Origin of the sequence: Sphingobium quisquiliarum P25, from assembly GCF_000445065.1 — a bacterium.
GTDB lineage: Bacteria > Pseudomonadota > Alphaproteobacteria > Sphingomonadales > Sphingomonadaceae > Sphingobium > Sphingobium quisquiliarum.
In genome coordinates this window covers 1-54,692 of record NZ_ATHO01000162.1, presented here as the reverse complement: position 1 = coordinate 54,692, position 54,692 = coordinate 1, and the positions used below count along the sequence as shown (strand labels likewise).

Annotated in this window: 58 protein-coding genes, 1 tRNA gene and 6 pseudogenes (1 of these 65 running past the window's edge); 35 read left to right on the top strand and 30 right to left on the bottom strand. The window is 62.1% G+C overall.

Translation table 11 applies throughout. From position 1 onward, the window contains the following. Window positions 1-74: transfer RNA gene (locus tag L288_RS40150), tRNA-Thr, on the top strand; it begins 1 nt to the left of the window's first position. A 164-nt stretch (window positions 75-238) separates the two neighbouring features. Here the strand turns inward: L288_RS40150 and L288_RS43675 are convergent. Beyond that, window positions 239-559, bottom strand: a complete 321-nt coding sequence (locus L288_RS43675) for a hypothetical protein (protein ID WP_169533915.1) — start codon at window positions 557-559, stop codon at window positions 239-241. On the opposite strand from L288_RS43675, the gene L288_RS0122375 reads away from it, so the two are divergent. Next, window positions 546-824, top strand: a complete 279-nt coding sequence (locus L288_RS0122375) for a hypothetical protein (RefSeq protein ID WP_021239835.1) — start codon at window positions 546-548, stop codon at window positions 822-824. The genes L288_RS43675 and L288_RS0122375 overlap by 14 nt on opposite strands. 36 nt (window positions 825-860) lie before the next feature. Here the strand turns inward: L288_RS0122375 and L288_RS40145 are convergent, their stop codons facing one another. From L288_RS40145 to L288_RS40135, 3 genes are read right to left on the bottom strand one after another with little or no spacing between them, the layout of a single operon-like run. Then, window positions 861-1,415 carry an RES family NAD+ phosphorylase gene (locus L288_RS40145; RefSeq protein WP_021239834.1) on the bottom strand — a complete coding sequence of 185 codons (555 nt, stop codon included), beginning with the start codon at window positions 1,413-1,415 and terminating at the stop codon, window positions 861-863. 7 nt (window positions 1,416-1,422) lie between these two features. Continuing rightward, window positions 1,423-1,761 (bottom strand): antitoxin Xre/MbcA/ParS toxin-binding domain-containing protein, encoded by a 339-nt coding sequence (locus L288_RS40140; protein WP_021239833.1) that lies wholly within the window; start codon window positions 1,759-1,761, stop codon window positions 1,423-1,425. After that, window positions 1,758-3,062 (bottom strand): hypothetical protein, encoded by a 1,305-nt coding sequence (locus L288_RS40135; protein WP_021239832.1) that lies wholly within the window; start codon window positions 3,060-3,062, stop codon window positions 1,758-1,760. The genes L288_RS40140 and L288_RS40135 overlap by 4 nt, the downstream gene beginning before the upstream one ends. 246 nt (window positions 3,063-3,308) lie before the next feature. Here L288_RS40135 and trbB point away from each other — a divergent pair. From trbB to L288_RS40100, 8 genes and pseudogenes are all read left to right on the top strand, one after another. Continuing rightward, window positions 3,309-4,037: pseudogene (gene trbB / locus L288_RS40130) on the top strand (P-type conjugative transfer ATPase TrbB); the annotation flags it as partial. Between the two features lie 4 nt (window positions 4,038-4,041). Further along, window positions 4,042-4,143 (top strand): annotated as a pseudogene (locus L288_RS44045) (TrbC/VirB2 family protein); the annotation flags it as partial. After that, complete coding sequence (locus L288_RS43765; protein ID WP_201766664.1) at window positions 4,143-4,391, top strand: VirB3 family type IV secretion system protein; 249 nt, start codon at window positions 4,143-4,145, stop codon at window positions 4,389-4,391. The pseudogene L288_RS44045 and the gene L288_RS43765, both read left to right, overlap by 1 nt. Before the next feature lie 331 nt (window positions 4,392-4,722). Then, window positions 4,723-5,190, top strand: a complete 468-nt coding sequence (locus tag L288_RS40120; protein WP_021239829.1) for a hypothetical protein — start codon at window positions 4,723-4,725, stop codon at window positions 5,188-5,190. A gap of 57 nt (window positions 5,191-5,247) precedes the next feature. Beyond that, window positions 5,248-5,646 carry a DUF2958 domain-containing protein gene (locus L288_RS40115; protein WP_021239828.1) on the top strand — a complete coding sequence of 133 codons (399 nt, stop codon included), beginning with the start codon at window positions 5,248-5,250 and terminating at the stop codon, window positions 5,644-5,646. Next, a complete protein-coding gene (locus L288_RS42800; RefSeq protein ID WP_021239827.1) occupies window positions 5,646-6,557 on the top strand; it encodes a hypothetical protein in 912 nt (303 codons plus the stop codon). Before L288_RS40115 ends, L288_RS42800 begins: the two co-directional genes overlap by 1 nt. Before the next feature lie 315 nt (window positions 6,558-6,872). Then, window positions 6,873-7,256 carry a hypothetical protein gene (locus L288_RS40105; RefSeq protein WP_021239825.1) on the top strand — a complete coding sequence of 128 codons (384 nt, stop codon included), beginning with the start codon at window positions 6,873-6,875 and terminating at the stop codon, window positions 7,254-7,256. A 69-nt stretch (window positions 7,257-7,325) separates the two neighbouring features. Continuing rightward, window positions 7,326-7,520: a hypothetical protein gene (locus L288_RS40100; RefSeq protein ID WP_152522117.1), complete on the top strand. Its 195-nt coding sequence runs from the start codon at window positions 7,326-7,328 to the stop codon at window positions 7,518-7,520. Here L288_RS40100 and L288_RS40095 read toward each other — a convergent pair. Further along, a complete protein-coding gene (locus tag L288_RS40095) occupies window positions 7,504-7,722 on the bottom strand; it encodes a DUF6771 family protein (RefSeq protein WP_084466105.1) in 219 nt (72 codons plus the stop codon). The two genes, L288_RS40100 and L288_RS40095, sit on opposite strands and share 17 nt — an antisense overlap. 151 nt (window positions 7,723-7,873) lie before the next feature. On the opposite strand from L288_RS40095, the gene L288_RS40090 reads away from it, so the two are divergent. The 7 genes and pseudogenes from L288_RS40090 (at window position 7,874) to L288_RS40065 (ending at window position 13,302) form a co-directional block, all read left to right on the top strand. Then, entirely contained in the window at window positions 7,874-8,659 is a 786-nt protein-coding gene (locus tag L288_RS40090) for a ParB/RepB/Spo0J family partition protein (protein ID WP_021239822.1), read from the top strand. A gap of 10 nt (window positions 8,660-8,669) precedes the next feature. After that, window positions 8,670-9,053: a DUF6915 family protein gene (locus L288_RS40085; protein ID WP_021239821.1), complete on the top strand. Its 384-nt coding sequence runs from the start codon at window positions 8,670-8,672 to the stop codon at window positions 9,051-9,053. Window positions 9,054-9,086: 33 nt separating this feature from the next. Then, window positions 9,087-9,287 (top strand): annotated as a pseudogene (locus tag L288_RS40080) (IS110 family transposase); the annotation flags it as partial. 610 nt (window positions 9,288-9,897) lie between these two features. Next, window positions 9,898-11,430 carry an FAD-binding oxidoreductase gene (locus tag L288_RS40075; protein WP_021239819.1) on the top strand — a complete coding sequence of 511 codons (1,533 nt, stop codon included), beginning with the start codon at window positions 9,898-9,900 and terminating at the stop codon, window positions 11,428-11,430. Window positions 11,431-11,500: 70 nt separating this feature from the next. After that, window positions 11,501-11,902, top strand: coding sequence for a c-type cytochrome (locus L288_RS42195; protein ID WP_021239818.1), 402 nt, complete (start codon window positions 11,501-11,503; stop codon window positions 11,900-11,902). Beyond that, window positions 11,899-12,438, top strand: a complete 540-nt coding sequence (locus L288_RS40070; protein WP_021239817.1) for a hypothetical protein — start codon at window positions 11,899-11,901, stop codon at window positions 12,436-12,438. The genes L288_RS42195 and L288_RS40070 overlap by 4 nt, the downstream gene beginning before the upstream one ends. Window positions 12,439-12,522: 84 nt before the next feature. Next, window positions 12,523-13,302, top strand: coding sequence for an SDR family NAD(P)-dependent oxidoreductase (locus L288_RS40065; protein WP_236613076.1), 780 nt, complete (start codon window positions 12,523-12,525; stop codon window positions 13,300-13,302). 18 nt (window positions 13,303-13,320) lie between these two features. Here L288_RS40065 and L288_RS40060 read toward each other — a convergent pair whose 3' ends face one another. Further along, a complete protein-coding gene (locus tag L288_RS40060) occupies window positions 13,321-13,842 on the bottom strand; it encodes a winged helix-turn-helix transcriptional regulator (protein ID WP_051209768.1) in 522 nt (173 codons plus the stop codon). Between the two features lie 306 nt (window positions 13,843-14,148). Here L288_RS40060 and L288_RS40055 point away from each other — a divergent pair, with 306 nt between their 5' ends. Together L288_RS40055 and L288_RS40050 are read left to right on the top strand one after the other, a co-directional pair. Beyond that, window positions 14,149-15,708 (top strand): phytoene desaturase family protein, encoded by a 1,560-nt coding sequence (locus tag L288_RS40055; RefSeq protein ID WP_031304915.1) that lies wholly within the window; start codon window positions 14,149-14,151, stop codon window positions 15,706-15,708. A gap of 60 nt (window positions 15,709-15,768) precedes the next feature. After that, window positions 15,769-16,023: a hypothetical protein gene (locus L288_RS40050; protein WP_021239813.1), complete on the top strand. Its 255-nt coding sequence runs from the start codon at window positions 15,769-15,771 to the stop codon at window positions 16,021-16,023. A gap of 264 nt (window positions 16,024-16,287) precedes the next feature. Here L288_RS40050 and L288_RS43760 read toward each other — a convergent pair. The 3 genes and pseudogenes from L288_RS43760 to L288_RS40045 all read right to left on the bottom strand — a co-directional run. After that, window positions 16,288-16,438 (bottom strand): annotated as a pseudogene (locus tag L288_RS43760) (transposase); the annotation flags it as partial. 133 nt (window positions 16,439-16,571) lie between these two features. Then, the gene (locus tag L288_RS44040; protein WP_236613079.1) at window positions 16,572-16,790 is read right to left on the bottom strand and encodes an IS3 family transposase; all 219 of its coding nucleotides are present in this window, start codon (window positions 16,788-16,790) and stop codon (window positions 16,572-16,574) included. Next, window positions 16,767-17,627, bottom strand: a pseudogene (locus tag L288_RS40045) (IS110 family RNA-guided transposase); the annotation flags it as partial. The gene L288_RS44040 and the pseudogene L288_RS40045, both read right to left, overlap by 24 nt. Between L288_RS40045 and L288_RS44170 the strand changes: the two are divergent. Beyond that, complete coding sequence (locus L288_RS44170; RefSeq protein ID WP_269077992.1) at window positions 17,554-17,907, top strand: integrase core domain-containing protein; 354 nt, start codon at window positions 17,554-17,556, stop codon at window positions 17,905-17,907. The pseudogene L288_RS40045 and the gene L288_RS44170 sit on opposite strands and share 74 nt — an antisense overlap. A gap of 187 nt (window positions 17,908-18,094) precedes the next feature. Here the strand turns inward: L288_RS44170 and L288_RS42190 are convergent, their stop codons facing one another. The 9 genes from L288_RS42190 to L288_RS40000 are packed head-to-tail and all read right to left on the bottom strand — an operon-like array spanning window position 18,095 to window position 26,142. Beyond that, window positions 18,095-18,487 carry a VOC family protein gene (locus L288_RS42190; RefSeq protein ID WP_051209763.1) on the bottom strand — a complete coding sequence of 131 codons (393 nt, stop codon included), beginning with the start codon at window positions 18,485-18,487 and terminating at the stop codon, window positions 18,095-18,097. 43 nt (window positions 18,488-18,530) lie between these two features. Then, window positions 18,531-19,382, bottom strand: coding sequence for an SDR family NAD(P)-dependent oxidoreductase (locus tag L288_RS40035; RefSeq protein WP_021239809.1), 852 nt, complete (start codon window positions 19,380-19,382; stop codon window positions 18,531-18,533). 29 nt (window positions 19,383-19,411) lie between these two features. Continuing rightward, on the bottom strand, window positions 19,412-20,308 hold the full coding sequence (locus tag L288_RS40030) for an SDR family NAD(P)-dependent oxidoreductase (RefSeq protein ID WP_021239808.1): 897 nt from the start codon (window positions 20,306-20,308) through the stop codon (window positions 19,412-19,414). A 36-nt stretch (window positions 20,309-20,344) separates the two neighbouring features. Further along, window positions 20,345-20,584 carry a biotin/lipoyl-containing protein gene (locus L288_RS40025; RefSeq protein WP_021239807.1) on the bottom strand — a complete coding sequence of 80 codons (240 nt, stop codon included), beginning with the start codon at window positions 20,582-20,584 and terminating at the stop codon, window positions 20,345-20,347. A gap of 18 nt (window positions 20,585-20,602) precedes the next feature. Further along, complete coding sequence (locus L288_RS40020) at window positions 20,603-21,577, bottom strand: alpha-ketoacid dehydrogenase subunit beta (protein ID WP_021239806.1); 975 nt, start codon at window positions 21,575-21,577, stop codon at window positions 20,603-20,605. Between the two features lie 11 nt (window positions 21,578-21,588). After that, window positions 21,589-22,569, bottom strand: coding sequence for a thiamine pyrophosphate-dependent dehydrogenase E1 component subunit alpha (locus L288_RS40015; protein ID WP_021239805.1), 981 nt, complete (start codon window positions 22,567-22,569; stop codon window positions 21,589-21,591). Window positions 22,570-22,609: 40 nt separating this feature from the next. After that, the gene (locus L288_RS40010; RefSeq protein WP_021239804.1) at window positions 22,610-23,668 is read right to left on the bottom strand and encodes a hypothetical protein; all 1,059 of its coding nucleotides are present in this window, start codon (window positions 23,666-23,668) and stop codon (window positions 22,610-22,612) included. Between the two features lie 35 nt (window positions 23,669-23,703). Beyond that, window positions 23,704-24,123 (bottom strand): VOC family protein, encoded by a 420-nt coding sequence (locus L288_RS40005; protein ID WP_021239803.1) that lies wholly within the window; start codon window positions 24,121-24,123, stop codon window positions 23,704-23,706. Window positions 24,124-24,159: 36 nt separating this feature from the next. Then, window positions 24,160-26,142: a flavin-containing monooxygenase gene (locus L288_RS40000; RefSeq protein WP_021239802.1), complete on the bottom strand. Its 1,983-nt coding sequence runs from the start codon at window positions 26,140-26,142 to the stop codon at window positions 24,160-24,162. A gap of 124 nt (window positions 26,143-26,266) precedes the next feature. On the opposite strand from L288_RS40000, the gene L288_RS42185 reads away from it, so the two are divergent. Both L288_RS42185 and L288_RS39990 read left to right on the top strand, forming a co-directional pair. After that, window positions 26,267-26,884, top strand: a complete 618-nt coding sequence (locus tag L288_RS42185; protein WP_021239801.1) for a TetR/AcrR family transcriptional regulator — start codon at window positions 26,267-26,269, stop codon at window positions 26,882-26,884. Between the two features lie 232 nt (window positions 26,885-27,116). Then, a complete protein-coding gene (locus L288_RS39990; RefSeq protein WP_021239800.1) occupies window positions 27,117-28,271 on the top strand; it encodes a zinc-binding dehydrogenase in 1,155 nt (384 codons plus the stop codon). Between the two features lie 466 nt (window positions 28,272-28,737). Here the strand turns inward: L288_RS39990 and L288_RS43280 are convergent, their stop codons facing one another. Both L288_RS43280 and L288_RS39985 read right to left on the bottom strand, forming a co-directional pair. Continuing rightward, window positions 28,738-28,887, bottom strand: coding sequence for an SDR family NAD(P)-dependent oxidoreductase (locus L288_RS43280; protein ID WP_021239799.1), 150 nt, complete (start codon window positions 28,885-28,887; stop codon window positions 28,738-28,740). Between the two features lie 179 nt (window positions 28,888-29,066). Next, complete coding sequence (locus tag L288_RS39985) at window positions 29,067-30,764, bottom strand: 3-ketosteroid-delta-1-dehydrogenase (protein WP_021239798.1); 1,698 nt, start codon at window positions 30,762-30,764, stop codon at window positions 29,067-29,069. A gap of 98 nt (window positions 30,765-30,862) precedes the next feature. Between L288_RS39985 and L288_RS39980 the strand changes: the two genes are divergently transcribed. Beyond that, the gene (locus tag L288_RS39980; RefSeq protein WP_021239797.1) at window positions 30,863-31,318 is read left to right on the top strand and encodes a MarR family winged helix-turn-helix transcriptional regulator; all 456 of its coding nucleotides are present in this window, start codon (window positions 30,863-30,865) and stop codon (window positions 31,316-31,318) included. Window positions 31,319-31,654: 336 nt separating this feature from the next. Here the strand turns inward: L288_RS39980 and L288_RS0122340 are convergent, their stop codons facing one another. Both L288_RS0122340 and L288_RS39975 read right to left on the bottom strand, forming a co-directional pair. Further along, window positions 31,655-32,275 carry an alpha/beta hydrolase gene (locus tag L288_RS0122340; protein ID WP_161625682.1) on the bottom strand — a complete coding sequence of 207 codons (621 nt, stop codon included), beginning with the start codon at window positions 32,273-32,275 and terminating at the stop codon, window positions 31,655-31,657. A 110-nt stretch (window positions 32,276-32,385) separates the two neighbouring features. Next, complete coding sequence (locus L288_RS39975; protein ID WP_021239795.1) at window positions 32,386-34,656, bottom strand: TonB-dependent siderophore receptor; 2,271 nt, start codon at window positions 34,654-34,656, stop codon at window positions 32,386-32,388. A gap of 216 nt (window positions 34,657-34,872) precedes the next feature. Here L288_RS39975 and L288_RS39970 point away from each other — a divergent pair, with 216 nt between their 5' ends. The 4 genes and pseudogenes from L288_RS39970 to L288_RS44035 form a co-directional block, all read left to right on the top strand. Further along, window positions 34,873-35,154: a hypothetical protein gene (locus L288_RS39970; protein WP_021239794.1), complete on the top strand. Its 282-nt coding sequence runs from the start codon at window positions 34,873-34,875 to the stop codon at window positions 35,152-35,154. Continuing rightward, window positions 35,151-35,561 carry a type II toxin-antitoxin system VapC family toxin gene (locus tag L288_RS39965; RefSeq protein WP_021239793.1) on the top strand — a complete coding sequence of 137 codons (411 nt, stop codon included), beginning with the start codon at window positions 35,151-35,153 and terminating at the stop codon, window positions 35,559-35,561. Before L288_RS39970 ends, L288_RS39965 begins: the two co-directional genes overlap by 4 nt. Beyond that, window positions 35,558-36,061, top strand: coding sequence for a GNAT family N-acetyltransferase (locus tag L288_RS39960; protein WP_236613078.1), 504 nt, complete (start codon window positions 35,558-35,560; stop codon window positions 36,059-36,061). The genes L288_RS39965 and L288_RS39960 overlap by 4 nt, the downstream gene beginning before the upstream one ends. Before the next feature lie 277 nt (window positions 36,062-36,338). Continuing rightward, window positions 36,339-36,633: pseudogene (locus L288_RS44035) on the top strand (transposase); the annotation flags it as partial. A 116-nt stretch (window positions 36,634-36,749) separates the two neighbouring features. On the opposite strand, the gene L288_RS0122330 reads toward L288_RS44035, so the two are convergent. Beyond that, on the bottom strand, window positions 36,750-38,264 hold the full coding sequence (locus L288_RS0122330; RefSeq protein ID WP_021239790.1) for a tyrosine-type recombinase/integrase: 1,515 nt from the start codon (window positions 38,262-38,264) through the stop codon (window positions 36,750-36,752). 378 nt (window positions 38,265-38,642) lie between these two features. Between L288_RS0122330 and L288_RS39950 the strand changes: the two genes are divergently transcribed. Continuing rightward, window positions 38,643-39,122, top strand: coding sequence for an Lrp/AsnC family transcriptional regulator (locus tag L288_RS39950; protein ID WP_021239789.1), 480 nt, complete (start codon window positions 38,643-38,645; stop codon window positions 39,120-39,122). Next, complete coding sequence (locus L288_RS39945) at window positions 39,119-39,604, top strand: Lrp/AsnC family transcriptional regulator (protein ID WP_021239788.1); 486 nt, start codon at window positions 39,119-39,121, stop codon at window positions 39,602-39,604. The genes L288_RS39950 and L288_RS39945 overlap by 4 nt, the downstream gene beginning before the upstream one ends. Before the next feature lie 13 nt (window positions 39,605-39,617). Here the strand turns inward: L288_RS39945 and L288_RS39940 are convergent, their stop codons facing one another. The 5 genes from L288_RS39940 to L288_RS39920 form a co-directional block, all read right to left on the bottom strand. Continuing rightward, window positions 39,618-41,447 carry an ABCB family ABC transporter ATP-binding protein/permease gene (locus L288_RS39940; RefSeq protein ID WP_021239787.1) on the bottom strand — a complete coding sequence of 610 codons (1,830 nt, stop codon included), beginning with the start codon at window positions 41,445-41,447 and terminating at the stop codon, window positions 39,618-39,620. 133 nt (window positions 41,448-41,580) lie between these two features. Next, entirely contained in the window at window positions 41,581-42,432 is an 852-nt protein-coding gene (dapD, locus tag L288_RS39935; protein ID WP_021239786.1) for a 2,3,4,5-tetrahydropyridine-2,6-dicarboxylate N-succinyltransferase, read from the bottom strand. Further along, entirely contained in the window at window positions 42,429-43,100 is a 672-nt protein-coding gene (locus L288_RS39930) for a pyrimidine 5'-nucleotidase (RefSeq protein ID WP_021239785.1), read from the bottom strand. The genes dapD and L288_RS39930 overlap by 4 nt, the downstream gene beginning before the upstream one ends. A 181-nt stretch (window positions 43,101-43,281) precedes the next feature. Then, a complete protein-coding gene (locus tag L288_RS39925; RefSeq protein WP_021239784.1) occupies window positions 43,282-44,160 on the bottom strand; it encodes an LOG family protein in 879 nt (292 codons plus the stop codon). 44 nt (window positions 44,161-44,204) lie between these two features. Next, entirely contained in the window at window positions 44,205-44,900 is a 696-nt protein-coding gene (locus L288_RS39920) for an extensin family protein (RefSeq protein ID WP_030539318.1), read from the bottom strand. A gap of 176 nt (window positions 44,901-45,076) precedes the next feature. On the opposite strand from L288_RS39920, the gene L288_RS39915 reads away from it, so the two are divergent. From L288_RS39915 to L288_RS39890, 6 genes are all read left to right on the top strand, one after another. Further along, the gene (locus L288_RS39915; protein ID WP_021239782.1) at window positions 45,077-46,240 is read left to right on the top strand and encodes a phosphoserine transaminase; all 1,164 of its coding nucleotides are present in this window, start codon (window positions 45,077-45,079) and stop codon (window positions 46,238-46,240) included. A 140-nt stretch (window positions 46,241-46,380) separates the two neighbouring features. Then, window positions 46,381-47,961 (top strand): phosphoglycerate dehydrogenase, encoded by a 1,581-nt coding sequence (gene serA, locus L288_RS39910; RefSeq protein ID WP_021239781.1) that lies wholly within the window; start codon window positions 46,381-46,383, stop codon window positions 47,959-47,961. Between the two features lie 123 nt (window positions 47,962-48,084). Then, complete coding sequence (locus tag L288_RS39905) at window positions 48,085-49,215, top strand: ATP phosphoribosyltransferase regulatory subunit (RefSeq protein ID WP_021239780.1); 1,131 nt, start codon at window positions 48,085-48,087, stop codon at window positions 49,213-49,215. Between the two features lie 235 nt (window positions 49,216-49,450). Then, window positions 49,451-50,740 carry an adenylosuccinate synthase gene (locus L288_RS39900; RefSeq protein WP_021239779.1) on the top strand — a complete coding sequence of 430 codons (1,290 nt, stop codon included), beginning with the start codon at window positions 49,451-49,453 and terminating at the stop codon, window positions 50,738-50,740. 149 nt (window positions 50,741-50,889) lie between these two features. After that, entirely contained in the window at window positions 50,890-51,072 is a 183-nt protein-coding gene (locus L288_RS39895; RefSeq protein WP_021239778.1) for a hypothetical protein, read from the top strand. A gap of 403 nt (window positions 51,073-51,475) precedes the next feature. Next, the gene (locus tag L288_RS39890; protein ID WP_021239777.1) at window positions 51,476-52,045 is read left to right on the top strand and encodes an NADPH-dependent FMN reductase; all 570 of its coding nucleotides are present in this window, start codon (window positions 51,476-51,478) and stop codon (window positions 52,043-52,045) included. On the opposite strand, the gene L288_RS39885 is transcribed toward L288_RS39890, so the two are convergent. Both L288_RS39885 and L288_RS39880 read right to left on the bottom strand, forming a co-directional pair. Beyond that, window positions 52,008-53,324 (bottom strand): dicarboxylate/amino acid:cation symporter, encoded by a 1,317-nt coding sequence (locus L288_RS39885; protein ID WP_021239776.1) that lies wholly within the window; start codon window positions 53,322-53,324, stop codon window positions 52,008-52,010. The genes L288_RS39890 and L288_RS39885 overlap by 38 nt on opposite strands. A 93-nt stretch (window positions 53,325-53,417) precedes the next feature. After that, on the bottom strand, window positions 53,418-54,692 hold a 1,275-nt coding region (locus L288_RS39880), incomplete at its 5' end, for a dicarboxylate/amino acid:cation symporter (RefSeq protein ID WP_021239775.1).

Here is a 54,692-nt window from a genome sequence, read left to right as displayed (position 1 = left end):
CTGCCGTAGCTCAGTGGTAGAGCGCATCCTTGGTAAGGCTGAGGTCGCGAGTTCAATCCTCGCCGGCAGCACCATTTTTCCGAAGAAAATCAATGTAATAGGCGCCATCCTTTGTGCGGCATTCGCTGGACATTCCGTCACGGAAGCAGGACGGAAGCGGCAATTGGGTGTGTTCTGGGCTGTGAGCAGGCCGTTCTGGCGTAGACAAGCCGACCACCGATGTCGCGTGAAGCCATTATCAACCTGTCGCCGCTTCCTTAACAATCTGCCAACCCAGCCGATTCGCAGCCTTGCCAAGGTTGGGGTCGAGGGTTCGAATCCCTTCGCCCGCTCCAGATTTTCTAAGAAAAATCAACATAATAGCGGCCTGCGGCTCGCTTTTTTGTTGGAGACAAAGGGGCTGATAAAAGCCGTTGTCTCCACATTGTCTCCAGATAATCGGCAACAACCGGCCATTGTGGCGTGGACAATCGCGCTCTCTCGTCGCCGAAGCCGCAATAGCCTCGTTCCTCTCACCCGATGGCGACGAACGGCGTGAGGCGGCGATGGCGAAGCGCATCGACCAGCTCGACCGCAAAGTGGCGCGGCTCGAACGCGATCTTGGCATCGGCGTCGAGATGATCGCGCAGTTCGTGCGCTTCTGGTTGACCTCGACCCCGCCGCCGCCTGAGACGGAACGCGCTGCGCTGCGCCGCCTGGGCAATGATCGCTACGACGCCTTCATCGAGGCGCTGGGACGGAGGCTCGCTAGTGGAGCGAAGGTCAACCAAGAAATCAGAGAGGATATTCCAGCACCGGTGGATCAGACCGGCTCTACGACCTAAGGAGATGCCCACGTATTATGGGAGCGGAATCAACCGCTAATTGCGTTTCTCTTTCCGCTGCGTTCGCCATTGGTTCCAATCCACTGGTTCTGATGCCGTGATGGCCAAGTCTTCCGGCTCAAGACGATCCAGGAACAGGATCAGATTCTGACATGGCCACCGCGCGCTCGGAGCCAAGATGCCATCGAAGCCAAGAAAAAAAGCGGCATCACCAATTTCCTGGCTTCGTTCGTATGTCAGATCACCATAGCTTTCGGTGGCGATGCCGAGCGCGGACAATGCGGAGAGATCGGCCAGCTTAAGAGTGCGACGGGTGCGCACGGCGATCCGATGCAGGACGGATTGTATCTTGGAAGGAAAGACGGGTTGCCGGCTCAAATGGAAGTGGATTTCTTCCATCGCGCCTTCTCGTTCAAGGCACGTGTAGAGAACATCGAACGAACCCGGATCCCATCGCGCACGCGAGGCCGAGCCTTCCAGCGCATCGCGTTCTGCCCGAACGATGCGCCATACATCGCCTTCGAATGCGACGCCTGCATGCGCATCCAATGCGTCCAGAAGCTCGATGTCGCGTGCGCGCCTTTGGGTCATGTCAGATTCAAATATAGGCGCCGGCGTCGAGACGCTCGATCACAGCCAACACCTCTTCCGTGCGATCGGCATTGATCAAATCAATCGCGCGTTCGCCGTTCAGCAACGGGTGGCGAGAATGGAGCCACAGCCGCGTTTCGTCAGCCGTGTAGAAGTCGGACAACCGATCCACAACATAGCGCAGATCGGCAATGACCGTCTGCGTGCGTAGGTTGGGGGAGCCATTGCCATGCGACCACCGCGACACTGTAGCGGTGGATACATCGACGATATTGGCAATATCCTTACCTTGAAGCCCGCCGCGCGAGCGGAGATCATCAAGAATACGGGCGACTGCGGTGCTCATGGATTACGCTTTCCGGCAGCGGCGGCAGGCTTTCCACGTGGTTGACGGCTTGGGGCATGAGCGCGTGGCGCGCCCTTGATGGTTCCGCTAAGGTCATCCAGCACGGAATGGATCTTCTCCAACCGCTCACTGCTCTTTTCCAATATCTTTTTAAGCCCTTCGTCACCAACCCTGAGCTTGGCGACATTACGCGCCGCCCTTTCGACGGGGGTTAGCTGCTTGTCCAGATAATGTTGCGCACGCCGGCTATCTGGAATGCGCGACAACTCCTGCACCCCCTGTGACCGCTGACGCAGATAATGAGCCTTGGGGTCTTTGAGCATGTCGTCGAAACCGCGCGGACAGCAGGAAGTATCATTGCAACTCAGAGCCTTTCTGGCCCCAGGCGTGCTCATTAGGGCGTCGAGCTGTTTCTCGCTTAACATCCGGTCCAGGCTTCCAATCAACACACGTTTCTCGCGGCCGAAGCTCTGACCGCGGGGCTCGGGTGGCTTGTTCCAGTCCGAAGCATCGAACCGCTCTTTCTCGGCGACGCCGTGACAAATACCGCCGGCCGCGCCAAATGCGACAATGGCAAGACCGGCAAGCCCTCCGACACCATCCGCGACGATTGGACGCTCCAGTCGCTGGAAATCCATCACGGCTGCAATGTAGCGACGCAGACCTGCCGGAGATGCGTCCGCGCCGAAGCCGGAGATACGAAACCACAGATTGTCGAAGGGCAATTCTTCGAGGCCGGCGATAAAAGCACGTCGTTGCACCGGATCGCGCAGTACCGCCGATTTGATCATCAGGGGATAATTGATTCCGATGTGCCGACCGCCTTCCGCATCAAGCGCATTGCGCAAGGCCATCGTAGACGCGCGATCGACCGCGAACATGGCATCAGGCGATCCCTCCAGCAGATGGGTAGGAGCCTGGACCATGTGAAAGCCATGCTGGACGGCAAATCTTGCAATCTGGCCGATCACATCGCGATTGGCATTGGGGCGAAGATCATCTGCCGTCAGCATCGCAACAGGATTAGCCCAAGGCGCGGATTTTACCGCGCCATTGTATTTTCGGGCCGACGAGAGTTCGGCAACATTGGTGTCAAGAATCAACTCGCCACCAGCTTCCGCTAGGGACGCGATGAGATCATGCTGACGGGCAACTGCGGCTGCATCCACGACCACCCGGTCGAGCATCATTTTCCCGGAATCCAACAGGGTTTCCAACTGGCGATGGCCCGAATTTCCAATGCGGAGGAAGTGTCCGATCGGCTCCGGTTGTCCATGCAGATAAACGACATTCTGGCCCATGGGTGCCTCCTATCGAACCGAAATTACCAAATGATTTCACGGAAGGCAATATGTGAAATCATTATGGAATCGGTCTGAGCGTCGCCAGCCGCTTGCTGCCGGCCTGCCCGCCTACGCCATTCCCTGTATTTCTTCGCTGGCCTGCGACGAGCGCATTTTCCTGTTGAACCCAAGACTTTTCCGGCTCTCTTGATCGACCCCTGACGCCGGGCGGCGGTTCGCCCGGCCCAATTCAGGGGCCGTTGCTTGTCCGTCCAGCCGATCCGATCCGAAGCGAACATGCGCGGCGCACGGATGCTGCGCACGGCGCTCGGCCCATCGATCGCGGCCTGGCTCGACGATGCCGCCGTCATCGAGGTGATGCTGAACCCGGACGGCCGGCTGTGGGTCGATCGGCTCGGCGAAGGCATCAGCGACACCGGCATGACACTGGCCGCCGCAGACGGCGAGCGCATCGTCCGCCTGGTCGCGCACCATGTCGGGGTCGAGGTCCACGCCCGCTCCCCGCGCGTCTCGGCCGAGCTGCCCGAGGGCGGCGAGCGGTTCGAGGGACTGCTGCCGCCCGTCGTCGCCGCGCCGGCCTTCGCCATCCGCAAGCCCGCCGTCGCGGTGTTCACGCTCGACGATTATGTGATCGCCGGGATCATGTCGGCGGCACAGGCGGACACGCTTCGCCAGGCTGTTCCGGCCCGTGCCAATATCCTCGTGGCGGGCGGAACCGGCAGCGGCAAGACCACGCTGGTCAACGCGCTGCTCGCCGAGGTGGCCAAGACCACCGACCGCATCGTCCTGATCGAAGACACGCGCGAGCTGCAATGCGCCGCGCCCAACCTCGTCGCCATGCGCACCAAGGATGGCGTCGTCTCGCTGTCCGATCTTGTCCGCTCCAGCCTTCGGCTCCGGCCTGACCGCATCCCGATCGGCGAAGTGCGCGGGGCCGAGGCGCTCGATCTCCTGAAGGCGTGGGGCACCGGCCAGCTTCCGCCGGCTTATCCAGATCGTGTTCGGCCTTAGCATCGCCTTCGCCGCGTCGAGCTTCTTCCTGTCGTTCTTCAGCTTCGGCGGCGGAGCGCTGGTCTGATGGAAAGCGCCGAGCCGATCGCGGGCTTTTACGCCCCCGTCCACCGGGCGCTGACCGAGCCGATCCTGCTCGGCGGCGCTCCGCGCGCACTCGCCATCGTCAACGGCACGCTGGCGGGCGCGATCGGCCTCGGGCTGCGCCTCTGGATCGCGGGTCTCGTGATCTGGGCGATCGGCCATGCGCTCTCGGTTTGGGCCGCGCGCCGCTCCTCCATCGCCGTCCGCTCAGCGGCGTCGGTTACAACATAGAGGGCGAGTTTGACTTTGGCCGCAAGCACCTCGCGCCGCGCCTTGAGCCACAGCGCCAGCGGCTTGCCGGCTTCCGGTCCCGGTCGCTGCGCCGCGTCGAGGATCATCACGATCGCATCGTTCTTATCCAGCAGATCATCATAGGCGCGGGCCCACGCCTCGCCGTCTGCCTGGGTCTGCATGACGCGCGATCCCGAGCGATAGATGCCGGGGCGCAGCCCCAGGAAAAAATCGGCCATGCGGATGATCCTTTCTGCGAGTCGTTCTCGAGTGAGTTGAGAATGGTTCGCAAATATCCTATGCCCGATCAAGTCGCTGGAAAGGAGAAGGGATGGCCAACAAGCAGCGTCCGATAATGGCGAGCCTGCCCGCCGTGGTGACCATGCTACTCGGGATCGCGCTGCTGATCCTGGCGGCGTTTCGCTGGCGCGACAACGGTTGGGGATCGCTGGTCTGGCTGCTCGTGATGGTCGCCATGTTCCTGATCCGCACACCGCATTCATTGCGCAACAGCGCCAATGTCATCGTCGATGCGCACAAGGATCGCACGGAGGTCGCGCTGCTCGGGGGCATGTTCCTCACCATGATGGTGTTGCCGCTGTTTCACCTCGCGACCGACCTGCTCGGCTTCGCCAATTACGGCCTCCCCGCCTGGGCGACCTGGATCGGCGCGCTCGCCCAGCTTCCGTTCCTCTGGCTATTCTGGCGCAGCCATGCCGATCTCGGCCGCAACTGGTCGCCAGGGCTGGAGGTGCGCGAGAATCATGCGCTGGTGACGAACGGCACGCGCCGCCAATGACGACGATCCGGAGCCCGATCCCGATTGCGGCATGGCGCTCGAAGCGAGGGCCGTGGCATGATCCTCCTGACCCCCGAGCTGCGCGAGCAGCTTCGCGCCAACGACCTCGCACGTTGCAACGCGCTGCGCTCCGGTGAACCTGCCCCCGATCCGGTGCCGGTGGTCCGCTTCTTCAATCCCGTGGGCGCCGCCACCTGGCTGGCCAGCGAAATGGATGAGGACGGGATTCTGTTCGGTGTCGCCGACCTCGGGTTCGGCTGTCCGGAGATGGGCAGTTTTGCGCTTGAGGAACTGGAATCGATCCGGCTGCCCTTCGGCCTCGGCATCGAACGCGACCTCCTGTTCGAGGGCCAGTTTCCGCTCTCGGTCTATGCGGAAGCGGCCTGCAGCGCCGGCTCGCTGATCGAGGGCGAGCGCATCCTCATCCGGGCGGCCGCCGCGAAAGGCGGTGCGTGATGCGGTTCGCCAAATGGCCAAAGCCTGCCGCCTATGAGGAGACCTCACGCAAGCGCGCCGCCTTCGCCACGAAGCAGCGGCGCGAGCGCGAGGCGCTGCCGCTGTTCGCGGACATGATCGCTGCCGGCCAGCACAGCGTCGATGAGGAAATGGCCCGCCGCGCCGTCTGGTGGCCGCAGCAGCAACAGGAGCGGCGCAACGAACGCGCGGCGGTGTGGCGACGAGCGCGGGCGCGACTCTTCGAATTCCCCGACGATGCCCGCCGTTCGATCCGCCGCGCCTGGCGGGATTGTCCCTATCCGGCCGATCCTTATAGCCTTGCCGATCTTCTCCACCAGATCCGCATCGGCAAGCTCGATCCCGAGCGCCCGCCGTGGAAATATCATGCGCGGCCACAAGCGCGAATCACCGCCAGCCCTGCCAGCTTCGCCGAGGCGTTCAAACGGATCGGCCAGCGCAGGGTCGAACCGGCGCCGGGTTTGCCGGTTGTCGAGGCGTCTCAATATTGTGGCAATCTCGGGAACGGCATCCTGTTCCTCGACGCACTTCCGTCCCACGGCGATGGCGGCGTTCCCACTTTCCATGTCCGGGGTGTCTGCACCGATGCCGACATCGCGCTGATCGGGCGGCTCGCGGAAGCCGCCGAACAGCGCGTCGTGAAGGTCGTGCGGGTCGATCTGCCGCACACGCGCGCCGTCGGCTTTTCGCATCGCCTGCTGGTCCTCGCCTGCTCGGCGACCAAGCGCCGCGATCCCGGATGGATGCCGGCCTGGGAACGCTATGACGGCCCGCTCTGGCAGACCTGGCGCACGGTCGATCCCCGGCGTCGTCTCGCCCGCGTCGGGTTCTCTCCGCCCGCTACGGCTTCGGCGCGGGCGACCGGCCGATCGAGGATTATGATGCGCGGCTGACGCCCGATCTTGCCGAGCGCATGATCGCGGGCGGCATGACGACGCGCTGGCCGCGCCCGCCGTCCCCGCGCAAGCTCGACACTTACGGCTCGCATCCCGGCTGCGAGATCGCCAGCCTCGCTTACCATGGCTCGCGGCCGTTCACCGACGTCGCGCTGATCGGCGGCGGGCTTTATTTGAAGGTTATGCGGGCTTTCTCGACGCGTTCCGCGAGATGCGCTGTATCACGCCTGACGCGGAGATCACCGAGATCAATGCCGGTATCAGCGTCATGCGCCAGCGCCTGCGCGCCTGGCTCGAACAGGGGCGCGAGCCGTGACGGGCTCGCCTTCCCCGATCGGTCACAATGGCGGACCGGCGCTCGACAACGATGACGATGGTTCGCCTACCCCGCGCTACTGTAAATATTGCCGGCACTGGTCCTCGCCGTGCGACTGGGAGATCCGCGCCTATGAGGCGTTTCAGCTCGGCGTTTCCAAACGGCGCGTGAAGCGTCCCTCCGGCTCCTGCGACCGCGTGCTAATGCAGCATGGCAAGCCGCTGGCCTTTGCGGCGACGGTCGATACGTTCGGCTGCCTCAACTTCTCGGCCAAGCCGCCGGTGCCGATCACGCGCGGGCGCGGGTTCGTCATCGTCTATGAGGGCGACCGGATCGTCTGGCAGGGGCATGAGGAGGATTTGCCCGAAGAGCATCGGTGAGGAGGCCGGTGCTTTCATGCTATGCTCCGGCATCCCATGATGATGGAGTCGCGGATGCCAAGGAACCGCATGACCTTCCATGATACGTGCGACGAACTGCCGCCGGTCACGATCGAAATCCTCAAGGGCGACATACTGCGGTTTACGCAGATCGATCGCGACGGCCGCACCAATGTCGTCACCTTCTCCGATCGCTTCGGTGTCAGGCGCGGCGTGTTCGACGTGGCGCAGGAACCTGCACCTTCGCCTACAGCGGAAGCCTGAGCTGGTTCACGTCGCGCGGGTGCACCCTCTCCAGCTTTTTGATGATGGTCGCGGCCAGCGTGTCGGCGGCGCGCTCGCGCATCCGTTCGTCCGGCATCGTCAGGCCAACCCGCGCCCAGCCGGGCGTTGCCAGGAGGATGGCCGATAGTTCTTCTCGTGCGATTCGTTCCATGGAAGCATGGGAACAAATAGCGAACTTCATGGCAAGATGATTGCGGCGAGCGGTGCCGGTCGAAGCGGCAAAGACGCCTGGCCTGCCTGCGGCAGGCCTTCAGGAAGAGGGAAGCCGGGGGCTTCATGACGGGCTGGGAGCCGGGAGAGAGTCTCGCGGCGGCCCGTTATGGAGAAGACCCATGGTCAAAGCGCCCCAGAAGATCATTCTCAGCGGCTCGCGCGACATTCCGTTCGACCGCCTGCGTCTGTCCCAGTCCAATGTCCGCCGGGTAAAAGCCGGCGTGTCGATCGGCGAACTGGCCGACGACATCGTCCGTCGCACCCTGCTCCAGAGCCTCAATGTCAGGCCCATTCTCGATGAGGCAGGCCAGGAGACCGGGGATTTCGAGGTGCCGGCCGGTGGCCGGCGGTTCCGCGCGCTCGAACTGCTGGTAAAGCAGAAGCGCCTCGCGAAGAACGCGCCGATTCCCTGTGTGGTCAGGGTCGCCGACGACGGCGTGCTGGCCGAGGAGGACAGCTATGCGGAGAACACCTTCCGCGAACCGCTTCATCCCCTCGATCAGTTCCGGGCCATGCAGGCGATGGTCGACAAGGGCGAGGGCATCGAATCGATCGCCGCGCATTTCCTAGTGACCCCGGCGGTGGTGAACCAGCGCCTGCGCCTCGCGAAGGTCTCGCCGAAGCTGCACGCCGTCTATGCCGAGGATGGCATGACGCTCGAGCAGCTCATGGCCTTCTCGGTCTCGGACGATCATGAGCGGCAGGAACAGGTGTGGGAGCTGCTCACCCACAGCTACAACAAGTCCGGCGCTTATATCCGGCAGAAGCTGACCGAGACCCATTGTGGCTGGGAGAACAACGACGGTGCCTATGGCGAGTTCACCTTCGATGTGACCGTCGGGACGATCTCGCTCGATTACAACGAGCGGTTCACTTCGTCCGAATCCTATGCACATGACTGGTGAGGAGGCCGCGATGGGACATTGCTATCATCATGCGCTTTCCTCGGTCCGCAAATGGGGCGGTGAACCGGAGGATTATCTGCCGCTCCACCAGTGGTTCGATCATTCGAAGGAGATCATCGCGGATTTCCGGCACCGCGCATTGCGCCACCATGCCCAGGGCATATTTCAGCTCGAGCGGACGTTCGGGCCGACCATTACCGTCTCGACCGGGCGCATCGTTCCGGTTCGCCTTATTGGTGAACAGCATGTGCGAGAAGATCTGGAATTCATCCCCAGCTTCGCGGACTGGGTGCGCTGCATCCGGCCCGAACCTTGGATGGGCCGCGCGCAGCCCATCCATCGCGACGTCGATCCGTTCGCCGCACAGCCCGTTGTAGCACGGGAGGCGGTATGAAAGTCCGCGCGATTCTCGAGTTCAATCTCGAAGATGGTCCAGTTCGCGTGGTTATGGCTGCGCCACCAACCGGACTCGATGTTAGCCCGTTGGTTCCAGGATCGCGTCACACGCAATGGTGGCCGCCTTAAGAAGGCGATGATCGTGGCGCTCGCCCGCAAGCTGCTGGTTGCCCTTTGGAAATACGTGACTGCGGGCGTCGTCATCGAAGGGGCGGCTATGAAGGCTGCTTGACGATATTCGTGTCGAATTTTCTGAATCCCCAGGACCTGATCAGTCCGGACGGATCCAGGTGAACGGACCGCCAACTCCTATGGCTTCAAAAGCCGATTCTCAGAATGGTCCCGTTCTCCTGAGCCCTTGCCCGTCGAAAGCGGGATATTGGTGCAGCCGTCGAGAGCGGCGACCGGATGTGAGGTTGTACAGGCCTGGAGACCAGGCTGGTACTATGCGATCGGGCTCAGACCTTGGATGCCGTCCGAGAAGATGAATGCACGTGGCAACCTCTTGACCCCAAAACCCTCATGTGAGGAGTTGGGGTCTCCGGCAATGACGGGGCGGTTCAAACTGATGACCCTACCAGCTCGTTGTCCGTGTTGGCTTATCGGCGGTATGCGACCTCGCAATCAGATCAAGATGACGTCGTCAAAGCAGGAACAGGACTGATCTCGCGTCCGTGCACCTGTCTACCAATCAGCCAAATCAATACATATCAATAAGTCGATTGATTGTTGTCATTCTGGTGAATGGTGAATAGGAAAACTGCTTGAGCCGAGAAAAAAACAGCGCACGGGGCGAATTAGCTTCGTGAAGGAGATGAGATGACGAAGAGGTCGGCAGGCATATGATTAGCGAGGCTGTCCTTCCCAAGGGACTGGATCATGCATCGTTCACACGGGCGGTGGCGGAATATCGCGCGATCGTCGGTGAGGAGCATGTCATCGTTGATCTGGAACGGCTTGTTCCCTATACCAAGATCATGATCCCTGAAGATGAGGGGCTTCACCAGGCGAGCGGCGCAATTGCCCCGGACGGTGTTGAGCAAATCCGTCAGATCTTAGCTGTTTCGACCAAATATAAGATACCGCTCTGGACAGTCTCTACAGGGCGTAATTTCGGCTATGGCTCCGCAGGGCCCGCCACGCCGGGGCAAATGATCCTGGACCTTCGGAGGATGAACCGGATAATTTCGGTCGACCCGGAGCTTTGCACCATATTGGTGGAGCCTGGAGTCACTTACAGGCAACTTCAGGATCACCTCGACGCCAATAATTATGACATGTGGCTGAACTTCCCTTCGCCGGGCCCCATCGTCGGGCCGGTCGGCAATACGTTGGACCGGGGCGTCGGCTATAATCGCTATGGCGAGAATATGAGCCATTTCTGCGGTATGGAGGTCATGCTGGCTGATGGCTCGCTGATCCAAACCGGCATGGGTGGCGTACCGGGCAGCAAGGCGTGGCAATGCTATCGCTGGGGTTTTGGCCCATGGATCGACGGCCTGTTCACCCAGTCGAACCTGGGTATCGTCACAAAGATGGGCTTCTGGCTGATGCCCAAGCCTCCGGCGTTCCGCCCGATCGGCATAGGTCTTCCGACGCCCCAAGCAGCCGGGAAGGCGCTGGACATAATGCGCCGTCTCCGGATGAACATGGTCATCGAGAATATGGTGCTGGGCGAGACCACATATCCGATCGCCATGAAGGTGAAGCGCAGCGACATATATCAGGGTGAGGGCGCGATCCCACTGCACGTGCTGGAGGAGGTGCGCAAGAAGCTGGGTGTGCCGCGCTTTTCCGCGGCGCTGACATTATATGGCACTTCCGAGCAACTGGACGTGAATGAGAAGATCATTCGCGATGCTTTCGCCGGATTGGGTGAAGTCAATGTTTTCGACCCGAAGGGGGCGCTTGAGCATGTGTTCAGGAATCAGATCGGTCTTCCGAACCTGGACGAGTTCGGCGTCTATAATTTCCGCGGGGGAGGCGGGTCTGCCTGGTTCGCGCTTGTGTTGCCACTTTCCGGCGCGGAATTCGTGAAGAGCATGGATATCTGCCGTCCGATTTTCGAAGAATTCGGCTTTGACTATATGGGCGGGTTGATGGTCGGGCCTCTGGCTCGCCACGCCGAGCATGTGATGGACCTGCTGTTTGACCGGAGCGATCCGGAGGAGATGAAGCGCGCCTACGCATGTTTCGACAAGCTGCTATCGGTTAATGTCGCCGCCGGCTACGCGCCATATCGGGTCAATACGGCCTTCATGAACAAGACGGCAGAGGCCTATGGGCCAGCGCAACGGGATTTGAACCGGCGCCTTAAAAATGCACTCGATCCCCACGGCATTCTCGCGCCTGGGAAGTCTGGCATTTTCAATTAGGCCAGCGCCGCCGGAAGGCCGGTGCGCCGTCACGGCATGTTCGGCGGATGCGTGATAGGGATGGACTGACATGAACATATCCTTTGGCGCCAGAGCGATCCTCTTCCTGTCGATGGGGTTTGGCCTGGGCATGATTGTCACTGGATGCGAAGCAGCTCCCGTGACGAAAAGCCCGGTCGGGCCGGTCAAGCTGGGTAAGATGCCGAACCAGGCTTATTCTGCCGGGCACTGGCGTGACGGAGCGCAGATCTACGAAAAGATCTGCAGCGCCTGCCATACGCAAGGCGTGGGACCCGAATTGCGGGGCCGGAAGCTCCCACCCGAAGCTGTGGTAACGATCGTCCGGTCAGGAATGGGAGCGATGCCTGCCTTCCGGGAAACGGACTTCGACAATGGCGAGTTGGAGAATCTCGCCAAATGGCTTGAGAAGACGGCAGTGCCCGCAGGAACTCCAGTAGGAAATGCGCCATGAAGATGTCGCGGAGAGGGCTGATCGCGGGGATGGCGGTGCTTGGCTTGTCACCCGTAGCGGCCAAGGAGCTTGGACCCCCCCTCGATCAGCCAGGCGAGACGGACCGGATCGAGATCATCGCTCTGGGAAGCAGGGATTTCACCGGGCCCCTGCTTGAAGGAGCAAAGGCCTATTTTCGGACGCAGGGCAGGCGCAAGGTCAGTTATCATGCGAAAGAGTCCGTGATCGATGCCCCTGATCTGACCCTGCCGGGGCAAACAGGGGATGCTCGAACGGTTCTCTTGCTCGGTTCGGATGCCGATCTCCTGTTTGCGACCGAGATGGTGCGGGACGCAGGCGGTTCCATCCTAACCATGGCGAATCAGAGCGGGTTCTCATCAGCCGGTGTGAAGCCTGGAAGGCTGCAACTGGCGGGCATGCAACTTGCAGATCTTGCCGCTGGTATGGTCGGAGCTCGGCCAAATAATGATTTCCCGGCCGGGCCGGCCTTCATGATTGCGCGCTTGTCGCCGTATCGCTCCGCCACCTTCGGATGAGCAGCGGGCGGCGGCAAGCAGCGTGATTTTCACGATTGGAGCAGGTACGTGAGCGCTTTTGATCTCGACGGCAACGTAGCGATCGTGACGGGCGGCGCAGGGGGCATTGGCGGTGCGACCGCCCGCCTCCTCCTTGAGCGCGGCGCGCAGATCGTTATCGCCGATATTGCGGAGGAGAAGGCGCAGGCACTGGCGCGTGAACTGGACAGCGAAGGATCGCAGGTAGCCGCACTGAGGTTTGACTTATCCGATGAAGCCTCCATCCAGTCAATGATCGCAGCGGCAGTGCAGCGGTTCGGGCGGATCGATATCCTCGTGAACAACGCCGCTCTGCTCTCAGGAGAAATCCAGCAAGTCGACCGCGACGTGGAGACAATGCCGACATGGGCGTGGGACGCTGTCTATACCGCTAATTGCCGCGGAACGATGATCATGACGCGCGAGGCGATACCACATCTATGCAAGACGCGCGGCGTGATCGTCAATGTCGTCTCAAGCCTGGCGTTTCAGGGTCATTTCATGCAGCTTGCCTATACGACATCGAAGGCAGCGCTGATCCAGCTGACTCGCTCGGTCGCGGCATCCCATTCACGTCGTGGCGTGCGGTGCAATGCCGTCGCACCTGGCATGACCCTGACGCCAATCGTGGAGGCGCATTTTCCGCTGGACATGCGCAAGGTTCTGGAAGACGAAACGCTGCGCGATCAACTCGGGCGGCCGGAAGAGATTGCCGAAGTGATCTGTTTCCTTGCATCGGACGCGGCGCGTAACATCACGGGTGAAATCGTCGCGGCCGACAGTGGCTTTACTAGCCATTTCCCGGCGATGAGCAGGCTTGCCGCCGTTGTGGGCGCTCCGGGATGATTTCGTTTGGAGGGACGGCTACTCATCCTCCGATTCATCGAAAGCCTGAATGGCTGAGCGAACGTCATCTTCCTTATCAAGGCACCAGAGAACTATGTCTCTGATGATTTTGACTAGTTCATGCCCAAGCGGCGTGAGGTCATAATCGGTCCGCGGCGGGACGGTATCCCAGGCGGTTCGGCGTACAAAGCCGAGCCTCTCGTACGAACGAAGTTTCGCTGTCAGGACGCGCTGCGAAATGGAATTGGAATTGCCGATATGGGACAGGAGACTAACGACTTTTTGAAGTTCTGACGGCCGGAATGTTCCGGCAGCGAGCACTGTCAACATCAACGCCGACCATCTGTCACCGACAAGTTGAATGATTTCCACCGGAAGGGATTGCGGGCCTAGCCCATGTTCGGCGACAAAGCGGAGCGTGGTATCGAGGGTTGCGGTACGCTCGGGATTGCCGTGAACCAACGTTGCTCGCAATTCTTCGAGCAGAGCTTCCCCGGCCAAGCCGCCGGAATGGTATCGTGGCAACCCTGCCTCAGACACTTGCTACGCTCCTCCCCAATCAGCGGTCTCGGAGCCGGACACGATAGGGTCTTCGGGAAGGTACAGCCCAATCGTAATTCTGGATTAATAGTATCGCCTCGCGTGATACTCGCCCAAATTGCGCGCTGGCCAGTGCGAACCTACCGCCTTTTGACGCTGCCTGAGTGGCGAAGCCTATGTTACTTGTAAGTGCCGTATTTGTCCCGGTGCTTCTCCATCATATCACCATCCGCATCGGTTGATGACCGCCTTGGTCACAAGGGGCGATGGAGAGAGAGCGTGGCAGAAGTTTACGATATCGTCGTCATGGGTTCGGGCCAGAATACTCTGGGTACTGCCGCCTACATGGCGAAAGCCGGAAAGAAGGTCGCTGTCCTCGAACAGCATGATTTTATTGGAGGAGGCGCGGTAACGATCGAACGCGGCATGCCTGGGTTCAAGCATGACCTGCATTCCGTTCTGCATTACTTGGTCCAGCCCAACCCATTGCTCGCGAACGACGAGTTGGGATTGCTGTCGAAGTTCGGACTTCAATATATCTATCCCGACGCTGTACAGACGACCGTGCTTTCGGATTTCAGCACTTTTGAATTGCATAGCGATCTGGACAAGACATGCGAATCCATCGCCAAATATTCCCAGAAGGATGCGGAAGCCTATCGTGAGCTAGCGGAATTTGGTCGCCGCGTTCTGCCGATGCTGCTCGCCGGCATGTACACGGTGCCCATTCCGCTTTCCGCGACGCTCGGCCTGCTGGGCAATAGCGAGGATGGCCGCCGCTTGATCGACATGATGTTCCGCAGCCCATTGCAGATCGTCGAACAGCTTTTTGAGAGCGATCACATCAAAATCCATATCATCCGGGCGATCACCGAGCATACGCTGGGCTTCCCCGACGATATGGGAACGGGCTTGTCTGTGTTGCTGTTGACGGTGCTTCTGCATGTCTACCGCTATGGCCTCGCCGTAGGTGGGAGCGGCGCCTTGCCCGCAGCTCTGGCGCGCTGTATCGAGCATCATGGCGGCGTTATCATCAAGAACGTTACCGTGGAGAAGGTGCTGACCCGCAACGGCCGCGCGACCGGACTGCTGACCACCGATGGTGAGGAATATGCCGCCAAGGACGCGGTGATCGCCTCGATTCATCCGAAGAAGCTTTCCCATTTCGTCGATGGTGTGCCGGAAACCGTGCTGGGGCGCGCGCGGCGCACCGAACAGAGCCCCTACAGACTCTTCAAGATCGATGGTGGCCTGAAGGAACCACTGCGCAAGAACGTGCCGGATCATGTGCCGCAGGACGGGATCATCGAGTGGATTCTGACTGATAATTTCCGCGATTTCATCAAATGGTTCGATCCGCTGCGACACGGCGAAATCGACTTCGATCGTCCGCTGATCGGCGGCGGCGACATGCAGATTCCCGGCCGCGTGCCGGAGGGCAATGCGTTGCTCTACCTCACCCAATATGTTCCCTACAATCTGGCTAATGGCGGCCCGCAGAAATGGGACAGCATCAAGGAACGTGTGGCCGACAATATCATGGAGAAGCTCACCTATTTCATGCCGAACCTGACGCAAGACAATCTGCTGTTCCGAAAGGCGGATAGTCCGCTCGACATGGAACGGCATTCAGGCAACAGCATGGTGGAAGGCGATCCGTGTGGATTAGGTTTCCAGCTGTTTCAGTTCGGCGGCAACCGCCCTACGCCCGAATTGTCAAACTATGCCGTGCCCAATGTCGAGCGGCTCTATCTGAGCGGACCATTCATGCATCCCGGCGCGGGCGTGTTCGGCGTCGGCCGCCCTGTCGCAATCAAGATGTGCGATGACCTTGGTATCGACTTTGACAAGCTGGTGGCGAACTGACACCGAGGGGTGTCACGCTCAAATGATATAGAGGTCGACCAAAAGCCGTTGAGATGCCGGATGAAGCCGACCCTGATAGGGATAAAGATCGTGAAATTGCTTGACAGTAACCAAGCTGAACTCATGGCAGTTAACAAGTTGGAGCGGGATGGGCAGGATCTGCTGATCAAGGGGAAGATCTATGGCTCCATGCCGATGACTGCGCGGCTAACACCGGATGAGGCCAGAAGCATGCTTAAGCTTCTAGATTGGCGCACGACCGCCTTCCTGGTCAGCTTGCTATTCCGTAAGTCTAAGGCGAAAAAGGAGGCTTGACGTTCCTGCCCCATGAGGAACGGTTAGAATCGGCGCCAGCCGGTGCTTCTATATGGATATTGGCAGAGCTGTCCGCAAGGCGTCCGGCTGTTTACTCGTGCGCAAATGGGAGGGGCAGCCGGGCGCATCCCTATGTTCGATGATGATGATGGCCAATGCAGACGTCATTGCATCTGGTTTGGTCCTGGGGACGACCCAACAGAGATCATCTGATCCGTGTCAACAGCCCTGTCTTCGCAAAATCAAGCCGAGGCATCCGCAATAGAGAACGGGGCTGTAGCTCGGCAGGAGCAGTAGCTTGGCGTCTACTGCCCTGGATGGTCCTGCGGACGGCTTGGCCTTTGTGATCGCCCAGATTATCCATGATGACAATTTCGCCGGGAGACAGGGTGGGAACGAGGAACTGCTTAACATAAGGCTGCCCCGTGCTCGCGCTGCGACCGATCGTGTCGTCACCGAACCTGAGTGCGCGGCGTGTGCATTTTCGACCATTGCAGCCCTTCGAACAAGGTGGACTCGTAACGGTTTTGCGCCGGTCACCTATCTCATTATGCTACCTTGGCCTCAAAGGCGAGTGGGCTGATGCCGCCCAGATATGAATGGCGCCGCCGTGAGTTGTAGAAGCCATTCTGAAAGATGGCGGCCTCTGCTTGCCGCCGGGTTGGCCAGCTCTGCCGCCAGATCATTTCCGCCTTCAGGGATTTGAAGAATGTCTCGACGGCGGAGTTGTCGTAACAATTGCCTTTGCCGCTCAACCGCAAAGCCACAGCCCGGGCGCCATGCACCAACTGTCGGCGCAAATAATGGTTCGCGCGCCGACCGACGCCGCCGAGGCGGAATTTGCCGCCGGTGGAATACTGTCGTGGAACGAGACCGATCCAGGCCGCCATCTCGCGCCCTGTTCGGAACTGATGTGGGTCGCCTATGCTGGCGACGAGCGCGGTCGCAACGATCGGGCCAACACCAAGGAGTGTCATCAGGCGACGACAGGTCTCATTGTCCCGGCAAATATCGCCGAGCCTCTTGTCGACTCTCTCAATCCGTCCTTCCACCATCTCCAGCTCCTCAAGAAGCCCTTCGAAAGTCTCGTGCGCCATCGCCGAAAGCCTGGCCTTGCCGAGTCCGACGCGTACCCGTGATAGAAGGAGCGCCGCGCCCTTTGGGAAGACCAGCCCATACTCGCCGAACAAGCCACGAAGATGATTGCTCAGGCTGGTACGCTGAGCGACCAAGCGATCCCGTACTCGATGTAACGACTGCAAATCCTGTTGATCTTCCGTCTTCACGGGGACGAACCGCATCGTCGGACGCGACGCGGCGTCGAAGATGGCTTCTGCATCTACAGCGTCATTCTTAGATCCGCGAACGAATGGTTTGACGAAATGTGGGTTGATCAATCGGATCTCTCGGCCTTCGGCGAGGAACAACCGGCCCCAGTAATGCGCTGTTGCGCAGGCCTCCATTGCGACGATCTCCGGATCGAACTTCCCGACCAGCACCAGCAGTCCCTGCCGGCCGACACGCCGCGATATGACCTCGCCGTCCGCGTTAATCCCATGCACATGGAATGACTGCTTCGCCAGATCGATAGCCAGCATTTGCATCACACTTCCTCCTGCTCACAAGCCGTCTCATGAGACGACGAGAAGCGGGAGGCGTCCATCCCATAATGTCTTGGCCGAAACCATCAACGGCCTTTACAAGGCCGAGGTGATCCACCGACGAGGACCGTGGCGTTCATTCGAGGCGGCGGAATATGCCACGCTGGAATGGGTCGATTGGTTCAACCACCAGCGGCTGCTGGAGCCAATTGGTAACATCCCTCCGGCGGAAGCCGAGGCGCAATATTACGCCATGCTGGACGAAACACCCCTGGATGCGTAACTCAAACCAAATGGTCTCCGGCAATGCCGGGGCGGTTCAGTCGCCTCCTGCGATTTCCATGCGGGCGCATCGCCCGGGTGAGACGGGCGTCGATGTGCTCCAGATGCTCGTCATCCATGATTCCGCGCCCGCATCGGAGGAGACGACCATAGGTTCTACAGCTTGAGGTTTCTCACCGATCAGCTCGTCAACCAGCCAGCATCTGCATGAGTTCGAGCGTGTGGCCTTCGGGGTCGGCAACATATGCCAACTTCATGTTATGATCTGGCACCGGAATAACATCTGTCAGCCTGCGTCCGCCATGCGCCTCGACCCTTGACAAAGTAGCCTCCAGGTCATCGACCATCAGAGCAACGATCGCCTCCCCAGGTTGGGGAGTCGGCTGATTGGGATATTGCACAAGCGCAAACTGTGGCGGGGCGTCTGGAAGGGCAAAAATCAGTTCATGGATCTCATGCAGATCCTCACCTTCATCGACGCGGGCTGTGACGACAAAGCCAAGCGCTCGGGTATAGAACTGCTCCAAGCCTTCGAGGTCGGCAACCTTGAACTTGGCGAGCGCAAAAGCAATCGCGGTCATATTCATTCTCCTTTGCTTGTTGTGCTTTGACCGTTCCCGGCCGTTAACTAACCAGAGCCTTCGCCTGCTCAGCGAGAACGGGATTGGCTAGTGTTCTAAGATATTGAGCCCGGGCGCATGCCATTTGCACGGTTGTTTCAGGGTGCGTGGATACCCAGAATTCGCCGGATGCAATGCCATCCAGAATGACTTCACCCGCTTCTACCGGGCTCAACCCCATTTGTGAGAGCATGCTCATCATCATCCCGCGCTGCCGTTCGACGAATTCGCACTGGCGGTCGGCGGGCGCGTCCTCGAAGATGCGTGTCGCTACCTGAGCAGGTAGTACGGCCGACACGTGGATCGGCGCTCCTTTAAGCTGCATTTCAAGATAGAGGCACTCGGTAAAGCTCAGCACCGCGTGCTTACTCATCATGTAGGGAGCCTGAGTGGGCATCATGCCCAACGCGCCAATGGATGCCACGTTGGAAATATAGCCCGGCTTTCCACTTTCGAGCATGCGACGCGCGAAGATCCGCGAACCATGGACGACACCGCGCACGTTGATCGACAGCAGCTTGTCCCAAGTAGCGTCATCAATTTCCCAGCTGAAACCAATGGTTTCAATGCCGGCATTGTTCACGAGCAGCCGCACCTCGCCAAAATGGTCATAGGCGGCATCCGCCAGCCGTTCGAGCGCGGCGACATCGGTGACGTTCGTCACGACCGGCAACGCGGTCGCGCCGCCGGCTTCGATCTCCGCTGCCAGCTTGGCGATACGATCATCCGCGACGTCAGCCAGTACAACGTTCATGCCGCGCGCGGCAGCCACACGGGCTATGCCTTCGCCGATGCCGCTGCCTGCGCCAGTGATGACGGCCGTGCCGCCCTTGAGGTCCTCTGCCTTGTCTCTCATCCTAACCTCCTTGTCGTTGCTGCCGAGCTTCACTCTCCCGACGGACTGATTTCCGGGTTCGACCAGGCAGGCGGTTCGGTCCGCGGCAAGATGTCCTTGCCGTCCAGGCTGCGCACATCGATATGGTAGTGCCAGGGGAAATGCATTGAATGGGCGATCAGGCCGGTCCGCTCATTCGCCGGCAGATGCGACATGGCGAGGACTGTTTCCGCCAGATAGGCCACGTCCTCGGTCGGATATTCGCCCGGGATATAATCATCGGCGCCCGGCGTCCGGATCGCCGTCGACGGACCGACGGCGTTGACCGCGATATTGCTGGCGAGCAGTTCCGCAGCCAAGCCCTGGGTGAAGCGGTTTACGGCAGCCTTTGCTGCAGAATAGACCGTATCGCCGCTGACAGCCAGATAGTCGGGAAAGGGACGCCTGACAGGAAGTGCCTGTGCCGAAGTGATGTTTACGATCCAGCCCGCACCGGCAGCTCGCATCTGCGGGATAGCCGCCTTGGTCAGGGCAAAGGGCGCCCGGACATAATGATCGAAGGTCCGGTCGAACACGTCCATCGGCATGTCGGCGACGGGTGCGAAGTCGCAAAAGCCGGCATTGTTCACAAGTATATCGAGCCTGCCGACCTCGGCGACGGCTCGATCTACCAAACTTTCACGTTCGTCAGCATTCTCAAGATCGCAACCAACCGGAATGGCGCGGCCGCCCGCATCCTCGATCAGCTTGACGGTTTCGGCCAGTGTACCGGGCACGACCTTGTGCGCGCCAACCCGCGTTTCCCCGGCTTCCTTGTCCAGTGACCGGGCCGTGACGACGACAGTGGCCCCTGCCGCTGCCAACCGTTGCGCTATCGCGCGGCCAATGCCGCGACTGCTGCCGGTGACGAGCGCCGCCTTACCCGAAATATTGGGTCCCGTTATCATGTATCGGCTCTCCTGGGGCACGCCTGCCCGCCGCTGTCAGTTCGTCTCTATGGTTGCGATATGAGTGCGGACTTCCGCTTCCTCGCCTTCGGGAAGCAGGATTTCAATCAGAGTGCCGGAAGCAGGAGCCTCCATTTCCTGTGTGGATTTGGAAGTTTCGATCTCGACCAGCATTTCACCGGCCTTGATCTTGTCACCCACGGATTTGAGCCATTTGATGATCGTACCTTCATTCATTCCCGTGCCCCATTTGGGCATCACGACCTTCACGCGCATATATGGTTTCTCCGGATATTACATCAGTTCGCGCGCTGCGGCGGCGATCCTTTCGGGATTGGGATAGAGCGGCGCTTCCATCGGCGGGCTGAACGGAATCGGCACATCGGGCGTGACGACGCGTTTCACAGGTTTCTTGAGCATATCGAAACCGTCCTCCACGATGATGGCGGCGATTTCTGCAGCCGCGCCCATCGTGCGGTGCGCAGGATCGACAATGACCACGCGTCCGGTCTTGGCGAGCGTGGCCAGGATTGCCTCATTGTCGAGCGGCAACAGCGTACGCAGATCGATGACGTCGGCGCTGACGCCGTCCTTGGCTAGATCATCCGCCGCCTTGAGGGCATGACGCAGACTTCCTGACACCGAGATGATCGATACGTCCGACCCTTCACGATGCGTTCTGGCTTTGCCAATCGGGACCACGAAATTCGTATCAAGGGGCACATCACCCTTTTTGCCCCAAAGGTCGTTGTCCTCAAACACGATCACGGGATCATCGTCACGGATCGCAGCCTTGAGCAGCCCCTTGGCATCCTCCGGAGTCGCGGGGCAAACGACCTTCAAGCCCGGAATGTTCATGAACATCGGATAAGGCCGGTCGCTGTGCTGCGCCGCATTGGCCTGGCTATGCCACATCGACGCGCGATAGGTGACTGGCACCTTGAACTGCCCGCCAGTCATATAGCGCAAACGTGCTGCCTGGTTGATGATCGGATCGGCGGCCAGATAGATGAAATTGGCAATCGTCAAATCCACGATAGGACGCAGGCCTGTGATGGCGGCCCCGACAGCCATGCCGGCAAAGCCGCATTCGGAAATGGGCGCACTGCGAATGCGGCTGGCATCGGTGTTGCCATAGGCCCCCCCAGCCGCATAGAGGGCGATGTCCTCGCCGATGATGATCGTGTCGTCCCGGCCTTCCAACTCCTCGCGCTGCGCCAAGCCCAGTGCGTCGAGATAGGTCATCCGCTTGGTATTGTTGTCGTTCATGCTGTCTGTCCTCAACGGCGGATAGGAATGGGATTGGCGTGGACCAACTCGAATGCTTCCTCCGGATCGGGAAAGGCGCTGTCCTTGGCGAAGGCCACGGCGTCCTCGACCAGCCTTGAGGCTTCGCCTTCGATTTCCAAGAGCGCGCCTACGGTCATTCCGCTCGTGAGGAGCGAGGTACGGAACAGCGTCACCGGATCGCGTTCATTCTTGTAATGGCTGATCTCTTCGGCAGGGCGATAATTGCCGTTGATGAACAGGCCGACGCAATGCTCATCGAACCGGTAGGTCTTAGCCTCGATCAGCGTCGGGCCTTCGCCGCTGCGGGCGCGACCCACGGCCGCCTCGGTCGCCTTGTAGACAGCCTCGAAATCCTGGCCATCGACAATGACGCCGGGCACGCCGTAGCCTTCACCGCGCCTAGCGACATCAGGCTGGCCATGGCTGTTGCGCGCGGGCGTCACCGCCGCATAACCGTTATTTTCGCAGAAGAAGATGATCGGCAGCTTCCAAACTGCTGCCATGTTCAGACATTCGGCCAATACACCCTCATTGGAAGCGCCATCGCCGAAGAAGGTCAACGCTACCTGACCCGTACGCCTGACCTGCGCGGTCAGCGCTGCTCCAGTAGCGATTGGAATGCCGCCGCCGACAATGGCGGATTCGCCGATACTGCCGACCGATGTGTCGGTGAAGTGCATTGACCCGCCACGTCCTTTGCAGACGCCGGTAACCTTGCCCAGAATTTCGGCCATCAAGGGCTTGAGTTCCGCACCCTTGCCAATCGGATGGCCATGCGATCGATGTGTACCGGAAATATAATCATCCCGCTTAAGCGCCATACAGGCGCCCACGATCGCGGCTTCCTGGCCGATGCTGGTATGGACTGCCCCGGGCACTTCGCCCTCGGTTACCAGGCGCGTGACAGCCTGTTCGAAACCGCGGATCTTCAGCATCCGCAGATAGGCTTCGGATTGAAGATCATTCTTCATTAAACTCTCCTGATGATCTGCTGGCATAAACGCAGCCGCCTCAGGCGGCTTCGTCCATGGCGTCCGCGGGTATATTGGCGGGACCACCAATGTCGTAAACGCGAGCGAGCAGGCCGACGAAGCTGTTGTCGTGGAGCGGATCGGTCGGCACTTCGAACGGCACGCCGCGCTTCTTCATGTCGTCGATGAGCATGTTGATCGCGATGTCCGCATTGATGTCATCGCGGTGATCATAGGTCAGCTTGAAATCGTCCATATCCTTGAACAGGCGCGCACCCCAATGAACGAGGAAGCGCATTTCCCTTTCAGGCACCTTCTGGCTGACCTTGCCGAAGGTTTCGATCTGCCAACCGGCCGGATCTTCCGGATCCGCGCCGAAGGTGGAGCTGATGTCCATGCCCTGCGGCTTGCGCAACGCGGCCGGACCAGTTGCCTGGCCATGGTGGAACATCATTTCATTTTCCACGACAACGGCCTTGCCCCACATCGGCGCACTGATCTGGAGCGGATCGCAGCTCGGCCCATCGGGCCAGCAGTTGAAGCCGCCGCCGATATTGCCCTGGTAATACCAGGCGATGACCTGGGCCTTCTTCGAGCGCCAGCGGTGGAACAGGCACGACTTGGCCATGGTCAGCAGCAGCCAGAGCGGCGTGTTCTCCATCGTCATGCCGCGGAATACCATGCCGTCCAGGTGCGGTGGGCCACCGATAGGGGTCGGGCCCTGGATGTTGAACAGGAAGGTCTCGGGCTCGGCATATTGGCAGTTCCAATAGCTGCGCGCGAGTTCGAGGAAGCGCGCATTATAGTAGCAGTCTTCGATTTCCGGGTAGAAGCAGGTGCCACCGCGTGCCAGATAGCCGCGGAAGACCGGATTGAGGCCGATCATGTCCCAGGTGAGTTTGACACCCTCCGGAATAGTGCCGGACGTGGTGGCGATCACTTCCTCGGGCGTCTTGAAATTCTCGGCCATGATAAGCGGCCAAGGGCCGTTGTCGCGCACGACCTTGAGCAGCCGCGCATGCTGGTCGTTGCTATAGGCATCGTCGATCAGTCGCGGCGGTGCGACGGGGCGGAAATTTTCGGCAAGGTGGCGAAGCATGGGGAATCCTCCGGGAAACGAGGTTAAGGCGAACGTCAGGAAAGCATCTGGATCACTTCATTCACATGTCCCTCAGGATCGAGAATGAAGGCAACGCGGATGCCGAATTCGGGCATTTCGCGAATGGGCTCGGCTACGCTGCCCCCGGCGGCCAGAGCCCGTTCGACGGTGGCCTCCAGATCCTGCGACATGAACCCCTGGACGGACTCACCGGTCGCAGGGCCCGTTGAATCCAGATATTTGATCAGCGTCAACGACGGCCCGCCCGGATAGGCAGGGCGGTAGGTGATCTCGTCGATCTTCCGGCCAAGCATCTCGTCTTGGTGCCGGTTGTTGGGAACGACGCCCAAAACCTCCTCATAGAATTTTGCCATGGCGTCGAGGTCGTGCACGAACGTCTTGCCGAAGATATAGGACATGCCGTAGTTGGATGCGGGCGCATGTTGTTCAGCCATTATATTCCCTTTCTTTACCTGTTTCGCCGGTCCCGATCAGATCGTCAGCATTTCCATGCCGCTCTGCCGGGCAGGAGCGTCGCCATCCTTGCGGGTGACCTTGAAATCTTCTGCACGCGGCGAGCGCAGATCATGCCAGATGCGTGAATTGTGCCGCGGAATGGCAAGGATCACCTTCTTCTGCCCATCGGCGCCCTTGTCGCGATAATAGCCATGGGCGCTGCCGCACTGGACCCACGCCGTCTTCTGCAGATTGGCGTCCACATCCTCTATGAAGGCCTGTGTCGCCTCGGGTGTGACATCGAAGGAGGACAGATGCTCGTCCACCATCCACTGCAGGAGCTCGATGATGTAATGGACCTGCTGCTCGCTCACCACGGCATGGTTGGCGACGAGATAGCTGTAGGGCGCGCCCATGAAAACGAAGTTGGGAAAGCCGGTAATCAGCATGCCTTCATAGGAGAAGGGATGCGGATCGAAGGCATCCTTGAGCGTCTTCCCTCCGGTGCCACGAATGTCGAACTGGCGTCCGAAATGCAGATTGTAGCCGGTCGAGAGCAGCAGCACGTCACATTCGATCCGGGTGCCGTCAGACAGGATAACGGCATTCTCGTCCGCTTCGGCCAATTCCCCGCGCACGATCGAGACGTTGGGCTTCTTGAGCGTGTCGTAGAAACCGCAATCGAGGATCGGCCGCTTGGCGAAGACCGGAAAGTTGGGCGTCAGCAGCTCGACCATCTCTGGTTTGTCGGGGAAATGGCTCTTGAGATAGCCTTCGCACATCATCCGCATGCCGTCATTGATCGGACCGAAGCCGCCAGTCTTCGCGGCATATTCCTCGTCCTTCATGATCATGCCGTGCATGTCCGACATGGCGCTTTCCAGCGCCTGCAGCCGCTTCCAGTTCACGATGAAGGGAATTTCCTCCATCGCATGAATCTCCAATTGATCGACCGGAGCATGCGCCTGCGGATTGGGGATGATATGTTCTGGCTGGCGCTGGATGATCACCAGTTCACCAACCTTGTCGGCAATAGCGGTCGCGACCTGCACGCCCGAGCAACCGGTGCCGACCAGCACCACCTTCTTGCCTTGCAGTTCCACCGAATGATCCCAGGCCGCCGAATGGACCACCGGCCCCTTGAAGACGTCGAGATTCTTGACCTTCGGATAGTTGGGATTGTTGTTCGGACCCACCGCCATGATGAGGACGTTGCACTCATGCGTCTCGGGCCTTCCGTTCCGTACCGCCTTGACGGTCCAGATCCTGTGCGCCTCGTCCCACTCGGCGCCCTCGACCCAGGTGCCGAAACGAATGCGGCCGCGCAGATTATATTTGTCGGTGACACGGTCGAGATAGGAGAGGAACTCAGGCCCGCGCGGATAATACTGGGTCCAGGACGCATTGGGCTCGAAGGAGTAGGAATAGACCCGGCTCGGCGTGTCGACCGCAGCGCCCGGATAGGTGTTGGTCAGCCAGTTGCCGCCCACCTGATCCAGCGCTTCCAGCACCGTGAAGTCGAACCCGGCCTGCTGGAGCTTTACCGCGGCATTGATGCCCATCATGCCCGCGCCGACGACCAGCACCTTGAAATCGGGCGGCGGTATGTCCGCTGCATCGCGCACGCGCGTGTCGGTGGTGAAGCCGGCATGCTGAAATGCGACGTCGAGCGACATTTCAGGTAGGTCCCGGCCAAGAAGCAGGCGGCTCATCCGCTTGAACATCGGCCGGTCTATCTGGGGCATCACCGGGGTCTTGCCCGCCTTCACCGCCGTGCGCAGCGCCTCCCGGATTTCACCGGCCACGGCCGGGTCCACTGGCTCCTGCGCCCCATGTTCGTTGATATCTACAAACGCCTCGACAACCCGGACCTGCTTGCCGTCCAGATCCTTCCAGTAGCGGCTCAACAGCGTCCGATCGCCCGTGATCTGGATGAGCGCCATCAGGGCCATGACCGGATCCAACGAGTCGATGGCAGCGTCGATCCTGGATGACGTGTCCTGCGTACGTGCGTGCATCCTGTCTCTCCTTAATGTCTGGTTTTCCGTTGAGGACTCGATGGAACGCAATTACACTTTGGTGTGTAATTGGTCAACGGGCAACAGCTCTTGCTATTGTCGCGCCGGTGCGCAAACGAGGCGAATGATGGATCAAATACAGGTGAAGAGGCGGGCAGGCAGGCCCACGCCCGAGGAGGCCGAGCAGAAACGCCAGAACCTCATCCTCGTCGCGCTACAGGAGTTCGCGCGCGCAGGATATCGCGCCGCCTCGCTCCGCGACATCGCCGAAAAGGCACAGATTTCGAGCCGGACCCTGTACAATCACTACCCTGACAAGCTCGCGCTTTTTGAAGCGTGCCTGGAATATTCCGGCCGTCAGATCCGGCCCGACGTTCCGTACCTTGAAGGGGATCTTCACACACGCTTTGTGACCTACGCCGTGGAAATGCAGCGGCAGCTCTTCGCTCCCACGAGCCTGCAGATCGCGCGCCTGATATATCGCGAGTGTAGCGATTTCGACGCACTACGGCAGATTGCCCGGCTCCAGTTCGAACGTCATCAGCTGATGCCGGTCGTGGACATATTGGCGAACGAAGGCATGGCTTCAGACAAATGCCATGACTATGCGACGCAATTTGTAGTCATGGCTTTTGGCGAATGGCAACGCCGCCTTCTGTTCGGCGGTGAGCCGATGACAGAGGAAGAAATGACCACGCACGCCGAACTCGTCACAACGATATTTCTAAACGGTATTTTCTGATTCTCGTTTTTGGGGCTATCTGGATCTTGGATCTTGTCCGTGGCCCCAAGGGCGCTGCCTATGCCCGGCCGAAACATGCTTTTCAGGCTTCAGAGGCACTTTGCGGCGGAGGTGTGCGCCGAGCCCTTCACCTGTAGCGGCTTCGCCGGTCGATCGGGCAGCGTTCCGGAGATCGCGGCATGACAGAGACGAACCGGGCTATTAACAGGCCGGCAAATGGCAGGAGATTATCATGCAGGACATCATTACCCATATAGAGGCTCCATCGCGCCACCGCGCCTGGTTCGTCGACCGCCCGATGCGCGGTGTTCCTGAACCCGATGATTTCCGGCTGACCGAGGAAGAAACACCGGAACCGGCGGAAGGTCAAATCCTCGTCCGCACCATCTACATCAGCATTGCGCCGGGCGTCCGTCCCCTGCTGCCTTACGCCAGCGACCGGCCGGACGTCGCAGGTAACTCCTCCACTGGCCGCAAGGATGCGTCGGGGGATCATGTCCCCAATCCCATGCAGATCCGCGTGGGCGAGCGCATGCGGTCCGGGATCGTGCCGGCCATGTCCGCCTATTCCGGTGGCACGGTAGGACAGGTCGTGGAGTCACGCGCGCAGGGCTTCGCGCCGGGCGACTATGTCTTCGGTGGGCTGCTTTGGCAGGAATATGAAGTGCTCGATACCCGTGCCGTCCTGAAACTCGATCCGGCCGACCTGCCGATCGAGGCGGACCTGACGCTGGTCGGGCGGTCATCCTTCACCGGCTGGGTGGGCTATCGCCGCTATTGCGACGCCAAACCGGGAGAAACGATCGTCGTTTCCGCGGCAGCCGGCGCGGTGGGCATGCTGGTCGTGCAGATGGCCAAGGCAGATGGCCTACGCGTCGTCGGAATTGCGAGCGGCCCTGACAAATGCCGGTTCGTTATCGAAAGCCTCGGGGCTGACGCCTGTATCGACCGAACAGCGGAGGATATTGGCGAGGCGCTGGACCGGCTGCTGCCCGAAGGCGTCGATATCTATTTCGACAATGTAGCGGGCCGGACGCAGCTTCCCGTTTTCAGCCGGTTGAAGCCGTTCGGCCGCCTGATCGTCTGCGGCATGGCCGCGGAGTATAACGGCTCCGAAAGCAGCACGCTGCCAACCGGGATGATCCTCGCCAAACGCCTCAGCATCCGGGGCTTCGTCGTGCTCGATCATGAGGACGATTTCGAGACTTTTCGCGCAGATGTCGCCCGCCTGTGGAAAGATGGCAAGCTGGTCTACGAACATCAGATCTATCGCGGCATCGAATCCGCGCCTCAGGCGCTAGCGGACTGCCTTACGGGCGCGAATGGTGGGGGGAAGATACTGGTTCGCGTCTCGCCGGATACCAGTAAGGACTGCATGCCTTTCTGACACGCAGCCGTCGACGCACAGCCGTAATACCAGTCGTTGGCGGCAATCAGAACCGCAATAGAGCAGGACCACATCGCTCTCCGCAGTCCGCCAGCTTCGTCGAACAATTTCCGGTAAAAGTCAGAGGGAAGGCCGGGAAGAGGGAACCCGGCCGGGCTTAGAGAGAGCGTCCGCTGGGGGAACCCTTTCCGCTCTCCCGGAGGCCTCACATGACCCACCTTCTGTCCGACGCGGCGCTGCGCGCCGCGCCGCTCACTGCCGCATGCCCGTTCGCTAGCAGGGTCGGCGCCCTGCTGGCGGCAGCCGCCAGCCTCCTGTCTATGCTCGAGGCGGGACGCGCCATCAATGCGGCGCAGCTCCGCACCACGATGAGCGAGGCGTTTGGCGGCAGCGATGCCGAAGGAGCCTGGGACTGGAAGACCGCCTATGACGCCTGCGAGGCGGCGGAAATCCTGTTCCTGCGCCGCTATGGTCCGGCGATCGTCGGCCGTGCCGCCTCGGAAATGTCGACGGCGATGACCCGGCCGCCTTCGCTCAGCAGCCGCGCGACCGTCGTCTGGCCGATGCCGGAGCCTGCGCCGGTGACCAGGACAGTTCGATTTTCGAAACGTTGCATGCGTCTATGTCTTTCGATGTGCGTCCGCGCCGCCCGTCGGGTGAGCGAGACGCGGAAGAATGTCTTGCTGGCGAGTCCGTCAGGCGCCCGGACAGGCGATCCAGGACAGCAGCGCGGCCTTGAAGAAGTCGTTCGCGGAACGTGGGCGGCTTTTGAAGCGCATCGGGGCCACGGGCGCGTCAGGCCGCGTCGCCGGCCATGTGCCGGGCGGCGATATAGCCGAAGGTCACGCCCTGGCCGATGGTGGCCCCCGCTCCGGGATAGACGCGGCCGAAGGCGTTCCCGGCCGTGTTGCCGATGGCGTAGAGGCCGGGAATGGGGGAACCGTCGGGCCGCAAAGCCTGGGCGTTCTCGTTCACCGCGAGGCCGCCGCAGGTGCCCAGGTCGGATAGCACCAGCTTGACGGCATGGAGCGGGCCGGACAGCGGCCGAAGATTGGGGTTCGGCGCCACGGTTGGGTCGCCGTAATAGCGGTCGTAGGCGCTTTCGCCGCGGTGGAAATCGTCGTCCTTGCCGACCGCGCACTGAGCGTTGAAACGCGCCAGGGCCGACACGAACCGGTCGGCCGGCAGCCCGGCGGCCCGGGCGAGCGCCTCGGCGCTGTCGGCCTTGAAGGCGACGCCCGCCGCGTACCAGTCCTGTGGCAAGGGCGCGCCGGGCATAACGCCGCCGGCGAACAGATAGCTGTCGCGATAGCTCTGGTCGAACACCATCCACATCTGGGTGACCGGCCGATCCTCACGCTCGAGCCTGAGCATCGTCTGACCGAAGCTCATATAGTCCATGGCCTCGTTGAGGAAACGCTCGCCGTTCTGGTCGACGATCAGACCGCCCGGCAGGGACCGTTCGGCAAGGAGAATCTTGGGATAGCCGCCGTCGGCGCTGCGCACGGCGGGGAACCACCAGGCCTCCTCCATCAAACGGATGTCCGCGCCCGCCTGCTGGCCCAGCACGATGCCGTCGCCCGTATTGCCGCGCGCGCCCAGGCTCCAGTCCTCGACCAGGGAGGGAGACTGATACCGCTGGCGCATGGTCATGTTGTGGTCGAAACCTCCGGCCGCCAGCACGACCCCGCGCCGGGCCGTCACCGTGAACCGCCTGCCGTCCTGCTCAACCACCGCGCCGGAAACGCTGTCGCCGCCCTTCACCAGTTCCACGACGCTGGTGCGTGTCCAGACCGGAATGCCGGCCCGCAGCACGCCGTCGAACAGACCCGCCGCGATGGCCTGTCCGCCGGCGACAAGCTTCTTGCCGATGGCCAGTCCCGCCACGCCCTGGATCAGCCGCTTGCCCACTACCGGCAGCGCCTTGAGTGGCCTGCGCTTGATCAGGTTCAGCCATTTATAGTCCGCGCCCGTGACCGGCATTGGCAGCGGCGTCTTCACGTCGCCGGGCCGGAAGCGCGACTTCTCCGCGCCCAGCCGGTTGAGGTCAAACGGCAGACTTTCGCAGGTGCGCCCCAGCGGGCTGCCGCCGGGGACTTCGGCGTGATAATCGGAATAGCCCTTGGCCCAGAAGAATTTCAGGCTCGTCATCCGCTCCATCATGGCGACCGCGTCCGGCCCGTGATCGAGATAGGCAGTGTAGCGCCGGCGCGGTGCCTCGTCGCCGACGAGGTTTTCGAGATATTCCTGCGCCGCCTCCCGCGAGACGTCGGCGCCCCCGTCGCGAAGTGCGTTGTTGCCAGGTATCCAGAAGGCGCCGCCCGATCGTGCGGTGGAGCCGCCCACGAGTTCGGTCTTCTCGACGACCAGCGCCGAAAGTCCCACTTCCTTGGCGGCGAGCGCGGCCGCCAGGCCCGCGCCCGAACCCATGACCAGAACGTCGACGGCGATATCCTGGGCGGAAGGACCGGGGGCGATGGTCTCGCTGGGCAAGGCTGAACTCCTGGAGGTTAATGCGATTGGTTGGTCAGCCCGTATATAATTGGTTAGGCTAAGCAAACCAAATTGAGTCGACGGCAAGAGGTCTCGACGTGAACGGAGATGATCTCATCGCAGCGATGGAACAGCAGACCTGGGCCGTGCTGGCGCAGGTGTCCCATTGCTTGTTCGCCCACGCGCTCGGCCGCGATTCCAGGTACGATCTCCCACCCACATCCTGGACCTTGCTGGAATACCTCGAGCGCTCCGGGCCCATTCGCGTGTCCGAACTCGCCGCCTATCACGGCGTGGAGATGCCGACATTGACCCCGCGCCTGAAAACCCTCGAGGCGGACGGGTTCATACTTCGGGGCAAGGACCCGGCGGACGCGCGCGCCTCTCTCATCGAGATCGCGGACAAGGCCCGCCTGGCGGTGCGACGGATGCGACAGGCGCGGGAGCGCCTCTTCGCCCAGGCGCTCTCTGGCGTCAGCGAAGCCGACCTGCGGACCGCCTGCGCCGTGCTGGAGACGCTCGGGCGCGGACTGGAGGGCTATCCGCCACGCTGAGGGGTCAGGCGAGCCTCTTAGGCCATCGAGCGCGCCGCGCTGGTGATGTGGCCGTAGCGCAGACGACGCTGATCGCCGATCAGATCGCCGTGCTCCTGGCACTGGGCAGTGGATGGCGGACATATGCTGGATCTGAGCCAGATAGAGTGCGGGCGCTTTTGCGATTGCCGCTGCTCCGGAGAGATGCGCTAAGCTCCAGCGCCGCCGCTCGGAACGACCCGCGCCGCGCAATGGCTAAAACCGCATCAAACTCGACCAAACCGTCCTGAAGCATTGTCCTACTTTTCACGATGTCACATCGCGATTTATCCCGATTATCATCGCAAAGGTCGAGCCCTAAGTTGGCGTCACCAAGAAATGGAGAGCGCGGAACAAAGCGCTTTGCCAGAACGGTGGAGATGAACGATGACCGTCAAACTGCCTAACATTATCCGGCAGCACGGTCCCGCCGCCGAACCAGAGCGAGGGGCTGATCGCGGCATAGCCGGTGAAGTGGCCGAAGCGGTGCAGCTCGTAGAGCGAGGCAAGGCCGCCGAAACTATGGCCGGCCAGCGTCTGGCGGCCCGGATCGACAGGCCAGCGGCCTTCCACCACCGGCTTAATCCGCGTCGTCAGAAATGTGAGAAACGCGTCCGCGCCCCCGGTCGGATGATGCGTGCCCGGGCCGCGGATCAAGCCGGCCGGGAGGTTGGCGCGAGGCGTATAGTCTCGTGAGCGGCGGGAAAGGGGGCCGGCATCTATCCCCACGATGATACCCGGCGACACGCCGCTGCGCTCAGGCATGCGCGCCATGCGGCGGGCGGTCGCCACCGCGACCGGGAACTGGTCGTTGCCGTCGAGCAGATACAATATGGGCCAGCCATCAGGTGGCGGCGTGCCGTCCGGCCATGCCACATAGACCTGATAAGCCTCGCCAGTTTGCGAGCGAACAGTCAGCACGGCGCTGTTCGCGATCACATAGGGCTGTTCCGCGGTCCGGATCTCTCCGGCCGTCACCGCCGAGGCGGGGACGATAGCCGGGCAGAGTGCTCCAGGCAGCACCGCCAGGAATGTCGACCAGCAGCGCATTACCAGCGGTACTGGATGCGGGCGGTGACCGTACGTCCGGAGCCATAGAAGCAGGACGATGTCCCCGAACAGGTCGCGACATAGGTCTTGTCGGTGAGATTGCGCGCGTTGATCGAGAGCGACAACCCATCGAGTGAGGGCGTCGATTTTCCGAAATCGTAACGGACGAAAAGATCGAACAGGGTGCGGCCCGGCAGTTCGATCCTGTTGGCCAGATCGCCCCAGCTCTTGCCCGTATAGCGTACACCGCCGCCGATCCCGAGACCATGGAGCGCGCCTTCGGGCAGACGATAGTCGAGAAAGGCGGAGCCCAGCCATTCGGGCGTCACGGTGAGGCGGTTGCCCAGCTCGGCCGGCGTATTGCTCTTGGTCACTTTCGACCATGCGCGGGTGATGCTGCCAACGGCGGTCAGGCCGATATCGGTCGCGGCGCGTGCTTCGAACTCCAGCCCGCGCACCCGGACCTCGCCCGTTTGAACGTTACAGACGCTCGTCCCGCAAAGCCTCCCCAAAGGATCGGGGGTAACCACGTTCTGCTGTGTGATCTGGTAGCCGCCGAGCGTGAAATAAGCGTGCGTTCCGCGCGGTTCGAAGCGAATGCCGCCTTCATATTGCTGGCCCGTTGTCGGGACGAACGGCAGCCCATCCACATTGGAGGTGGGATCGGAGACCTGCGGCTGGAAGGATTCGGAATAGCTCAGATAAGGCGCGAGCCCGTTATCGAAGAGATAGACCGCGCCGGCCTGCCAGGTGAACGCATCCGATTTCGTTGTGAAAAGCTGACCGGTGATGGTGTTTGTCTGGTCGTCGCGCGCCCAGTCCTGGCGTCCGCCGATCGTCACGCGCAGCCCGCCGATCCTGATCTGGTCCTGAAGATACAGCCCCAGCTGGTCGCTTTCGACCTCGGTATAGATCTGCGGTGTGAGGTTCGCGGCATAGTGGGAGGCGCCTCGCGGCACGGGATTATAGAAGTCAAGCAGCGGCTCGACCTGGCCGCGGGGGAGCCCCGGCAGGACGACGAGGTCGCGATAATGCTCCCAGTCGGTATAGAAATAATCGACGCCAGCCATCAGCGTATGTTCGATCGCGCCGGTGGAGAATTTGGCCTGCAGGCTGGTGTCGATGGCAATGCCGTCACTTTCACCGGCGCCCTGCACCGCGCGGCGGCCAATGGTTTGGCCCGGTATACAGCCCGCATAGGCGGCCGGATAACTCGCAACCATCCTGGCGCAGGTGGCCGCGCCCGGGGTCGAGGCGTCAAGCGTGTCGCCGGACAGCACCGTTACCCGGTAGAGCGACTTGAGATGCGTATAGCGGACGCTGTTGCGAAAGCTGATATTATCGTTGAGCTTCGCGCGGAAGAAGGACCCCACCAGTATCTGGTCGCGATCATAAGCGTTCCACTCGGGCTCGCCGAGATATTCGTCGAGGGCGATTCGCCCTCCGTTACTGGGCAGCAGCGTTCCCGTCATCGGCAGGAACTGATAGGTCGATCCTCCATCATCGCGCTGATACTGACCGAGCAGCGTCCATGAGACATCATCGTTCGGCGCCCATGTAAGCGAGGGCGAGACATAATAGCGGCTGTTGCTCGTCTTGTTGATCTGGGTCTGGCCGTCGCGGACGAGGCCGACCAGCCGCGCGGACAACGTACCGCTGGCGTTGAGCGGCCCACCCAGGTCGGCTGCGCCCTGGAACTGCCAGCGCCCAAGGTCGGTAAAGCCCGCCGCCTGAAGCATTGCCTCGCCATGGAAGTCCTGCGTGGGCCGTTTCGTCACGATGTTGATGATGCCGCCCGGCGCTGTCTGCCCATAAAGAACACTGGACGGACCTTTCAGGACCTCGACCTGCTCCATGCCAAAGGGGTCGAACTGGGTGCGGGTCCACTGTCCCCCATTTGGCAGGCGCAGGCCGTCGACGAAGTTGCTGTTGGACGAGAAGCCGCCCGCACCGAAACCGCGCACCGTGATCTCGTCGGTGCGGCTGTCGATGCCGCTCGATTCGACATTGACCCCGGCCGTGTAGGCCAGGGCATCGCTGACGGTGCTGACCGCGCGGATATCCATCTCCTCACGGTTGACGATCGAGATGGTCTGCGGCGACTCGATGATCGGGGTTTCCGCCTTTGACGCAGACACTGCCGAACTCTGCCCGGTCGCGATCACGATGATTTCGTTTCCGCGCGACCCGTCGCCCGCACCGGCCTCCTGAGCCAGAGCGGGACCGGATACGGACGCTAAAAGACAAAAACCGAACTGACGCAGCTTCATATGCCCCCCTGATGTCTGGACGGCACCCCATTAATGCGAGCGCCTCGCAATATCAATGACAAGATACGATCGAGCGCAGCTACGGCGGCGCGGCCCGAACGATATCAGCAAAACTCCGCGCTCCCGCTTCTATGGTCTTACGAGGCGTGCTTGCGCGTAGCAGCACGGATCGATATATTGGGAAGCGGACCAAATCGAGCCTAGAGGAGCGCCGTCATGGCCACCGCCGCCCAGCAACCACCCCGTCGTAAGCAGCGGGCCATTACCATCCGCTCCGATCATGCGCTGAAGCGCCTGGAGTTGCTCGCCCGCGACGGGCGCAGCCAGGTCGAGATCATCGAGGAAGCCCTCGATCGTATGCCGCTCCCGGCAGAGCGCGATCGCGAAGCATTTCTCGCTGACATCAGGGCAATCCAGGCGCGAGTTCCAAAAGGGACTTTTCCCAGTATGGCGGAGATCGATGCGGAACTGTGGGATGAGGATGGTTTGCCGCGATGATCATCGATACCTCCGCGCTGGTCGCGGTGCTGGCCGACGAGCCGGAGAGCGGGCCACTGCTCCTTGCGATGGCCGATGAACGAGGCTCGATACCCGCGCCGGTGTGTGTCGAGTTCTTGCGCGTGGCTAGTGGGATCCGACAGCGTAAGAGGCGGGAGGCTGAGGAGTTGCTTGCCCGCCTCGAGCGATATGGGTGCGAGTTTGCTGCATTTACGTGGGCGCAAGCGAGGATAGCCATTGAAGCCGAGCCTCAGTACGGTTCCGGTAATGGCAATGGCGGGCCGCTCAACCTGCTCGACCTCATGGTCTATGCTGTGGCCAAGGAGCGCGGCGAGCCGCTGCTCTGCACGGGCAAGGATTTCGCAGCAACGGACCTTCACCTTCACGAAGCGAGCCGGCCTTGGTGAGCGGGTGCGAGGCCGCGCGCGCAGCACTCGCCGACGCCGTGCGCGAACCAACGCTTCGCCGCGCGATTAAGGAGGATGTCCCCGATATCCGCGCACTCGTGCGGCGCGCCTACGCTCGCTGGATCACGGTGACGCCGCGGCCGCCCAAGCCAATCAATGCCGATTATGATCGCGCTTTTGCCGCGCATCGCTTCGACGTCCTTGTTGACGAGGGCCAGCTGGTCGGATTGATCGAGACGGTGGCGGAAGGCCGCGAACTGTTGATCGTGAACGTCGCGATCGATCCCGAGCGGCAGCGGGAGGGGCTCGGGCGGCGCCTCATGCGCCATGCCGAGGATCTCGCGCGTGCCGGCGGCCTTTCCGGCACCCGCCTCTACACGAATGCGCTGATGACCGCGAACATCGCGCTGTACGAGCGCCTCGGCTATGTCCGCGAGCGCGAGGTCGACCATGGCGGCGGGATGATCGCGGTTCACATGGTCTGTGCACTGACCCCATGAGCGGGGATCCTCTCGTCACCCTGCCGCCTATGGCAGCGTGATCAACCCGGCTCTAGCCGGAGTTCGCCATGGCTACGCCGGCGAACCTACACCATGCCTTGGGACACGATCGGATCACCTCGGCCTTGCAAAGGCCGTTGATGGTTTCGGCCAAGGCATTGTCACTAAGGCTGATCGATGAGTTTGTTCCAGACAAAAAGCAGTGTCCGTCGTAGGCCTTTGGTGTGTCAATCGGCACCAGATATTCACCCCGGATTGGAGTGGGTGAATCCGCCCCCAGTACGCAGCCGCTACCTACCGTGCGCTGCTGGCAGCCAATGGCATCACCGGATCGATGAGCCGGCGCGGAAATCCCTACGATAACGCCAAGGCGGAAAGCTTCATGAAAACGCTCAAGGTCGAGGCGGTCTAACCCGATGGCGTTCGAGACTTTCGAGGATGTCGCCACCCATCTTCCACCGTTCATCGACCGCGTCTACAATCAACGCCGACTACATTCCGCCCTGGGCTATTTGAGCCCGGTGCAGTTTGAGGAGTTACACGCCAAAACTATGGTCAAATCCGCGGCCTGAAACCTGTCCGACCCCAGGGGCCCACTCCAACCCCGGGGCACTTCTCAACAGTAATCAACACTCATGACGACAATGGCAGGGGGGCATCGGCTCTGATCCACAGGCGATGAACTTGGCTAGGCGACCAGCTTCAGCTTCGAGGGATTTGCTGGATCGACTGCGGCATCGCGCCACGCGATGAGCCTATCGAGCGAATAGACCACGCGCCGCCCGATTTTTGTGAACTCGGGTCCGGTTCCCATCCAGCGATAGGTTTGCAGCGTGCCGACAGTGTTGCCGAGGAAGGCGGCTGCGGCGCGAGTATCGAGCCATTTGGTGCGGATCGCCTTGCCAAGAACGGGATCGGGACGGGCTTCGGGTTCATTGAGAGCAGGAGCGATACCGATGATAACAACCTCTGCCAACTCGGCTGCATCCGCATCGATTTCCGGCGTGATGTCGAGATAATCCGCGATTCGCGTTGCGATACGATCGGCAGCGGAGCGAACAGGGTGATCGGCGAGATGCGCGTAGCGCTGCGTGGTCTTGGTGGAGCGGTGCCCGAGCAAAGCCCCGATCACAGGTAGGCTGTCGCCGTTGTTGGCACCCATTGAAGCGAAGCTATGACGGAGATCGTGGATGCGCACGTTCTCCAGCTCCGCGCTTTTGCTGAGCCGGCGCCAGACCTTATCGAGATTGGTGACATGTGTGCCGTGGCCCCGCCCAGGCAGCAGGTAAGGGTTTCCGTCGACCGGCGCGAGAGATGCGATGAGGCGCAGGGCGGGCTCGCCGAGATGCACGACCTTTGCTCCGGTCTTGCTGTCGGGCAGGCGCAGGCACCGATGATAGGTGTCGATCCACTCGCGCTTGAGCTTGAGGATCTCGTTCTTGCGGCATCCCGTGAGGATCAGCAGTCGCACCGCCGCGATCGCATAGGGATTTTCGACGCCGATCGCCTCGGCAGCTGCCAAGACTCCGCCGAGCTGCGCCAACTCCTCCGGCGACAGGAAGCGCTCAAGCTTCCTGCCCGGATATTTCTTCACCTTCATCGCCGGATTGTCCGGGCGGAGGCCGTCGTCGACCGCCAGCGCCAAGGCGGCCGACAAAGTGTTGACGACGCGGTTGGCTGTTCCCTTGCCGCCGCGTACCCGCGATACCGACCGGGGACCGAGCTTCTCGACCTTGGCGGTCTTCCCTGCGGCAATGTCGCGCATCATCTTCTGGACCTCCGAGCGGGTGAGGCGCGTGGCCAGAGTCTTTCCAAGCAGCGGTTTGATGTGATTCTCGATATTGGCTTTGGCCTGCTTGATCGAGCCCTCCTTCGCGGTCGCGAGCCCTTCCGTCAGATACCGATCGCAAATGCCGGCGACCGTCAGCGACGCGCGTAGCTCGTCGTCGATCGGGTCTTCCCCGTGGGCAACCTTGCCGAGCAGAATCTTGGCTTCGGTCCGTGCGGTTTCGACGGTCCAGACGCCATGCGATCCGATCGTCTTGCGCCGGGTCCGCTCACCGACTCGATATTGGATGAGGTAGCTACGCTTTCCGGACGTGAAAACGCGCACGCCGAAGCCCGAAATCTCGCCGTCCCACAGGAAAACGTCTTTCACGGAAGCAGAAGCTGCCTCGACGACGCGCTTGGTGAGCCTTACCATATTGCTACTCCACGCTTTTACGCTGCTTTCGCGGAAGCGCTACGGAAGCACGCGGACCGAAAAAGTGGCTAAAAGGAGAGTAGTGTGGCTGCGCTAAAAAGACAAGAAAATCTCGTTAGTTCAGGTAGTTATCTTGTAATCTACAAGTTTGGCGAATGATCGAAAAGTGCCCGCGAGTTTTTGGTAAGGCTGAGGTCGCGAGTTCAATCCTCGCCGGCAGCACCATTTCCCCTCATCATTATGGCCGCACAAGCGGGCCTTCCTGAACATTGTTGATCGCGCGGGCCGGATGGCGCTGCGCTTCGCGATGTTGTTTCGATTCGACCTTCCGGCCCTTTGCTGGCAAGACCGGCGGCCGAAAAGGGGTTGAATAACTATATGAACGATATGTTCGCGTTCGATGAGACGGACCGGAAGATTGTCGAGCAGTTGCGGCGAAATGGCCGGGCGACCAACCAGCAGATCGCCGAATCCCTCAATCTGATCGCTTCCACCGTGTCCACGCGCATCCGGCGGATGGAGGAAGCGGGCATGCTGCGCGTCGTCGCCGTGTCGGACTTCGCGGTCCATGGTTATCATATCCTCATCCACCTCGCGGTCCAGGTCAGCGGCCGTCCGGCGCTGGAGGTGGCGGAGGATCTGGCCGTCTTTCCCGAAGTCTTCGCGGCGCATCTGGTGACGGGCAGTTATGAGATCAGCCTGCTGCTGACGCTGCGGGACATTGACGAACTGCCGCCGCTCATCACCGGCACATTCGCCAAGGTGCCCGGCATCAAGTCGATGACCCCTGCCGTTGGGCTGGACATCGTCCGCTATGCGCTGGACACAGGGCCGGTCGACAGCAGGAGCGCCGCATGAGCAGGCCGGAACTGGATGATCTCGACCGCCAGCTGATCGGCATATTGGCGCAGGATGCGCGTGTTTCGAACCGCAAGATCGCAAGCGACCTTGGCGTCAACGAAGGCACGGTGCGGGGGCGGATCAAGCGCTTGCAGCAGGAAAAGCTGATCGCCTTCACCGCGCTGACCGGCATGAAGCTGGAAAAGGCCGCCAATATCGCCTTCATGGCCATTCAGGCGGACACCGCCCATGTCCGCCGCATCGCGCGCGACATTGCTGACATCCCGCTAGTGAAAGCGGTGATGATCATGCTTGGCCCGTTCAACGTCATGGCGACCTGTCTTTATCACGATCTCGACGACCTGCACCGGCTGGCGTCGGGCAGGATATTGGAGGTCGAGGGCGTCACTCATGTCGAAACGTCGCTGGTGGTGAAGACGGTCAAGATCAGCAACAGGGTGGTGCGGATCACCGACGCCGACACCTTGTCCCAGGGCTGAATGCCCATCGTTGCTAGTGCGGGGTGGAGTAGGCGGGTTCCATGACGGGCTCATCCCGCTCGGTTGCCTGCCGCGCCCACATGGCGGCATAAAGCCCGTCCGCCCGCACCAGATCGGCATGGCGCCCGCGCTCGATGATGCGCCCCTGATCCAGAACGATGATCTCGTCCGCATCGACGACGGTGGACAGGCGGTGCGCCACGATCAAGGTCGTGCGTTTGCGCGCGATGTTGCGCAGCACGTCCTGAATCTCCATCTCGGTCCGGCTGTCGAGCGCGCTGGTCGCCTCGTCCAGCACCAGCACCGGCGGGTCCTTGAGCAGCGTGCGGGCGATCGCCACGCGCTGCTTTTCGCCGCCTGACAGCTTGAGGCCCCGCTCCCCCACCCGCGTGTCATAGCCCTGCGGCAGGCGCATGATGAAGTCGTGGATGGACGCTGCCCTGGCCGCCGCCTCGATCTCCGCCTGCGTCGCGCCCGCGCGGCCATAGCCGATATTATAGCCGACCGTGTCGTTGAACAGCACCATGTCCTGCGGCACGATGCCGATCGACGCGCGAAGCGACGATTGCGTGACCTGAGCTATGTCCTGTCCGTCGATCAGGATGCGGCCGCCCTGAATGTCGTAGAAGCGGAACAGGGTGCGCGCGATCGTGGACTTGCCAGCGCCCGAAGGCCCAACGATCGCCAGCGTCCTTCCGGGCGGGACGGTGAAGCTGACATCATGCAATATCTCGCGGTCGGGATCATAGCCGAAGCGCACATGGTCGAAACGCACCTCGCCCGCCGTCACCTTCAAGGCCGGAGCACCCGGAGCGTCGGCGATCTCGGCCTGGGTGTCGATGAGGTTATACATCGCCTCCATGTCGATCAGGCCCTGCCGGATGGTGCGGTACACCATGCCCAGCAGGTCTAACGGCCTGAATAGCTGGCTAAGCAACGTATTCACGAGCACCACGTCGCCGGTGGTGAAGCTGCCCCGGCTCCATCCCCATACGGTATAGCCCATCGCTCCCGCCATCATCAGGTTGGTGATCAGCGACTGGCCGATGTTGAGCCAGGCGAGGCTGTTTTCCGACTTGACGGCGGCGTTGGCATAGCGGCGCATGGCCGTGCCGTAGCGGGCGGCTTCCCGCTCCTCCGCGCCGAAATATTTGACCGTTTCGAAATTGAGCAGGCTGTCCACGGCATGGGCGACGGCGTTGGTGTCCATGTCCACCATGTCGCGGCGCAACTGGTTGCGCCATTCGGTGACGGTGCGGGTGAACCAGATGTAGAGCGCCACCATGACCAGCGTCGCGATGACCAGGCCGGGCCCGAACTTCACGAAGAAGATGACGCAGACCGCCGCCAGCTCCAGCACCGTCGGCGCGATGTTGAACAGCAGGAAATAGAGCATCGTGTCGATGCTTTTCGTGCCGCGCTCGACGATCTTCGTGACCGCGCCCGTCCGCCGGTCGAGATGGAAGCGCAGCGACAGGCGGTGGAGATGGACGAACACATCGTCCGACAGCCGCCGCCCGGCTTCCTGCCCCACCCGCTCGAACACGGCATTGCGCAGATTGTCGAAGAGGACGCTGCCGAACCGCGCGCCCGCATAGGCGGCGACCAGCGCTATGGCGAGCGCGACGGCGGGCTCCATGCCCGGCGCCATGCGGTCGATCGCGGCCTTGTAGGCGAAGGGCATGGCCAGGCTGATGGCCTTCGCCAGCACCACCAGCAGCATGGCGATGGACACCCGCCGCCGCAGCGCCGGGGCGTCGGATGGCCAGAGATAGGGAAGAAACCGCCGCAAGGTCGCCCAGACGGGCGGAAGGGGGCTGTTGTCGGGGGTGGAAGGCGGCATTGGGGCTATGTAAGCGAGCGCCGCCAATCTTATAAGCCCCTCCCGTTAAGGGAGGGGCTGGGGTGTGTATGATCGCGAAGCGATCGCTCTGTCAGGCTGCCTTCCCGCTAGCGGCCGGGGGAGTAGCGGGACATCAATCCCGCAGCAGTTCGTTGATCCCCGTCTTGGACCGGGTCTGCGCGTCCACCCGCTTCACGATTACCGCGCAATAGAGGCTCGGCCCCGGCGTCCCGTCGGGCAGCGGCTTGCCCGGAAGCGACCCCGGCACCACGACCGAGTAAGATGGTACTTCACCCATGAAAACTTCGCCGGTGGTGCGGTCCACGATCTTGGTCGACTGGCCGATGAAGACGCCCATCGACAGCACCGAACCCTTGCCGATGCGCACGCCTTCCACCACTTCCGACCGCGCGCCGATGAAGCAGTCATCCTCGATGATGACCGGGTCGGCCTGCAACGGCTCCAGCACGCCGCCGATACCGACGCCGCCCGACAGGTGCACATTCTTGCCGATCTGTGCGCAACTGCCCACCGTCACCCAGGTATCGACCATCGTGCCTTCATCGACGAAAGCGCCGATATTGACGAAGCTCGGCATCAGGATGACATTCTTCGCGATGTGCGACCCCGCCCGCGCAAAGCTGCCCGGAACCGCGCGGAAACCGGCGGCGCGAAAGGCCGTTTCGTCCCAGCCTGCGAACTTGCTGGGCACCTTGTCCCACCAGTGGCCAGCGCCCGGACCATTGCCGATCATGGCATTATCGTTGAGACGGAAGGACAGCAGCACCGCCTTCTTCAGCCACTGATTGACCTGCCAGCCGCCAGAACCTTCAGCACCCGTGGGTTCGGCGACCCGCGCCGCGCCGCTGTCCAGCAGGGCCAGCGCCTTGTCCACGGCCTGACGCACTTCGCCCTGCGTCGTCAGGCTGACATTGGCCCGGTCTTCCCAGGCAGCGTCGATGGTCGCGATCAGATCTTGGCTCATGGTCTTTCCCCAATGATGTCGGCCAGGAACGGCGTCAGATGGCCGGTTTCGAAATCGATGAAGTCCGGGTGATGTTCGTGATTGCCCGCCTCGGACCCGTTGTTCACCCAGATGGTGGACATGCCGATCGCCTTGGCGGGCTTCAGGTTGCGCGCCATATCCTCGAAAAAGGCGGCGCGCGACGGGTCCACGCCATGGACGCGGCACAGTTCGGCATAACCAGACGGATCGGGCTTCGGAACATATTGGCAGGCATGGATGTCGTGGATCAGTTCGAACGCGCCGGATAGGCCCAGCTTGTCGAGCACCCGCTCCGCATAGGCCGCATCGCCATTGGTGAAGATCAGGCGGCGGCCCGGCAAGGCGGCGATATGCGCGTTCAGCGCCTCGTCCACCTCCAGCCGGTCCATCGAAATGTCATGCACATAGTCGAGGAAGGCTCGCGGCTCTATGCCGTGATGGTGCATCAGGCCCGACAGCGTCGTGCCATGTTCCATGAAGTAACGTTTCTGCGTGGCCTTGGCGACGTCCGGGTCGCAGCCCAGCAGGCCCTGGATGAATTCGCCCATCTTGACGTCGATCAGCGCGAACAGGTCCGCCTTCGCCGGGTAAAGTGTATTGTCCAGATCGAAGATCCAGCAATCGACATGGGCAAGCTCGGCGCGCATGGCGGGGCCCTAGTCTTGTGAGCCGAGGGAGGCAAGGGCATGCCAGCCACGACCCTGCCGCAAAGCGGCCTCAAATCTTTCTCTCTGCGTTCCCTGCGCCCCTGCGCGCAAAAAATTGTTCGCGCAGAGGCGCAGAGGCGCAGAGAACGCGAAGATTTTTCAAGAGGCTGTGCCGCTAGGTTCACCCGCATCCGGGCGCAGCGCTATCCTCATAGAAACTCTGCACCGCCGCCCACGCTTCCTCGGCCGTTTCGACCCATGTCAGCAAATTCAGGTCCGAAGGCGAAATCACGCCCTCATCGGCCAGTGCATCTAAATCCACCACCCGCGTCCAGAAGTCCCGCCCGAACAGCAGCACCGGAATCGGCTTCATCTTGCCGGTTTGGATGAGGGTCAGCAGCTCGAACATCTCATCCAAGGTGCCAAAGCCGCCGGGAAACACGGCCAGCGCCCGCGCGCGAAGCAGGAAGTGCATCTTCCTGAGCGCAAAATAGTGAAACTGGAAGGAAAGCTCCGGCGTCACGAATCGGTTGGGCGCTTGTTCATGCGGCAGCACGATGTTCATGCCGATCGTCTGCGCGCCTACATCCGCCGCGCCACGATTGGCCGCCTCCATGATGGACGGCCCGCCACCCGAACAGACCACGAAATGGCGGCACCCCGCTTCCGTCACCGGATATTGCGCCGCGATCCGCGCCAGCCTGCGGGCTTCCTCATAATAGCGGGCCTTCTTGCCCAGATTTTCAGCGATCCGCCGCTGTTCGGGCGTCGTCGCGGCCTCGATCCGCGCCTGCACCTGATCGGGCTCCGGGATGCGAGCCGACCCGTAAAATACGAAGGTCGATTCGATCCGGGCTTCGTCCATCAGCAATTGGGGTTTCAGCAATTCCAGCTGGAACCGCACGGGCCGCAAATCCTCCCGCAACAGGAATTCCGTGTCCTGAAAGGCCAGGCGATAGGCGGCGCTGCTGGTCTGCGGGGTTCCGGCTTGCTTCTGGGCGTCGGCGGCTTCCTGCCGCGCAGGACGGAATTTGCGTTCTTCGATTTCTTTTTTTGTCATCGCACTGAACTTAGGCGCGCGGGCCGTAAAACCCAAGGGGGCGTTCAGCGGCAGAAGCCGCCGCGGCCGCCCATGTCGAAATGGAAATGATCGCGATGCGCGACATTATAGTCGGGGCTCAGCACGGTGCGGAACCGCTTGCAGGCGCTGGCCCGCACGATTTGCAGGAACTGCCGCGTCTGGCGATCGCCGTTCCAGCCCTGCTCGATCGTGATCCGCCGCCCGTCCGACAGGACGAAGGCCGACACGTCCACCGCATTGCTGTGCGCATGTTCGGAAAGCTTCCCGCTCCCCGCGATCGGGCGGCAATTATAGGTGCCGAAGGTTTCGATCTTTTCGATCTCCGCGCCCAGGATCAGCCGCGCGGCGGGTTGCACCCCATAACGCGCCCAGGCAGCGAAATTGGCCGCAAGACCGCATGTCATCGCCCCCAAATTGGTGGCTGGAACGCCGATGTCGAGCAGCTTGACGCTGCCCTTCGCCGAACAGCCGCCGCCGAAATTCTGGTCGGGCAGGGGGGTAAACAGCACGGATTGCGATTGCAGCTTCACCAGGCATTGCCGCAATTCCATGGGCGGCGGTGCGGCGGGGCGCGCGCTCTTGACCGGCTTGGACGGGCGCTCGACCCGGCCGCGCGGCACAATGTCCCCGCTGCACGACGCCAACGCCAGACATAGCGACAGCAGGCCCGCTTGCCCCGCGCCGCGCATTACCGCTTTCCCCCAAGCCCGCTCTTTCATGAGCGACCATTTACCATGCTCTGCTATCCTGTGGGTTAACAAGCGCAACGGTTCATCGCATCCAGAGCGTCGATTGGACTCTTTGGCGGCTTGACTCTTGCCCGGCGGTCTTTAGAGCGGCCGCCGGGCCACGCGGTCCCAACGCCGCGCGTGCTCTCTGCAAGGAGACGCATTACATGACTGATACGACTGCTGCCGACGCCACTCTTGCGCCCGCCGCGGCCAAGCCCGCCACCAAGCCGGCTCGCCCCTATTTTTCTTCGGGTCCTTGCGCCAAGCCTCCGGGCTGGAGCGCCGGCAAGCTGAGCGCTGAATCCCTCGGCCGCTCGCATCGCGCCAAGATCGGCAAGGCCCGCCTCGGCTACTGCATCGACCTGATGCGCGAGCTGCTGAACCTGCCCGACACCCACCGCATCGGCATCGTTCCCGGTTCCGACACCGGCGCCTTCGAAATGGCGATGTGGACGATGCTGGGCGCCCGCCCCGTCACGACGCTCGCCTGGGAGAGCTTCGGCGAAGGCTGGGTGACGGACGCCGCCAAGCAGTTGAAGCTCGACCCGACGATCATTCGCGCTGACTATGGCCAGCTGCCCGACCTTTCCACCGTCGATTTCTCCAACGACGTGCTGTTCACCTGGAACGGCACCACCTCCGGCGTGCGCGTGCCGAACGCCGACTGGATTCCTGCGACGCGTGAAGGCCTGACCTTTGCCGACGCCACCAGCGGCGTCTTCGCCTATGAGATCGACTGGACCAAGATCGACGTCGCCACCTTTTCCTGGCAGAAGGTGCTGGGCGGTGAGGGTGGCCACGGCGTGCTGATCCTCGGCCCGCGCGCGGTCGAGCGGCTCGAAACCCATACTCCGTCCTGGCCGCTGCCGAAGGTTTTCCGCCTGATGGCGAAGGGCAAGCTCGCCGAAGGCATTTTCAAGGGCGAGACGATCAACACGCCCTCCATGCTGGCGGTCGAGGACGCGATCTTCGCGCTTGAATGGGGCAAGTCTCTGGGCGGCCTCAAAGGCCTGATCGCGCGCAGCAACGCCAATGCGGCGGCGTTGAACAAGATCGTCGAGGAGCGCGACTGGCTCGGCCATCTCGCCGCCGATCCTGCGACCCGTTCGACCACCAGCGTCTGCCTGACGGTCGAGGGGGCGGACGAAGCCTTCATCAAGAGCATGGCTGGCCTGCTGGAAAAGGAAGGCGCCGCCTATGACGTCGCTGGTTATCGCGACGCTCCGGCAGGCCTGCGCATCTGGTGCGGCGCGACGGTCGAAACCGCCGATATCGAGGCGCTGGGTCCGTGGCTCGATTGGGCCTATGCAACGGCCAAGGCTGCTTAACATCTCCTAATTCCGTTCGCCCTGAGCGAAGTCGAAGGGCTTGGCCGACCATTGGGGAGGCCACTTCGCTTCGCTCAGTTGAAGGCTTCGACTTTGCTCAGCCCGAACGGCTTTCCCATATTCCAGTAAGGAGCATTCCCATGCCCAAGGTACTCATTTCCGACAAGATGGACCCCCGCGCCGCCGCGATCTTCCGTGAACGCGGGATCGAGGTTGACGAGATTACCGGCCAGACCCCGGAAGAGTTGAAGGCGATCATCGGCCAATATGACGGCCTCGCCATCCGCAGCTCGACCAAGGTCACCAAGGATATTCTTGACGCCGCAACCAACCTCAAGGTCATCGGCCGCGCGGGCATTGGCGTCGATAATGTCGATATTCCGGCGGCTTCGGCCAAGGGCGTGATCGTCATGAACACCCCGTTCGGCAACTCGATCACAACCGCCGAACATGCCATTGCGCTGATGTTCGCGCTGGCTCGCCAGCTCCCCGAAGCCAATGCCCAGACCCAGCAGGGTCTGTGGCCGAAGAACGGCTTCATGGGCGTTGAAGTCACCGGCAAGACGCTGGGCCTGATCGGCGCGGGCAATATCGGCTCGATCGTCGCCAGCCGCGCGCTCGGCCTCAAGATGAAGGTCGTCGCCTTCGATCCTTTCCTGACGCCGGAACGCGCCGTGGAAATGGGCGTGGAAAAGGCCGATCTCGACACGCTGCTGGCGAAGGCGGACTTCATCACGCTGCACACGCCGCTGACCGATCAGACCCGCAACATCCTCAGCAAGGAAAATCTCGCCAAGACCAAGAAGGGCGTGCGCATCATCAACTGCGCCCGTGGCGGTCTGGTGGATGAAGCCGCGCTCAAGGAAGCGCTGGATTCGGGCCATGTCGCTGGCGCCGCGCTTGACGTGTTCGCGACTGAACCGGCCAAGGAATCGCCGCTGTTCGGCACGCCCAACTTCATCTGCACCCCGCATCTGGGCGCGTCGACCGACGAGGCGCAGGTGAACGTGGCGCTCCAGGTGGCCGAGCAGCTTAGCGACTATCTGCTCGACGGCGGCATCACCAACGCGCTGAACGTGCCCAGCCTGTCGGCCGAGGAAGCCCCGAAGCTCAAGCCTTACATGGCTCTGGCGGAGGAACTGGGCAGCCTCGTTGGCCAGTTGGAAGGCGACAAGATCCAGGGCGTTTCGGTCGAGGTCGAAGGTCATGCCGCCGAACTCAACCAGAAGCCGATCACCGCTGCGGTGCTGGCTGGTCTGATGCGCGTCTATTCGGACACGGTGAACATGGTCAACGCGCCCTTCCTGGCGAAGGAACGCGGCCTTGACGTGCGCGAAGTGCGTCACGATCGCGAGGGCGACTATCAGACCCTCGTCCGCGTGACGGTCAAGACGGAGGCTGGCGACAAGTCGGTCGCGGGCACGCTGTTCGGCAATGCGCAGCCGCGCCTGGTCGAACTGTTCGGCATCAAGGTGGAAGCCGACCTTGCTGGGCACATGCTCTACATCGTCAATCAGGACGCGCCCGGCTTCATCGGCCGCCTGGGTTCGACGCTGGGCGAGGCCAATGTCAACATCGGCACCTTCCACCTTGGCCGCCGCAATCAGGGTGGCGAAGCGGTGCTGCTGCTCTCGGTCGATGGCGCGGTGAGCGAGGAAGTGCTTGCCGACATCTGCAAGCTCACAGGCGTGAAGACGGTGAAACTGCTGCGCTTCGCCTGAACTATCTCCTGATCCCCGTTCGTTTCGAGCGAAGTCGAGAAACGGTTGCTCTGACCGCTTCTCGACCAGCTCGAACTGAACGGAGGCTGGATAATCTGGCCGATGTTGCCTAAAGGCCAGCCCATGACCAGCATCCCCCCCGGCCTCCTTCCCGAAGGGCTCTCCGACCGCCTGCCGCCGCAGGCCGAAGCCTCCGCGCGGCTTGCGCGCCGCGTGCTCGATACGGTCGCCGCCCATGGCTATGAGCGTGTCATGCCCCCGCTCGCCGAGTTTGAGGAAACGCTCGTCGGCCGCCTCAAATCCATGCGCGCGCAGGATCTGGTCCGCGCCGTCGACCCCGTGTCGCAGCGCAGTCTGGCGCTCCGCCCCGACATGACGGCGCAGGTTGGCCGCATCGCCGCCACCCGCCTCGCCAGCGCGCCGCGCCCGCTGCGCCTCTCCTATGGAGGCCCAGTCATCCGTTTGCGCGCGAATCAGCTCCGCCCCGAACGCGAACGCCTTCAGGTAGGCGCTGAACTCATCGGCAGCGACAGCAGCGCGGCGGCGGTGGAGATCGTCAACGTCGCGATCGAAGCCCTTCAGGCTGCGGGCGTCACCGGCATCACCATCGACTTCACCCTGCCGGACCTGATTGATGGGCTTGCCGCCGGTCCGCTCCCGCTCGCGCCAGAAGAAATCGAGGCTGTCCGCGCCGAACTGGACGCCAAGGATGCAGGCGCGCTCGCCGCGATCAGCCCGGCCGCCGCCGCCTATCTCCCGCTGATCGAGGCAGCCGGGCCCTTCCATCCCGCGATGGAAAAGCTCGAAGCGCTCAACGCCCGGCTCGGCGGTGCGATCGACAGCCGTATCGCTGGTCTGCGAGCCATCGCAAAGCCGATCGGCTGGGATATCACCCTGACGCTCGATCCCACCGAGCGTCATGGCTTCGAATATCAGAACTGGTTCGGCTTCTCGATCTTCGCGGAAGGTTTCACCGGCGAGATCGGCCGGGGCGGCAGCTACGCCATCACCCGCGCCGACGGTTCGGATGAACCCGCCATGGGTTTTTCCCTCTACCCCGATCCGCTGATCGACGCGGGGTTCGGTGCGGAGGCGCCCAGGCGGCTCTTTCTGCCCCTCCACCATGATCAAAGTCGCGCCGCGCAACTTCGCGGAGAGGGCTGGCAGACGGTCGCCGCGCTCACGGGGCAGGAAAATGGCGAGGCGCTACGCTGTACGCATTGGCTGGATGGGGAGGAGCCCCGGTCTTATTGATTCTGCCCCGTTCGCTCCGAACGTAGTCGAGAAGCGGCAAGCGCTGTTCTTGCGTTTCTCGACCATGCTCGAAACGAACGGACGATCGGTTGCACCGCAGCACGCTTGACGCGTCACGCTCACAGGGCTAACGCGCGGCCCGCATGAGGCGTTCGCGCCCAACTTGATCCCACCGGCATGCCGAGTCCCGTCGAAGGGCATGGCCGGTCCGCGCGGCGGGCGGAGGACTGTATCTGTGGCAAATGTGACCGTGATCGGCGCCCAATGGGGCGACGAAGGCAAGGGTAAAATAGTCGATTGGCTGTCGGAGCGCGCTGATGTCGTCGCCCGCTTCCAGGGCGGCCATAATGCCGGGCATACGCTGGTCGTGGGGGAGAAGGTCTATAAGCTCTCGCTGCTCCCTTCGGGCATCGTCCGTGGCACGTTGAGCGTCATCGGCAATGGCGTGGTCCTTGACCCCTGGCACTTCCGGGATGAGGTGGCGAAGCTCAGGGGGCAGGGTGTGGAGATCACTCAGGAGAATCTCCAGATCGCCGAAACCTGCCCGCTGATCCTGCCCTTCCACCGCGACCTGGACGGCCTGCGCGAGGATGCGAGCGGCGCGGGCAAGATCGGCACCACCCGCCGCGGCATTGGCCCGGCCTATGAGGACAAGGTCGGCCGCCGCGCGATCCGCGTCTGCGACCTTGCCCATCTCGACGACCTGGGTCCGCAACTCGACCGCCTGACCGCCCATCACGACGCCCTGCGCGCCGGTTTCAACGAAGCCCCGATCGACCGCGACGCGCTGATGGCGGAGTTGCGCGACATCGCCAGCTTCATCCTGCCTTTCGTCAAGCCCGTCTGGCTGACGCTCAACAAGGCGAAGGCCGAAGGCAAGCGCATCCTGTTCGAAGGCGCGCAGGGAACCCTGCTCGACATCGACCACGGCACCTATCCCTTCGTCACCTCTTCCAACACAGTCGCGGGCACGGCGGCGAGCGGCACTGGCCTTGGCCCCAATGGCGCGGGCTTCGTGCTGGGCATCGTCAAGGCCTATACGACGCGCGTCGGCTCCGGTCCTTTCCCGACCGAGCAGGAGAATGACGTAGGCCAGCGCCTGGGCGAGCGCGGCCATGAATTCGGCACCGTCACCGGACGCAAGCGCCGCTGCGGCTGGTTTGACGCCGTGCTGGTGCGCCAGTCGGTCGCCGTGTCGGGGGTCACCGGAATCGCGCTCACGAAGCTCGACGTTCTCGACGGCTTTGAAACGCTGAAAATCTGCGTCGGCTACCGCATCGGCGACCAGAGCTATGATTACCTCCCCGCCCATGCGCAGGACCAGGCGAAGGCGGAGCCGATCTATGAGGACATCGAAGGCTGGCAGGACACCACGGCGGGGGCCCGCAGCTGGGCCGACCTGCCCGCGCAGGCGATCAAATATATCCGCCGGATCGAGGAACTGATCGGCTGCCCGGTCACGCTCGTTTCCACCAGCCCCGAGCGCGAGGACACCATCCTCGTCCGCGACCCCTTCGCGGACTAGCATGTGCGGCTATTCAGCTCAGCGCGAGGCTGCAAATGCCAGTTTTCTGCGCTTCCGGTGCTCACGTGCCGGAAGCACGCTGCGCGCCGGTTCTCGAACCCCGGCATTTTCGCCTCGCCCTGAACTGAATATCCACACATGCTTATGCCATGACTGACAAACGATTCGAGCGTCACAAGCAGCCCTGGACAGCGGACGAGCTGCAAAAGCTGCACACGCTGGCCAAGAAGGGCATGGCGCTCAAGGCGATCGCCAAGGCGCTGACCCGCAGCGAGGAGTCAGTGAAGGCCCGTGCCAAGCAGGATGGGCTTTCCATCGCCAAGCTGCGGTAGGAGCTTTCGTTCGTCATTGGCTCGGCGGGCGGGCTGCTGATGTTAGCGCTCAGAATTTATTTTCACGCGGAGGCGCGGAGACGCGGAGTGATTGGAAGGCCCGCGTAGCGCTTCCAATAAAGCATGCATTTGGAGGCGAGGGGAGAAAGACGGACGATGGTGCCGCACGCAGCATCTCCGCGCCTCCGCGTGAAATAAATGCGCGCAGAGCCCGCAGAAGGCGCAGAGTTTGGTGACGGGACGCAATCGCTCTGCGTCTCTGCGGGCTCTGCGCGAAACCTGAAAAGCGGATTCGCCGGTCGGATGAGCCTCGGCCACGCCGGGTCCCGGCCAGTGCCATTGCTGGAGGTAGCGCTATTCTCTACCGTTGCGGGCGAACGCGTGCCCAGCAACGGAGCCTGTCATGTCCCTCGACATCCTCGTCCTCTACGGTTCCTACCGCCGCAATCGCGTGGGTATCCGCCTTGCCGGCTATCTTGTCGGCGGCTTTCAGAAGCTCGGCCACAAGGCTGAGCTTGTGGATGCGATGCAGGTGGGCCTCCCCATGCTCGACCAGCGCTATAGCGACTATGCGCCCGGCGAAGCGCCCGAAGCGATGAGCGCGCTTGCGGCACGCCTGACCGCCGCCGACGCCTTCGTCTTTGTCGCGGGCGAATATAATCGCGGCATCCAGCCGGGGCTCAAGAATCTGGTCGACCATTATCTCAAGGAATTCGACCGCCGCCCCGCCGGTATCGCCAGCTATTCGGCGGGCCGCTATGCCGGGGTGAACAGCCATGCCGACTGGACGGTGACTCTGTCCGCCATGGGCATGGCCGTCATCCCCGAACGGCTGAGCGCCGGTCAGATCGGCCAGACGATCGATGAGCAGGGCCAACCGCAAGGCGACGCAGGCGCGGCGCTCGAACGCGGCTTTTCCGGTTTTGCCAGCAGCCTCATCTGGTGGGCGGAGGCGGCGAAGGCGGCGCGCTGACGCTTTCGGGCGGCTCGCCCGAGGCGATGACCGTCGCCGCCACCAGATCGCCCGTGACATTCAGCGTCGTGCGGCACATATCGAGCAGGCGGTCCACCCCCAGCACCAGTCCGATGCCTTCGGGCGGCACGCCCACCATGCCCAGGATCATCGCCACGACCGGAAGCGATCCGGCCGGAACCCCCGCGGTTCCAACGCCGCCAAGGATGCACACCAGCATCACCATCAACTGCTGCGCCCAATCCAGTTCGATGCCGAAGAATTGCGCGAGGAAAAGCACCGTGATGCCTTCGAACATCGCGGTTCCATTCTGGTTCGCCGTCGCGCCGATCGTCAGCACGAAGCGGGCGATGCGGCGGGGCAGGTGCAGCTTTTCCTCCGCTACGCGGATGGCGGTGGGCAGCGTCGCATTGGACGACGCCGTGGCGAAGGCCATCACCATCGCCTCCTGCGCGGCCGCGAAGAAGGCCAGCGGCGAACGCCGCGCGATAAGGGCGAGCAGCAGCGAATAGACGCCGATCATCTGGAGGGCCAGCGCCAGCACCACCACGCCGACATAGGCGGACAGGCGCTCCAGCAATTCCCATCCGAACTGCGCGGCAAGGTTGAACATGAAGCAGGCGATGGCGACGGGCGCGAGCCGGATGACCAGCCCCATCAGCCGCATGGTGACTTCGAACAGCCCTTCCATCGCCGACAGCAGCCGTCTGGTGTGGTCGGTGCGCACCAGCACCAGGCCGATGCCGAAGAACAGGGCGAAGACCATCACGGCCAATATGTCGTTGTCCGCCATCGCCCTGATGATGTTGTCGGGCACCATCGCGATCAGGGCGTTCATCCCCTGGGGCGTTTCGCCGCCCCGCGCCAATATGGCGTGCGCGCCTGCTCCGGCATTGTCCAGCATCGCCTGCGCCTGAACCGGATCGACACCCGCGCCGGGGCGCAGCAGGTTGACCACGGCGAGGCTGATGGCGACCGCGATGCTGGACACCAGCAGCGTGTAGAGAAGCGTCTTGAGCCCAACCCGCCGCAGCGCGCGCATCTCCCCCATTTCCGCGATGCCGACGATCAGTGCCGAGACCAGCAGGGGGATGACCAGCATGAACAGCAGCCGCAGGAAGATTTGCCCGATCGGGCCCGTCACATAGGTGGTGACATGATCGACCCAAGCCGCGTCCCGCGCGCTCGCATGGACGATCAGGCCAAGGACCAGCCCCGCGAGAAAGCCCGCCAGCATCTGCCATTGCAGGGAGAAGGCGGCCTTGCCCGCGCGCGTCATGATGTGCCTGCCGAGGTGCGCATCTTCGATGAACCGCTGACCGTGCCTAATGTTGCAGCGGGGCGGATGCGGGCGGGCTGACGGACCGGCCGGTTAGCGCCGCCGGTCGTCCTCCACCATGTCGGATGCCAGTTCCAGCCCGGCGCGGCCATGGGCGGGTGTGTGGGCCGGGGCTTTGGGATGGGGGACATAGTCGGGTTCCTCGACCTCCAGCATGCCTTCCCATTTGGTGATGACGGATGTGGCGATGGCGTTGCCCAGCACGTTGGTGGCGGTGCGGCCCATGTCCATGAAGTGATCGACCGCCAGGATGAAGGCTATGCCCTCTACCGGCAGGTCGAACTGGCCCAGCGTCGCCGCCACCACCACCAGGGAGGCGCGGGGAACGGCGGCGATGCCCTTGCTGGTCACCATCAGCACCAGCAGGATGGTGATCTGCGTCGCGATCGGCAGGTCGATGCCATAGGCCTGGGCGATGAAGATGGTGGCGAAGGTCGAATACATCATCGACCCGTCCAGGTTGAAGCTGTAGCCCAGCGGCAGCACGAAGCTGTAGATGCGGCGGGGGACGCCGAAGCGGTCGAGCTGCTCCAGCATCTTGGGGTAAGCCGCTTCCGACGAGGCGGTGGAGAAGGCGATCAGCAGCGGTTCGCGCACATATTTGAGCAGCTTGCCCATGCGCCGCCCCAGGAACAGCGCGCCCGCGCAGCACAGGATTATCCAGAGCGCGAACAGCGACAGGTAGAATTCGCCGACAAGCTCGCCGAAGGTCTTGAGCACGCCCAGCCCTTCGGTCGTGATCGCCGACGCCAGCGCGCCGAACACGGCGAAGGGGGCCATGCGCATGACATAGCCGGTCACTTGCAGCATCAGTTCGACCATCGCTTCGATGACGGTGATGATCGGCTTGCCCCTGTCGCCGATGGCGGTCAGCGCCACGCCCACGAACAGGGAGAAGACGACGATCTGCAAGATGGAGTTTTCCGCCATCGCCCCCACCATGGAGGTGGGGAAGACGTGCAGGACGAAATCCTTGAAGTTGAGCGCTTCGGTGTTCACGCCCGATTCCGCGCCCGACCGGACGAGGTTCAGCCCTTCGCCCGGCGCGAAGAAATTGACGAAGATGAGGCCCAGCGTCAGCGAGATCAGGCTGGCGATGATGAACCAGGCGAGCGCCCGCCCGCCGATCCGCCCCAGCGCGGCGCTGTCCCCCATATGGGCGATGCCAGCAACCAGCGTGGAAAAAACCAGCGGCGCGATGATCATCTTGATCAGGTGAAGGAAGATGTCGGCCAGAAGGTGAAAATATCCCGCCACATCCTTCGCCAGCGTCTTGTCGCCGCCAACCCACAAATTGGCCAGGAAACC

What these genes read in the sequence shown, in the direction of transcription:
- L288_RS0122375 (WP_021239835.1), top strand. Translation starts at nt 546, where the DNA reads ATGGCGAAGCGCATCGACCAGCTCGACCGCAAAGTGGCGCGGCTCGAA.
- L288_RS43675 (WP_169533915.1), bottom strand. Translation starts at nt 559, where the DNA reads ATGCGCTTCGCCATCGCCGCCTCACGCCGTTCGTCGCCATCGGGTGAG.
- L288_RS40145 (WP_021239834.1), bottom strand. Translation starts at nt 1,415, where the DNA reads ATGACCCAAAGGCGCGCACGCGACATCGAGCTTCTGGACGCATTGGAT.
- L288_RS40140 (WP_021239833.1), bottom strand. Translation starts at nt 1,761, where the DNA reads ATGAGCACCGCAGTCGCCCGTATTCTTGATGATCTCCGCTCGCGCGGC.
- L288_RS40135 (WP_021239832.1), bottom strand. Translation starts at nt 3,062, where the DNA reads ATGGGCCAGAATGTCGTTTATCTGCATGGACAACCGGAGCCGATCGGA.
- L288_RS43765 (WP_201766664.1), top strand. Translation starts at nt 4,143, where the DNA reads ATGGAAAGCGCCGAGCCGATCGCGGGCTTTTACGCCCCCGTCCACCGG.
- L288_RS40120 (WP_021239829.1), top strand. Translation starts at nt 4,723, where the DNA reads ATGGCCAACAAGCAGCGTCCGATAATGGCGAGCCTGCCCGCCGTGGTG.
- L288_RS40115 (WP_021239828.1), top strand. Translation starts at nt 5,248, where the DNA reads ATGATCCTCCTGACCCCCGAGCTGCGCGAGCAGCTTCGCGCCAACGAC.
- L288_RS42800 (WP_021239827.1), top strand. Translation starts at nt 5,646, where the DNA reads ATGCGGTTCGCCAAATGGCCAAAGCCTGCCGCCTATGAGGAGACCTCA.
- L288_RS40100 (WP_152522117.1), top strand. Translation starts at nt 7,326, where the DNA reads ATGACCTTCCATGATACGTGCGACGAACTGCCGCCGGTCACGATCGAA.
- L288_RS40095 (WP_084466105.1), bottom strand. Translation starts at nt 7,722, where the DNA reads ATGAAGTTCGCTATTTGTTCCCATGCTTCCATGGAACGAATCGCACGA.
- L288_RS40090 (WP_021239822.1), top strand. Translation starts at nt 7,874, where the DNA reads ATGGTCAAAGCGCCCCAGAAGATCATTCTCAGCGGCTCGCGCGACATT.
- L288_RS40085 (WP_021239821.1), top strand. Translation starts at nt 8,670, where the DNA reads ATGGGACATTGCTATCATCATGCGCTTTCCTCGGTCCGCAAATGGGGC.
- L288_RS40075 (WP_021239819.1), top strand. Translation starts at nt 9,898, where the DNA reads ATGATTAGCGAGGCTGTCCTTCCCAAGGGACTGGATCATGCATCGTTC.
- L288_RS42195 (WP_021239818.1), top strand. Translation starts at nt 11,501, where the DNA reads ATGAACATATCCTTTGGCGCCAGAGCGATCCTCTTCCTGTCGATGGGG.
- L288_RS40070 (WP_021239817.1), top strand. Translation starts at nt 11,899, where the DNA reads ATGAAGATGTCGCGGAGAGGGCTGATCGCGGGGATGGCGGTGCTTGGC.
- L288_RS40055 (WP_031304915.1), top strand. Translation starts at nt 14,149, where the DNA reads ATGGGTTCGGGCCAGAATACTCTGGGTACTGCCGCCTACATGGCGAAA.
- L288_RS40050 (WP_021239813.1), top strand. Translation starts at nt 15,769, where the DNA reads ATGAAGCCGACCCTGATAGGGATAAAGATCGTGAAATTGCTTGACAGT.
- L288_RS44170 (WP_269077992.1), top strand. Translation starts at nt 17,554, where the DNA reads ATGACCTCGCCGTCCGCGTTAATCCCATGCACATGGAATGACTGCTTC.
- L288_RS42190 (WP_051209763.1), bottom strand. Translation starts at nt 18,487, where the DNA reads ATGACCGCGATTGCTTTTGCGCTCGCCAAGTTCAAGGTTGCCGACCTC.
- L288_RS40035 (WP_021239809.1), bottom strand. Translation starts at nt 19,382, where the DNA reads ATGAGAGACAAGGCAGAGGACCTCAAGGGCGGCACGGCCGTCATCACT.
- L288_RS40030 (WP_021239808.1), bottom strand. Translation starts at nt 20,308, where the DNA reads ATGATAACGGGACCCAATATTTCGGGTAAGGCGGCGCTCGTCACCGGC.
- L288_RS40025 (WP_021239807.1), bottom strand. Translation starts at nt 20,584, where the DNA reads ATGCGCGTGAAGGTCGTGATGCCCAAATGGGGCACGGGAATGAATGAA.
- L288_RS40020 (WP_021239806.1), bottom strand. Translation starts at nt 21,577, where the DNA reads ATGAACGACAACAATACCAAGCGGATGACCTATCTCGACGCACTGGGC.
- L288_RS40015 (WP_021239805.1), bottom strand. Translation starts at nt 22,569, where the DNA reads ATGAAGAATGATCTTCAATCCGAAGCCTATCTGCGGATGCTGAAGATC.
- L288_RS40010 (WP_021239804.1), bottom strand. Translation starts at nt 23,668, where the DNA reads ATGCTTCGCCACCTTGCCGAAAATTTCCGCCCCGTCGCACCGCCGCGA.
- L288_RS40005 (WP_021239803.1), bottom strand. Translation starts at nt 24,123, where the DNA reads ATGGCTGAACAACATGCGCCCGCATCCAACTACGGCATGTCCTATATC.
- L288_RS40000 (WP_021239802.1), bottom strand. Translation starts at nt 26,142, where the DNA reads ATGCACGCACGTACGCAGGACACGTCATCCAGGATCGACGCTGCCATC.
- L288_RS42185 (WP_021239801.1), top strand. Translation starts at nt 26,267, where the DNA reads ATGATGGATCAAATACAGGTGAAGAGGCGGGCAGGCAGGCCCACGCCC.
- L288_RS39990 (WP_021239800.1), top strand. Translation starts at nt 27,117, where the DNA reads ATGCAGGACATCATTACCCATATAGAGGCTCCATCGCGCCACCGCGCC.
- L288_RS43280 (WP_021239799.1), bottom strand. Translation starts at nt 28,887, where the DNA reads ATGCAACGTTTCGAAAATCGAACTGTCCTGGTCACCGGCGCAGGCTCC.
- L288_RS39975 (WP_021239795.1), bottom strand. Translation starts at nt 34,656, where the DNA reads ATGAAGCTGCGTCAGTTCGGTTTTTGTCTTTTAGCGTCCGTATCCGGT.
- L288_RS39970 (WP_021239794.1), top strand. Translation starts at nt 34,873, where the DNA reads ATGGCCACCGCCGCCCAGCAACCACCCCGTCGTAAGCAGCGGGCCATT.
- L288_RS39965 (WP_021239793.1), top strand. Translation starts at nt 35,151, where the DNA reads ATGATCATCGATACCTCCGCGCTGGTCGCGGTGCTGGCCGACGAGCCG.
- L288_RS0122330 (WP_021239790.1), bottom strand. Translation starts at nt 38,264, where the DNA reads ATGGTAAGGCTCACCAAGCGCGTCGTCGAGGCAGCTTCTGCTTCCGTG.
- L288_RS39950 (WP_021239789.1), top strand. Translation starts at nt 38,643, where the DNA reads ATGAACGATATGTTCGCGTTCGATGAGACGGACCGGAAGATTGTCGAG.
- L288_RS39945 (WP_021239788.1), top strand. Translation starts at nt 39,119, where the DNA reads ATGAGCAGGCCGGAACTGGATGATCTCGACCGCCAGCTGATCGGCATA.
- L288_RS39940 (WP_021239787.1), bottom strand. Translation starts at nt 41,447, where the DNA reads ATGCCGCCTTCCACCCCCGACAACAGCCCCCTTCCGCCCGTCTGGGCG.
- dapD (WP_021239786.1), bottom strand. Translation starts at nt 42,432, where the DNA reads ATGAGCCAAGATCTGATCGCGACCATCGACGCTGCCTGGGAAGACCGG.
- L288_RS39930 (WP_021239785.1), bottom strand. Translation starts at nt 43,100, where the DNA reads ATGCGCGCCGAGCTTGCCCATGTCGATTGCTGGATCTTCGATCTGGAC.
- L288_RS39925 (WP_021239784.1), bottom strand. Translation starts at nt 44,160, where the DNA reads ATGACAAAAAAAGAAATCGAAGAACGCAAATTCCGTCCTGCGCGGCAG.
- L288_RS39920 (WP_030539318.1), bottom strand. Translation starts at nt 44,900, where the DNA reads ATGAAAGAGCGGGCTTGGGGGAAAGCGGTAATGCGCGGCGCGGGGCAA.
- L288_RS39915 (WP_021239782.1), top strand. Translation starts at nt 45,077, where the DNA reads ATGACTGATACGACTGCTGCCGACGCCACTCTTGCGCCCGCCGCGGCC.
- serA (WP_021239781.1), top strand. Translation starts at nt 46,381, where the DNA reads ATGCCCAAGGTACTCATTTCCGACAAGATGGACCCCCGCGCCGCCGCG.
- L288_RS39905 (WP_021239780.1), top strand. Translation starts at nt 48,085, where the DNA reads ATGACCAGCATCCCCCCCGGCCTCCTTCCCGAAGGGCTCTCCGACCGC.
- L288_RS39895 (WP_021239778.1), top strand. Translation starts at nt 50,890, where the DNA reads ATGACTGACAAACGATTCGAGCGTCACAAGCAGCCCTGGACAGCGGAC.
- L288_RS39890 (WP_021239777.1), top strand. Translation starts at nt 51,476, where the DNA reads ATGTCCCTCGACATCCTCGTCCTCTACGGTTCCTACCGCCGCAATCGC.
- L288_RS39885 (WP_021239776.1), bottom strand. Translation starts at nt 53,324, where the DNA reads ATGACGCGCGCGGGCAAGGCCGCCTTCTCCCTGCAATGGCAGATGCTG.